The sequence below is a fragment of the uncultured Flavobacterium sp. genome (assembly GCF_963925185.1).
Taxonomy (GTDB): domain Bacteria; phylum Bacteroidota; class Bacteroidia; order Flavobacteriales; family Flavobacteriaceae; genus Flavobacterium.
The window spans coordinates 1-57,671 of record NZ_CAWURC010000032.1 but is presented as its reverse complement, the minus strand read 5'-3'; the positions used below and the strand labels follow the sequence as shown (position 1 = coordinate 57,671).

Genomic DNA, 57,671 nt, shown 5'->3' with positions numbered 1-57,671 from the left:
AAAAGGAGGCTTAAAGAACGCTCTACCGAAAGTGATGACAAAATTAATATGCGCATTGCAAAAGCTTCGGTGGAACTGGCAACCGCCCCGCAATTTGACAAAATTATCAAGAATTACGATTTGGATACCGCAAAAGAAGACGCGTATCAATTAGTAAAAGAATTTTTGAAATAAGTTTTAGATTCAGGTATATAATACATCCGTAATTCCGGAACCAAAAATCCAAAAACACAAAATATGAAAATCGGACTTTATTTCGGAACATTCAATCCAATTCACATTGGACATATGATTATTGCCAATCACATGGCGGAATATTCTGGTTTAGACCAAATTTGGATGGTCGTGACACCGCACAATCCGTTGAAAAAAAAAGACACTTTACTTGATGATTATCAACGTTTACAATTGGTTTTTTTGGCTACCGAAGATTATCCAAAAATCAACCCTTCGGATATTGAGTTCAAGTTGCCTCAACCCAATTATACTGTAAATACATTAGCCTATTTACAAGAAAAACATCAACAAAATGAGTTTTCATTAATTATGGGAGAAGATAATTTGAAGTCGTTACACAAGTGGAAAAACTACGAGGTAATTTTGCAAAACCACGAAATTTATGTGTATCCAAGGATTTCTGAAGAATCAGAAAATTTAGAGTTTAAAAACAATTCAAAGATTCATTTTATTGATGCGCCAATTGTAGAAATTTCATCGACATTTATTCGCAAAAACATCAAAAACAAAAAGAATGTTCAGCCTCTTTTGCCTTTAAAAGTTTGGGAATATGTCGACCACAATAATTTATATAAATAGTGGCTTGCCCAATGCTTTTTTAAAAAATTATTTATCATAAACTTGTTGTAAATTAGGTTTAACTCCTAAATTATTAGTCCTAAATTTGTACAAAAATCCGTTGTGAAAAAAATTTTAATTTTTATTGTTTTAGTATTATCAGTCCCTTGCGCAACTGCAATTGTACAAAAACAAAATAAAAAAGTTATGAAAAAAGTATTGTTTCTTGTTACAAGTCGCGATAAATTAGGAGACACGGGAGAAAAAACAGGGTTTTGGACAGAAGAATTAGCAGCGCCTTATTATGCTTTAGTTGATCAGGGGGTTGAAATTGATATCGCAACACCACTAGGAGGTCAACCACCTATTGACCCAAAAAGCGAAGACCCATCAGCAGCTACAAAAGACACCAAAAGATTCGACAATGATGCAATGCTTCTTGAAAAACTAAAAAAAACAAAAAAATTATCCTCTGTTAATCAAGCTGATTACGATGCTGTTTTTTATCCAGGAGGCCATGGTCCTCTTTGGGATTTAGTTGAAAATGCAAATTCAGCAGCGTTGATTGAAGCATTTTACACGAATAATAAACCCGTGGCATTTGTATGCCATGCGCCTGCTGTTTTAAAAAACGGGAAAATTAATGGGGCTTATTTGGTGAAAGGGAAAAAAGTAACTGGATTCTCCAATACTGAAGAAGCAGCGGTGGGATTAACCAATATTGTTCCGTTTTTATTAGAAGATGTTTTACAGAAAAATGGAGCAACATATTTAAAAGTGAGTGATTGGCATCCTTATGCCGTTGAAGATGGTTTGTTAATAACGGGTCAAAATCCAGCTTCCTCTATATTAGTTGCCAAAAAACTGTTAGACCAATTGAATTCAAAAAAATAAAAAAAAATGCTAGATTTCGAATTATACAATCCCACAAAACTAGTTTTTGGAAAAGGAAAAATAGACAAATTGGCTTCATTAGTTCCGGTAAAAGCTAAAATATTACTTGCTTATGGTGGTGGAAGTATCTTTAAAAATGGAATATACGAACAAGCTATCAAAAATTTAGCGGGTTTTGAGGTGATTGAATTCGGTGGTATTGAAGCGAATCCACATTTTGAAACTTTAATGAAAGCTGTTGAAATTGTTCGGGATAAAAAAATAGATTTTATTCTAGCAGTTGGCGGAGGAAGTGTTATAGATGGCGTGAAATTTATTTCGGCGGCAGTACTTTTCGAGGGAAATCCAATAGATATTCTCAAAAAAAGAATCCTATTTAAAGATCTTTCGAAAGTAATTCCTTTTGGAACCGTTTTAACGTTACCTGCAACAGGTACGGAAATGAATTCAGGGGCGGTTGTTACAATTGTGGCAACACAAGAAAAACTAGATTTTGGAGGTTCGGCTATGTTTCCAAAATTTTCTATTTGTGATCCAACCGTAATTGTTTCTTTGCCAAAAAGACAATTGCAAAATGGAGTCGTTGATGCTTATGTTCATGTTTTAGAGCAATATTTAACTTATTCCCACGATGGTTATCTTCAAGACCGGATTTCAGAGGGCATTTTGCAAACATTAATTCAGGTAGGGCCAAGCGTTGTTGAAAACCCAGCGGATTATACATTAGCTTCAAATTTTATGTGGAGTTGCACGATGGCTTTAAACGGGTTAATTCAAAAAGGAGTTCCTTCCGATTGGGCAACGCACATGATTGGACATGAACTGACTGCTTTATATGGAATTGATCACGCTAGAACTTTGGCTATTATAGGCCCAAATTTATATCGGGTGATGTTTGAAACCAAAAAAGGAAAATTAGCACAATACGGAAAACGTATTTTTAATTTAACCGGAAGTGACGACGAAATTGCCAATGAAGCCATTAACAAAACGGTTGGGTTTTTTCAAACTATGGGAATGAAAACTAAATTGTCCGAATGTACAGGAGATTATACTAAAACTGCTGATTTTATTGTAGATCGCTTCGAAGAAAGGGGTTGGAAAGCACTAGGTGAAAAACAAAATATAACATTAGAAAAAGTAAAAAAAATTATAGAAATGAGTTTTTAGCCTTCCTAAATTGATGCACCATTCATTTGTAAAAAACAAAAGGCGTTCTAGTACTACCTCTAAGAACGCCTTTTTTCAAAATACTAAAAAACTAACTCATTCAACTTTACTTTATTTTTTATAAAAACCTTATTTATAATAATTTACAACGAATAAATAAATTATATATTGTGTTGAAAACAATATTTTTTTAAATGGACTTGAAGGCGCTATTTTGATTCTGTTTAAAAGTCATTTCTGTGTTCGAATTATTTGTTTTATTCAACTTCTTTTGAGTACTTTTGATTAAACCTAATGACAAAATGACAAAAAATATTAAATTCGCGGTAATTGGTGGCGGAAGTTGGGCAACAGCGATAACCAAAATGCTATGTGTAAATCTTCCCGAAATTACCTGGTATATGCGAAATGAAGATGCTATTACGCATATAAAAACTCATCACCACAACCCAAATTACTTGAGTTCTGTGGAATTTGACATCACAAAATTAAAACTTACTAGCGATATAAATGAAGCGATTTCTTACGCTGATTATATCATTTTTGCCATTCCTTCAGCATTTTTGAATGGAGAGCTAGAAAAACTCACCGTTTCATTAAAAGACAAAGTTGTTTTCTCGGCCATCAAAGGAATTGTTCCTGAAACGAGTTTGATTGTTGGCGAACATTTTAACAAAACTTACGACATCCCTTTCGAAAATATTGGTGTAATTACCGGACCTTGCCATGCTGAAGAAGTCGCTTTGGAACGATTGTCTTATTTAACAATTGCTTGTGGTGATGCTAAAAAAGCAAAAATCGTAGCCGCCCATTTGTCCTGTAATTATATAAAACCAAAAATTTCTGATGACATTATTGGTACAGAATACGCCGCAATGCTCAAAAATATTTATGCTATTGCTGCTGGAATTGCACACGGTTTGGGTTACGGCGATAATTTCCAGTCCGTTTTGATGAGTAACGGCATTCGGGAGATGAAAAAATTTATTAGAAAAGTCCACAAAATGAAGCGCAACATCAATGATTCGGCTTATTTAGGGGATTTATTGGTAACGGGTTATTCCGTTTTTTCAAGAAACAGAATGTTCGGGAATATGATTGGAAAAGGCTACACCGTAAAATCAGCCCAAATGGAAATGAGTATGGTTGCCGAAGGGTATTATGCGACAAAAAGTGCGTACAAACTCAACCTTGGCTACGGTGCAAAAACACCAATTATAGATGCAGTTTACGAAATTTTATACGAAGGGAAATCAGCAAAAAAAGTGTTTGAAAAATTGACTGAGAAGTTGGATTAACGTCATTGCAAGGAATGAGCTCCATCATATAACTAGAGCAACTAATGAAATTGCTTCTTTCCTCGAAATGACAAAAATTACCTCACAATAACTCCATCCACAAACAAAATGGGCACTTCCTCAACATAATCTGGAGTTATCGAATTTGCCTTGAAGATAAACTTTCGGTCGTATAATTTTTCGCCCATAAAAAAAGTCAGCATAAACTCGTTGTTGAGTGTCAAAACACTTTTCTCCATCATTTCAATTTTCACAACTGAAACGGCGGGAATTTCAACATAAGCGTGACGCAAAAGCGAGGTTTTTTTCATCTCGCCATCGATTGTTCCAAAAGCTTTGGAGACAATCATTACGCCATCGAGATTGAAATCACTGTCGTTTACTAAATAAGCATACCAAACTTTTTCCATAAAATCGTCACTCCATTCCTGGACTGCGGCGAGGAAAACATTTTCTACGGTGGGGATGATGATGTCTTTTTTCATTTTGAAATGATCGATGCTAGACTAAGAGAGAATAGACGGATAATGTCTTTGATCTACCCGTCTATTTTCTATTTTCTTTTATATACTCGCTTTAAATTGCTCTAAGAAGCGAACGTCATTTTCATAAAACATTCTGATATCGCCAATTTGGTATAAAAGCATTGCAATTCTTTCGATTCCCATTCCAAAAGCAAAACCAGTATATTCCTCTGAATCAATATTGCAGTTTTTTAAGACATTAGGATCTACCATTCCGCAACCGCCAATTTCTAACCAACCGGTTCCTTTAGTAATTCTATAGTCGGTTTCTGTTTTTAAACCCCAATAAATATCTATTTCGGCACTTGGTTCCGTGAATGGAAAATAAGAAGGGCGAAGACGTATTTTAGATTTTCCGAACATTTCTTTGGTGAAATATAAAAGCGTTTGCTTCAAATCGGCAAAAGAAACGTTTTTGTCAATATACAATCCTTCTACTTGGTGAAATATACAATGCGAGCGAGACGAAACGGCTTCGTTACGGAAAACTCTTCCTGGAGAAATCGTTCTGATTGGCGGCGTGTTGTTCTCCATATAGCGCACTTGAACAGATGAAGTGTGGGTGCGCAACAAAATATCAGGATTGGTTTGAATAAAAAATGTGTCCTGCATGTCGCGTGCTGGATGATATTCTGGCAAGTTTAGTGCGGTAAAATTATGCCAATCGTCCTCGATTTCTGGACCTTCAGACACATTGAAACCAACGTTCGAAAAGATGTCAATAATTTGGTTTTTTATCAATGAAATTGGATGGCGAGAGCCAATGATTACGGGCTCTGCCGAACGCGTTAAATCACCATAAAACCCTTTTATTTCTTCTTTACTTTCTAAAGCTTCTTGGATAGATTTTACTTTGTCCTCAGCGGAAGATTTTAGTAAATTGATTGCTTGACCAAATTCCTTTTTTTTATCGTTCGGAACATTTTTAAATTCGGCAAAAAAATCTTTCAAAAGCCCTTTGCTTCCTAGAAATTTGATTCGGAATACTTCAAGTTCTGCTGTATTTTGTGTTGTGAAAGCTTGAGCTTCGTCAATATATTCTTTTATCTTGTCTATCATTTTCATTCAATAATTGAGAGTGCAAATTTAGGAAAAAGTTGTAAGTTATAGGTTGTAAGTTGTAAGTTTTTGATGCAAATCTTAAATTAGCAATCGTTAATCAACAATCGTTAATCAATAAGTTCCTTTTCAAGAAAATAATTAACAATCGCTTCTTTCATCAAAACCGATTGTTCTCCAGCTTTTAAAGGCGGTAATTCCTCTTTTACTTTGTAATGTGGCCAACCGTCAACATCTACATAATCAAATTCATAATACCCATAAGGCTCTAATAATCGACAAATTGCGATGTGCATCAGGTTTAATTTTTCGTCTTTTTCGTATTTATCGTGCACTTTCCCGAGTTCTTGAACACCAATTAAATAGATAATGGCGTCTAAATCTAAATCTTCTCCCTGGGAAAATTGATTGGAAAGTAAGTTGACAAGCTGTTCCCAGCGCTCTTTAAGTTGAATATCTCTTGACATTTGATTTTTGATTTTTGATTTGCTATTTACGATTTGTAAAAACTTAATCAAAATTATTTTGCCAAAGATAAGAAGTTGGATTTGGTTATTCTACAAAAGTCTTCTATCTTGGTTCTTTATTCTTTATTTATGAGTTTTTTAGATGTGGTTTTTGGGGTATTACTTGTTTATGGGTTGTGTCAAGGGTTTCGAAATGGGTTTTTTGTGGAATTGGCGTCCTTTGTTTCGTTAATTTTAGGAATCTATTTTGCTGTAAAATTTTCTTTTTTAGTAAAAGAAATACTTGCAGGTTTTGTTCGTTGGAATCCCAAAATGATTCAAATAATTGCCTTTATTCTGACATTTATTTTAATTGTTGTTGCCATTTCTCTTTTAGCAAAATTCCTTACCAAAACAGCTAATTTTGCTCAATTAGGTTGGATAAACAAACTTGGAGGTGGGGTTTTTAGGGTGTTGAAAACTGTTTTGATAATCAGTATCGTTCTAAATCTTTTCGAAAAAATAAATTTCGATAATACTTTTGCTAAAAAAGAAACCCTAAACAAATCGCTATTTTATCATCCTATCCAAAAAACCGCCAGATTCATGTATCCTTCGATTGAAAAATGGTACGATGGATTGAGAAAAAAATAATCCGTTCTCAGTCTTGACACCAATTACTAATTACTGAATACTGGACACTAATTTTTCACTTCTTTAATCGCTGAACTCTCTATCCAACCTTCGGTTCCATCAATTAATTGAATTTTTTTCCAATTTTCTAATGTTTCCAAAACAAAAACCTTGGTTCCTTCGTGGAGCGTAAAAACCGTGTTACTTGCTTTTTGTGGTTCACTTTTTACCAAAACCATTTCGGCAAAAACAACAGCTGGTCTGTCATTTTCAAAATCGTTTTTTTTTGAAATTGCAGCTGAAACACTAATCAATAGCAGGAAGAGCAAAGAAAACATTCCGAAGAAAAATATTCTTTTAGATAAAGTAATTTGAGAAAAATAATATCCAATAAAAAACAGCAAAAAAACAGCGGAAAACCCAATCGATATCCACGCCCAAGTGTTGTAATGAAAAGTAGAAGTGAAATCATAAATCATTTTTGAAAACCCTACTTTCGGTACTTCTTTTACCTCATCAATGTTTAGTTTTTGAGCAAATTTAAGATTATTCAATATTTCTGAATCATTTGGATTCAGTATTAATGCCTTTTCATAATTATATATTGCCGGGGCAACCTTGTTTAATTTATAGTAGCAATTCGCTATATTAAAATAAAGCTCTGCCGATTGCATATTAGTTTTTAAAACACTTTCGTATTCAAAAACTGCCTTCTCATATTTGCCTCTTTGGTACAAATGATTCCCTTTATCAAAACCGCTTTGGGCAAAGATAACTTGGGTGGTTAGTAATACTATAAAAATTATCTTTTTCATAAAAAAATTTAAAACACAAAGGACGCAAAGAAAGCGCAAAGTTCACTATTTAAAGTGTTCCGTTGACCACTCTTCGAGCTATTCATTTTAGCAATTTGTAGTTAAGTAATCTGTTTTTCCAAGTCCGAAATTATTAAAACTGCTTTTTCAAAATCATTTTGAATAGTCGAACTTGACGTTAGTGCGTATCTTGCCAATTCACAGTTTTCAGTAAGAACAATAAAATCAATCACCGTTTCCTGGCTTGCATTTCTGGACAATAAAAGTTCCTGAATGTTACTTTTACTCATTTCTGAGGTTTCGATATGTAATTTTGCTTTCAAGAAATTATGCATCGCTTTTTCTAACGCCACATAAAAAGGCTCTTTGTTGTTGATTTGTTTTTTAGCTTCTGATAAATATTTTTTAGCCAATCGATTGTTCGTTTTTATTCTGTTACCATTAATGTCTCCATCCATCGCTTCTTTTTTTCTTTTAAACAAAACAATCATCGGTAGAATTAAAAATGGCAAAAATAGCAGACTATAAAAGATCTTCGAACCAAGAAAATCTTCTTCATTCATTGAAACAAGATCGGTCTTTAATTTAATGTATTTGAATTGTTGACTACTTGAAATAACATTTTTTGTAATCCCAGGGGTCTTTGTCACAGGTTCTTCGTTTGTCGAAGGCCCATCGAGAACATGAATCATTATTTCTGGCGAACTTATGGTTTTATATGCTCTTGAGTCCAAATCAAAATAAGAAAATTGCATTGGTTTTATTGGATAATTCCCTTTGAACTGAGGAATAATAGTATAACTATCGGATATTTTCCCGGACATTCCGGTTAAAACCGTATTCACTTTTTCGCTGTGAACGGGGTCATACATTTCTAATGAGTTGGGAACCACGGGTTTTGGCAAATTGAATAATTTCATGTTCCCATTTCCTGAAACACTAACAATCAAATCAAGACTTTCGCCGTTTTTTAAATTTACTTTAGAAGGGGATACCCTAAAATCAAATTTTCCTACAGCTCCCGAAAATCCTTCTGGTTTTCCAACCTCAGGAAGTGCTTTCACCGAGATTGTTTTGGCTCCAGCAGAAACCCTTTTATTGCCATCTGCTACTATTACTCGTCCAAACATGTCGCGGCGATTTGTTGGTAATTGAACGTCTATATCCAATGACAAAGGTTCTATCACTAGTTTTCCTGATTTTTGAGGGTATAAAACTGTTTTTCTGAGTACTACAAAACGATATTTTTCTCCTTTGAAAATTCCTTCTTCGCCAACGAGTTGCTTAATGTCGATATTTTGACTCCAAAAATCATTGTATTTAGGTTTATCTAGTTCTCTCCAATTTGTGATTCCTACATTATAACTAAAATACAATTTGTATACGACCGTTATGGGTTCGTTGATATATGGATTGGTTTTAGAAATATCAGCAACAAGGTAAATATTATCATCAGCAGAAACCTCGGCGTCATTTGGATCTTTGGGTTGTTCTACCGCCACAGTAACATTTATTTTTATTGGTGATGTCTTGTAAATTTGCCCATTGTATTCTATAGAAGCCTGTTTTATGATGAGATTCCCTTTTTGTTGTGGCAAAAGATAATAGGAGTACGTTTTTTCGAAAGTGCTTTTTCCATTAACCCACGATTGGCTGACTTGCTGACTTGGTCCTGCAATGATTCTAAACCCTTCAAAAGAAGGCTGGTTAAAGTTGTCTCCGTCTATATTCATCGTGAAGTCGACGCGAAGTCTTTCGTTTAGTCCAAGCGTGTTTTTACTAGCTTTGGCTTCAAAGTGTACTTGAGCCAAAAGCGATTGGGTAATTAAAAACAGTATTAATACAATTCTTTCCATTTCATTTAAAAATCATTTATTTCGTGCAAATTTCACCTCGGGCGTTAGGAGCTTTACCAATCTTTTTCAGTCTGAACTGGTTTTCCTTTTACTTTTTGAGCGTTAACTTTGTCTTGGATCTTTTTCTCTTCGTTATTTACCGCATCCAGAAGATTTTCTAATCGTTGTTTAGAAATTCCTGCCGGTTTTGGTTTGGGTTGTTCCTTATCCTTAGGTTTTTCGTTGTTTTTGCCGTCTTTATCTTTAGGCTTATCTTTTCCTTTGTCGTCTTTTTTGTCATCTTTTTTATCTTTGTCCTTTTCCCCGTCTTTCTTGTCGTCCTTTTTATCTTTTTTCTTGTCGTCTTTTTTCTTGTCGCCTTTTGGTGGGTTTTCTTTTAGTTTTTTCTTTGCCAATGCATAATTATATCTGGTTTCTTCGTCTGACGGCTTATTGCGTAATGCGTTTTTATAGGCTTCGACTGCTTCTGAATAATTTTTTTCCTTCATAAAAACATTTCCTAAATTGTGAAATGCTTGATGTTTCTGGGTTCTTGATTTAGCTTTTTTAATTGCTTTCGCATATTCAAATCCGGCTTCCAAATTTTGGTTTTGCTTATAAATTGAATTTCCCAAATTATAAGAAGCTGTCGCTTTTTTAGGTAATTTTGAATGCGAAATTCGGTAATTGGCTTCAGCATCAACGAATTTTTTTTCAGCATATTCATCGTTTGCTTTAGCTAAAGTTTTGTCTTTTTCTTGAGCAGAAACTGCTAAAGAAATTATTAGTAAAATATATAATATAAAATTTCTCATTAATCTTTCTCGTTAAATAAATTCAACTTTCGCACCCATTTTGTCTTTCTTTCCAAAAAGAAAATATCCAAAAACAATAAAGCAAAAGCAAATCCTAAAAACCATTGAAATTGCGATTGAAAATCAGCCATCTCTGTGGATTCGAACTCTGTTTTTTGTATTTTGTCAAGCGCATTTTTAACGTACTCAAGTACTTCTTTGGTGTTATTTCCATTTACGTAACCACCTTTTGTGGCTTTAGCAATTGTATTTAAACTTTCTGTATTCATTTTGGTAATCACCACCTCGTTGTTGTTGTCTCGTTTGAAACTTTGGATAATGCCATTAACTCTTATGGGAATCGTACTCCCTTTTTCGGTTCCAACTCCGATTGTTATGATTTTCATTCCCTGTTTTTTAGCTTCTTCCGCGGCTGCGGCTGCTCCTTCTGAATGATCTTCACCATCAGAAATTAGAATCAATAATTTACTGGTTTTACTTTTATCATCAAAATAGGTCGAAGATAATTTTATGGCTTCGTCCAGCGATGTTCCTTGCGAGGAAACAATATCGGTGTTCATACTTTGCAAAAACATTTTCGCCACGCTGTAATCAGTTGTAATTGGCAATACGGGAAAGGCACTTCCGGCGTAAGCCACGATTCCGATTCTGTCACTTCCCAACTGATTGATGATTTGCGAAACGATTTGTTTGCTTTTTTCCAATCTACTAGGCGCAACGTCTTCGGCAAGCATACTTTTGGAAACATCCATCGCAAAAACAATGTCGATTCCTTCTCGTTTTACGGTTTCCATCTTGGTCCCAATTTTTGGATTTACCAATCCTAAAATTATTCCTACCAAAGCCAATAGCGTAGCGACCAACTTCAAAACAGGTTTAAAAACTGAGCTTTCTGGACTTAGTTTTTTTACCAAATCCAAATCTCCAAATTCACGTTGTTTTTTTCTTTTCCAATATAAATTCAAAAGAAAAAGTACTACCACAATTGGTAATATAAAAAGGAGATATAAATATTTATTTTCGTCTAATTCCATATTCTTTATATAAAGCTTCTGTAAACCGTATTTCGTAATCCAATTTCTAAAAGGATTAAAAAGCCTGCGAACAAAACAAAAGGTCTGAACTTTTCATCATAATCATAGTACCTTAATTCTTTAATTTCTGTTGTTTCTAGCTTATTAATAGAGGCGTATATCTCTGCTAATTTGCTATTACTTGACGCTCTAAAATATTTTCCATCCGTTTTTTTAGCAATGCTTTTCAATAATTGCTCGTCTATTTCTACTTTCATCATTTGGAACATAATCTGTCCATTTGGGGCCAATGCATAAGGCGATTCAGCCATTCCGTTAGTTCCAATTCCTATTGTGTACACTTTTATTCCATACTGTTTGGCAATATCTGCGGCGGTTTCGGGTTCGATAAAACCCGCATTATTAACACCGTCGGTCATAAGAATAATCACTTTACTCTTGGCCTTGCTGTCTTTTAATCGGTTTACGGCTGTGGCCAATCCCATTCCTATTCCTGTTCCGTCCTGCAAAACATTGTCATATTTTATACTTTTTATCGCTTCAAGAATAACTGTTTTGTCACTGGTTACTGGTGTTTTAGTATAGGCTTCGGAGGCGTAAACAACTAACCCGATTCTGTCGTTTGGTCTTTCTTCGACAAAATCTGCCCCAACTCTTTTAAGCGCTTCCATACGGTTTGGCTTTAAATCTCTCGAAAGCATACTCCCCGAAACATCGACCGCCATCACAATATCAATTCCTCGTGTCGTTTTTGATCGATTGCTCACATCAACCGTTCTGGGTCTAGCAATTGCTAAAATTAATGAACTTAGTGCTAATAATCGAAGTATGTTCAATATCGGTTTCAGCTTTGCCAAAAGCGAATTCGAATCCTTGAATCCTTGAATTGAACTGATTTTCAATGTTGCTGATTGGTGGTTTCTTTTCAAAAACAACCAGGCAATTGCTATTGGAATCAAAAGGAATAACAAAAAAAACTCTGGATTTAAAAAAGTTATTTTCCCCATTATTGTTGTGCTTTTTTAAGTTCGACAGAGCTCAATATACGGTCTGAAATTTCATTTGCATATTTGTCTCCTTCTTCGTGAACAATCATAATTTGTTGCAATCCGCCTTCATGACTAAACAACAAAATTTCATAATATAATTTGGTACTGCTTTTATTTACACCATCAATTTTCGAAAATGTTCCGTATCCCTTGATGCCTTTAATTCCTTCTTTAGTCTCGAAATCTTCTTGTTTTACAATCATGTTTTGCGCTCCCTGTGATTCGATTGATTTCAAGGTCCCGTCCAATGCTTTTGCTAAATCAATTGGTTTTTCCTCTGTTGGCTCGCCGGCATTCGGAGCTTGTTTGTAATTGAAAGTCGAAACCATAATATAAAAATTATCAACCAAGCTACCATAAGCAAAAGATTGCATCTCCTTAATCAAAGCCATTCCGTCTTTTGGAAGCGATTTTGTTAAGTCGATTCTTTTGAGTACTCTTGGAGTTTCAATTCTCACACTTGGATTTCCGTACTCGCTTTTTATCCATTCACCCTCAAGCAATTCTTTGGATGAATTTCCAAAAACGTTATCTATTACATAATCTAAACCTTTGGTAACGACAAAAAAGGTTGTGGTTGCAAAAAACAAAAATAGAATTAAAGAAACCGCGATAGTTATTCGTTTTTTCTTTTGTTTTTGTAATTCTCTTTTCAACTGTTCTTGACGTTGCATTTCGTTAAGCAACATTTCTTCATTATTTTCAACCACTACAGGAATCGATTTGTCAAGTGTAACAATGGTTCTTTCTATTTTTTTTCTGTCTTCGGTAATTTCATAATCCAATGGTTTTGATTTGGCAAATTTTACCAAATCGGCTTGTTTTAAAACTACAAACAAATTCTCAATTGTTTCAGGAGAAAGTTTTAGTTTCTTTTTGAGAGAAGCGATTTTTAATCCTTCAATCAATTCATAGGTTGTGCTTTCCATCGCCGGAATTTCTATCGCTTCTTCAATGTAATTTCTAACAATGTCCGTCAATTCGCTATAATATTCCTTGATTTCTCCATGTTGCCAAAGTTCTTTCTTTTCCAAGTTGTTTAGCAAACTGGTTGCTTTTTCTATTGGCGTTTTATAGATTTCCTCTTCCGCTTTTTCCTTTTTATTTTTTTTAATATACCAATGTGTAAATGCGCCAATACCAGCAACCAAGAATAAAATTAGAAGATATTTCCACCAATCGCCAAGCAAATTGTCTGCAGGTACAATGTCTTTGATGTCGAACATTTTTTGTTTTAAAGTGTCAACTTGAACGTTTGCAACCTCAACTTTAATCGAATCTGACAAAACAATTTTGTTATTAATCAAAATCTTGATACTCGGAATCGTGTATTTCCCAGAATCAAATTGAGTCAAGCCATATTTTTTTACCAATTCATAACGGTCGTCTTTTTTGACGGTATCAACTGGATAGGATTGAATCACTTCAAGGGCACCAATGTTTTTTAACTTAGGGAAAACGACTTTAGACTTCGTATCGACAGTTGTTTTTATAGTGAGTTTGAATTCGGCGCCAATCTTTTTCTTAATCGAATCAACGCTTGTTGCAACTTGTTTTTGTTGTGCAAAAACAGCGGTTGAAAAAAGAAAGTATAGTAATAATTTTTTCATCATTTAATTAGTCTCCTAACCCCAAAGAGGAAATTTATGGAAAATGTTAATTTATTTTTTAAGCCTTCTTACTCCTCCTTTTTGGAGAGGTTGGGTGGGGCTTTTATCTCGATTTAAAATAACTCAGTAATTTGGTCACATAGCTTTCGTCAACTCTTGAGTTTACGACTCCCGCCCCAGATTTAGTGAATGTCTCCTTGAAATATTTTGCTTTTCCGTGATAGTGTTTTTCATAATTCATTCGTACCAATTTTGAACCCGTATTAATCAATTGTGTTTCTCCAGTTTCGGCATCGAGCATGGAAACCATTCCTAGATTTGGCATTTTCTCTTCGCGAATATCATAAACCCTAATCCCTGTAATATCATGTTTCTTGGAAGCTATTTTCAATGTATGCTCATAATCTTCTGAAATAAAATCAGAAATCACAAAGACAATGGCTTTCTTTTTTTGAGTACTGGACAAGAATTTCAGCGCTTGTGCAATATCGGTTTTGTGGCTTTTAGGGTGAAATTCTATCAATTCTCGTATGATACGCAAAACGTGTGAACGTCCTTTTTTAGGCGGTATGTACAATTCAATTTGGTCTGAAAACAAAATCAAACCAATTTTATCATTGTTTTGTGTTGCCGAAAATGCCATGGTTGCAGCTATCTCGGTAACGATGTCTTTTTTGAATTGGTTTTTCGAACCAAAACTTTCCGAACCCGAAATATCGACCATCAACATCATGGTGAGTTCCCGTTCTTCTTCAAAAACCTTAACATGAGCTTCGTTATAACGCGCCGTTACATTCCAGTCAATGGCACGAATGTCATCACCATATTGATACGGACGTACTTCGCTAAAAGTCATTCCGCGTCCTTTGAACGAGGTATGGTATTCCCCCGAAAAGATGTGATCGCTCAATCTTCGGGTTTTGATTTCTATTTTTCGTACTTTTTTTAAGAGGTCTTTTGTTTCCATTTTTATAAAGGCAATAGGCAATAGGCAATAGGCAATAGGTCATTAGTGTTACTAATGCCTAATGACTTTTGCCTCATCACTTTTAAGGTACTTCAATCTCGTTTACGATTTTGTTGATGATGTCTACCGAAGTAATGTTTTCAGCTTCTGCCTCATACGTAAGTCCAATTCTATGGCGCAATACATCGTGAACTACGGCACGAACATCTTCTGGAATTACATACCCGCGACGTTTGATAAAGGCGTAACATTTTGCAGCATTGGCCAGATTGATACTTCCACGTGGCGAAGCTCCGAAACTTATTAATGGTTTCAAGTCGGCCAATTTATATTTTTCTGGAAAACGAGTAGCGAAAACTATATCAAGAATGTATTTTTCGATTTTTTCGTCCATATAAACTTCTCGAACGGCTTCTTGCGCACGCAAAATTTGTTCTACCGAAACTACTGGATTTACCTTTTCATAACTTCCTTTTAGATTCTGACGAATCACCATTCGCTCTTCGTCCATTTTTGGATAATCGATAACGGTTTTCAACATAAAACGATCGACTTGCGCCTCCGGCAAAGGATAAGTTCCTTCCTGCTCAATTGGATTTTGAGTTGCCAAAACTAAAAACGGTCTGTCTAATTTGAAAGTCGTATCGCCAATAGTCACTTGTTTTTCCTGCATCGCTTCTAATAATGCCGATTGCACTTTGGCTGGCGCACGATTAATCTCATCCGCAAGGACAAAATTGGCAAAAATCGGTCCTTTTTTTATAGAAAATTCATTGGCTTTAATGTTGTAAATCATTGTTCCCACAACATCGGCAGGCAATAAATCCGGGGTGAACTGGATTCGGCTGAAAGATCCGTGAACGGCTTGTGACAAAGTATTAATCGCCAATGTTTTTGCCAATCCCGGAACACCTTCTAGCAAGATATGCCCTTGACCCAAAAGCCCAATTAATAATCGTTCGATCATGTGTTTTTGACCCACGATTACTTTATTCATTTCCATAGTTAGCAAATCGATAAAAGCACTTTCTCTTTCTATTTTTTCATTGATTGCCCGAATGTCCATAGTAGCTGTATTTTCTTCCATTTTCCTGTTTTAATTGCTGTAAATTGTGTTCGTTATTTTTGATGGTGCAAATTGAATTTTTTTTTAGAAGTACGATGTTAAAAAATGGTTAAAACTTCTTATAAACACTGAATTTTAAGGATGATTTGTGATAGTATTTTCATAATTTTAAAGTTTTTAAATAAGTAAGCCTCAAAATTGAGGATTCTCTAATTTTATTGTAAATTTTAAACCAATGACAAAAACACCTTTTTCAGAGATTATTGCTGGTACGATGACGTGGGGAATCTGGGGCAAGAATCTGAACAAAACCCAGATGATTGAACTGATTAATTCCTGCCTTGAAACTGGAATCACCTCATTTGATCACGCTGATATTTATGGTGGTTATACTACCGAAACTGCTTTTGGAAACGCTTTTGGCGAAAGCCGAATCGAAAGAGAAAAAATTCAACTAATTTCAAAATGTGGCATCCAATTACCGTCAGAAAACAGAAAAACTAAAATCCATCATTACGATTATTCAAAGTCCCATATTATCTGGTCAGCTGAACAATCGCTAAAAAATTTGAAAACTGATTATCTGGACTTGCTTTTGTTGCATAGACCAAGTCCGTTGATGCAAGTTGATGAGATTGCCGAAGCGATTGAAAAGCTCAAAACCGAAGGCAAAATTCTGGATGTTGGTGTTTCTAATTTTAATCCGAATCAAACCGATTTAGTTCAGACAAAAACGAAAGTAAATTACAATCAAATCGAGTTTTCGGTAACCCATTTTGAAGCGATGCTCAACGGAAGTTTAGACCATATGCAACTTCATAAAATCAAGCCAATGTGCTGGTCTCCGCTAGGAAGTATTTTTAAAAAATCTGACGAAAGATCCATTCGAATTAAGAAAGTAGCGGCGCAACTTTCGTTAAAATATAACGTTGATATAGACATCTTGTTTTTGGCTTGGATTTTGAAACATCCGGCAGGGATTTTGCCCGTTTGTGGCACGGCAGAAAAAACCAGAATTGCCAATTTAATGAAGGCTACAGTCTTTGAAATGGAGCTGGAAGATTGGTTTTCTTTATGGACGGCTAGTGCTGGGAATCCAATTCCTTGAGTGGTGCTAATTTTTAAATCCGAAATCAAATGATCAACAAACGTCTTTTAATTAAAAACTTATTGGCTCACAACGATGAGAGCAGTTTTTATGACAAAAAACGCCAGTTGAATTTACACACTCGCGAGGGGAAAGCCAAGTTTTTGAAACATATTTGTGCCTTGTCCAATTCGAATCCAGCAAATAATTCCTATATTGTTGTTGGTGTCGAAGATCGAGACAACGAGATTGTGGGCGACGACTTTTTTGATGACAGCCACATCCAAAATTTGGTGAATGCCTATCTCGAAAACCCCCCGAAAATTCAGTACGAAAACGTACCTTTTCCCAATTTGCCAAAAGATAAAGTCATAGGTTTAGTGACCATAAAACCCAAAAATAAGACCTCGAATTTCAAAAAAGGAATTCATACCATTCCTGCCGGCAGCACTTTTATTCGGCGAGGAAGCAATACCGTTCCTGTTATAGAGGAAATTGAAAAGAATTATCAAAACACGGAAACCGTTATTGGCATCGAAAATAATTCGAGAAACAACATTGAATATACGCTCGACGGCGTGTTTGATTTTATGAATTTTAGGCATAAGGATATGTCGCCAAAATACAAGGTTTTCAAGGAGTTATTTGTCATTTGCTGGGCTGGAGTTCCTAAAATGTCGCGGGACAAAACCTTCCTTTCCCGTGTTGACATTGAACTGATCAACGAACAAATTAAGCTTTTTTATTCGGCTCAGGATGTGGTGACGATTACTTTTGACGACGATTCTTTTACGATTATCGAATATGTTCCTTTAGGTTTGAACGATAAAACGAGTTATTATCCTTTAGAAAAACAAACCATCCATTTTCACGATAATGGTTATTATAAAATTGACCGAGAAATTCTTTTTCAACCGCCGGAATTCAACCGGAAAATGTTGTTTCATATTTATAATTCGAACATTTCATTGCTCAATAAACTCCAAAAAGGGCTTTCGTTAAACGAACGAGAGAAGAAAGATTTAGAAAATTTACCATCGACATTTATGATTTGTTACCTCAACGGATTTGAAGATACCAAACAAAAATTGATTGACGCAAAACCACTTTTGAAACCTTTCACTTCTGTATATTTGTCGTTTAAAGAAGCGTTGCGGATTTTGAGGAAAATGAAATATGATGTGCAGTAGAAAATATTAAAAATGAGAACACTCGTTATAGGCGATATTCACGGCGGTTTGCGTGCCTTGCATCAAATTATGGAAAGAGCCAAAGTTACACCAAAAGACACCTTGATTTTTCTGGGTGATTATGTTGATGGCTGGAGCCAATCGCCCCAAGTGATTGATTATTTGATAGAATTAAAAACCACCCACAATTGCATTTGCATTCTTGGCAACCACGACAAATTATTATTAGAATGGCTCGATGAAAGCAAGGACAATTTGTTGTGGTACAAGCACGGCGGTGAATCAACGGTTTTGGCATATTCCTATGTTAATGCCGAAACCATCAAAAAACATATTGAATTCCTGAAATCTTTAGTAGATTATTATCTCGACGAACAGAATCGTTTGTTTGTTCACGCCGGTTTTACCAATATGAATGGAGTTCTTTATGAATATTTTCCGGGACTGTTTTATTGGGACAGAACGCTTTGGGAAACCGCATTGGCATTGGATAAAAAGATGAAAACAGATGATTTATTGTATCCAAAACGATTGATTTTGTACAAGGAAATCTACATTGGCCACACGCCGGTTTCAAGGATCAATAAAACCATTCCGGTAAATATGGCTAATGTTTGGAATGTCGATACAGGTACTGCTTTTAAAGGACCGCTGACCATTTTGGATGTTGACACAAAGGAGTTTTGGCAAAGTGAACCTCTACCAAGTTTATACCCAAATGAAAAAGGCAGAAATTAAAAAGGGCTTTCGTTATATAAAAACGATAGCCCTTTTTGCTGCAATTTTATTCCTTACAAATCAAATTTTATTCCTTGTGCCAAAGGCAATTGCGTTCCATAATTAATGGTATTCGTTTGTCGTCTCATATAGGCTTTCCAAGCATCGGAACCAGATTCTCGTCCGCCTCCTGTTTCTTTTTCTCCGCCAAAAGCGCCACCGATTTCTGCTCCGGAAGTTCCAATATTTACATTGGCAATTCCACAATCAGAACCAGATTGAGAAAGAAACAATTCCATTTCCCGCATGCTATTTGTGAATATTGAAGACGATAGCCCTTGAGGAACTCCATTTTGCAACGCAATTGCTTCTTCAATTGTAGAATATTTCATTACATACAAAATTGGAGCAAAAGTTTCAGACTGAACAATGTCAAAATGATTTTCGGCTTCAATGATACACGGTTTTACGTAACATCCACTTTCGTATCCTTTGCCTTCAACTAAGCCTCCTTCTACAATGATTTTTCCACCTTGTTGTTTTGCTTTTTCAATTGCATTCAAATATTCCTGAACAGATCCTTTATCGATAAGTGGTCCAACGTGGTTGTTTTCGTCCAATGGATTACCGATTTGCAATTGACCGTAGGCGTTTTTCAAAACACTGATGGTTTTGTCATACACACTTTCGTGAATGATTAGACGACGCGTCGAAGTACAACGTTGTCCTGCGGTTCCAACGGCTCCAAAAACAGCTCCTACCAAAACCATACTGATATCGGCATGTTCCGAAACGATAATGGCATTATTTCCTCCTAATTCTAGAATTGTGTTTCCAAAACGTTCTGCGACAGTTTTAGATACGTGACGCCCAATTCTTGTTGATCCCGTGAAAGAAACCAATGAAATTCTTTTGTCATTATTGATTAAATCCCCCGATTCGTTTCCTGTCACCAAGCAACTTACTCCTTCGGGAACGTTATTTCTTTTTAAAACTGTTTTGATAATATTCTGGCAAGCAATGCCACACAAAGGAACTTTTGAACTTGGTTTCCAAATCGCAACATCACCACAAACCCAAGCTATCATTGCGTTCCAACTCCAAACTGCCACTGGGAAGTTAAACGCCGAAATAATTCCAACGGTTCCTATCGGGTGATATTGTTCGTACATTCTGTGTTGTGGTCGTTCCGAATGCATTGTTAATCCGTATAATTGACGTGATAAACCGACTGCAAAATCACAGATGTCGATCATTTCTTGAACTTCGCCATATCCTTCTTGAAGACTTTTTCCCATTTCGTAAGAAACTAATTTTCCAAGAGGCTCTTTAAATTTTCTTAATTCGTCGCCCATTTGGCGAACGATGTCTCCTCTTCTTGGCGCAGGAACTAATCGCCATTCTAGGAAAGCTTCCGACGCTTTTTGCATTGCTTTTTCGTAATCTTCTTTTGTAGAAGTTTTTACTTTTGCAATTAAAGTACCGTCAGCCGGCGAATAGCTTTCGAGGATTTTTCCGTTTGCAAAATTATTTGCTCCTGTCGATGTTCCTTCATTTATGGCTTCTATCCCTAATTCTTTTAGGGCTGCTTGTATTCCAAATTGATCTACTATTGTTATCATTGTAACTTTTTTTGTTATAATTGTTATATTATTTTACAAATATATTATTTAAAGACGAATTAGAAGGTAAATGTCTAAAATTTTAAAACATCTAAAACATCTGTGTGTTATTTATTACTAAAACTTAGCTAAGCAGGCTTTCTAGCCGCGATTGAAGTAAAAATCCTTGTAAAAATAAAGGCTATTTTTTCTTGCTAAAAAAGAGTGGCCAGCAGAAGCTCCTTTATTTGTAAAGAAAAATAGCTTTTATTGAGCAAGATTATAACGGAAAGCGGGAGATTGCTTCTAGAAAATTAGAACATATTTTTTTTCTTGAACAAGAATACTCCGAAAACGGAAACCATAAGAGATATTAACAAGACTATCAGAAATCCGAAAGGATTGTCTTGTAAATTGTTAGGAACATTCATTCCGTATAAACTGGCGATTAGGGTGGGAATCATCAAAATGATTGAAATGGAAGTTAGTCTTTTCATTATGACGTTCAAATTGTTTGAAATTACCGAAGCATAGGCGTCCATCATTCCGGTTAAGATGTTGCTGTAAATATTGGTGGTTTCTTCGGCTTGGCGCAATTCGATTTCTACATCTTCCAAAAGCTCAGGATCAAAAGTGTCTTTGTAGTTTTTTAGATTCTTGATTCGGCGAAATAAGGCATCATTCCCTTTTAAGGATGTGATGAAAAAAACCAAACATTTTTCGATTTGAAGCAAGGCTTGAAGCTCTTCGTTTTTGATGGATTGTTCTAAATTATCTTCGGCTAATTTGATGCGCTGATTGATTTGTTTTAGGTGTTTTAGGAACCAAATACTTGAAGACAAAAGCAGTTTTAAAACCAGGTCAAAGTGATTGTTGATGGTTATTTTTTTGCGTTTTGTGTATAAAATAAAATCGGGGAGTATGTCCGTTTCATGAAAACAAAGAGACACGAAAACATCGTCTTTAAACATTAAACCCAATGGCGCTGTGTTGAAAGGCAATTTAGCGTCGTTGCTTTTGAAAGGAATTCGCAAAATAATAAGCGTCCAACCATTTTCTATTTCGATACGTGGTCGTTCGTCAATATCTTCAATGTCACTATAAAAATCTTCGGGAATTTGTAGTTCTTTAAGAAGAAATTTGGTTTCTTCTTTTGTGGGACAAACTACATTAATCCAGCAGTTGTCTTCATGGTTGTCCGTTTGAACTAAACCTTTGTTGTTTTTGTAATAAGCAATCATAATGCAATACGTTTTTTAAGAATAACGTTTACATTCTGCAACGACTATTCCTGATTGTTTTTTATTTTCCTCGAATAATAATCGTCCTTTTGTGGGTGCTTCATTTTTTTATAAAACTACTCTTTCTTAATATCAATACTTATGGGGTTGAAAATTTGCGGGATTTGTTTTGGATCGTTTTTATAAGTGGTTATTGTTCCTCTTACATAGATCTCTTTATCCTTTAATTCTTCAATTTTAATATTTAATTTTTCCAGGTAATTGTTTGTAATTACTACGGTAAAAACACTCTCCGGATAGGCTTTGTCGATATTGATGTAATTCGTGTATTTACCTTCGGCCGCGAGTTTGAATGAAACTACTTTTCCCACAACACAGACTTCTTTGTCCATATATTCTTTTGCGTTTGCTGTTGGAATTGTGTCTTGGGAAAGGCAATTTATCGAAAACAACAACAGAAAAGCAATTGTTATATTTCTCATCTTAGGTGTGTTAAATTATTTCACTTCTTTTATTAAATAAACATACACGGGAAAGTGGTCGCTAAAACCCTCTTCATTTGCCTGATGTCTTAACGGATAGCCTTTATATTGACCGGTAGTTTGTATCATGAATGGTTTGTTATAAATTCCTGCTTTCCAATAACGAAATGACGAATGACCCTCCTTTATTAGTGTTTCTGAAACCATAATTTGATCAAAAATATCTCCAGCATCTCTATAAAATAATGATGAATTTCCCTCTTTGTACATTTGTTCGAAAGGATTATAAACTCCAAATCGTTTTACTTCTGCTTTTTTTAATTTTGCTCCAATACCTTCTTTAACACTTTTGTTGTAGGTACCATCGTTTAAATCTCCCATACAAATAATTTTGGCTTCGGGATTTATTTTGTAAACAGAATCCATTACTTTTCTGACTAATCTTCCTGCTGCTTCCCGAAACGGACTGCTTTTTTTCTCTCCGCCAGAACGTGACGGCCAGTGGTTTACCAATATATTTATTTCTTCACCGTCAAGAAAACCGGTAACTAACAGAATGTCTCTGGTGTAAACCCTGTTGTCATTTGCAACTTCTATTTTGTCATTTTCGGCTTTGTCTTCCTCTGATTCTTTTTCGCTTTTGATTGCACCCGTATTTTTTCCTCTGTAAATTATCAATGGAATATTTACAAAACTGGTTGGTTTAAAATGTTTCTTCTTATATAATAAACCTACATCGATACCCCTTTTGTCAGGAGAATCAAAATGCACTATTCCGTAATCATCTTTAATTATATTAGGTTGTTTTACTAAATCTTCAAGAACACCACGGTTTTCAATTTCGGAGCAACCTATTAAAGTAGGTGCTTCTTTTTGTAGATCATTGGTGCCAATTTGCATAATGACTCTAGAAAGGTTCTGCAGTTTTTGCTTGTATTTTTTTGAAGTCCAGTGTTGCAAGCCATTCGGCAACCATTCCTCGTCATTATTGGGATTATTAATGGTGTCAAATAGATTTTCAAAATTATAGAACGCAACGGTATGCACAATATATTTTTTTGGCTGCGCATTGACAATAAATATTGAAGATAAAATAAACAAAATGGCAATAATATTTTTAATTCTCATATAATAGGTGATAATTTGAGTTAAAATTTAACAAAAAACTTGTGGGCAAATGTATATAATAAAAATTATAAATGTAGCTTTGTATTCGCTAAGAAATTATTTTTCTTTTCTACATCAATTAATTTATTTTTATTTATGAAAAAATTTATTTTTAGTACATTATTTGTGATGCAGGTAGTGTTTGCTTTTGGTCAGTCAAATGCCGGAATTTCAGGAAAGGTGGTTGATTCCAAAACACAGAAAGCCCTACAAAGTGTTGTTGCATCAATTCAAAATACAAACTTGACTCAGCTATCAGATGTCGAAGGGAAATTCTCTTTTGACAATATAGCTATTGGAAAACAATTATTACTTGTTAAAAGTTTTGGCTACAAAGACCAGTTGATTCAATTAGAAATAATTGAAGGGCAACTGTTGGATTTAGGAGTCATTGCTTTAGAAATTGACTTAACCCAAGAAAAAATATCGGGGTTGATAACCATTTTAGAAACTGATTTGAGCGATGATAATAGTGGTTCGGAAAGTACCGCTGGTATGCTTCTAGCAAGTAAAGATGTGTTTTTACAAGCGGCAGCCTATAATTTTGGAGCTGCAAGATTTAGCGTTAGGGGAATTGACAATGAATATTCTAATGTAATGATTAATGGTATCTCTATGAATCGCGTTGCTGATGGAAGACCACAATATGGCGATTGGGGTGGTTTGAACGACGCTACAAGAAACCAAGAGTTTACAAATGGTTCTGCTCCTTCTGATTATGCGTTTGGAGGTATTGCTGGGACACAAGAAATAAATACGAGAGCTTCTATATATAGACCTGGAACCAGAATTTCCTTTCTTAACACTAATACTAACTATAGTATGAGAGTAATGGGAACAACTGCCTCCGGAATGAATAAAGATGGCTGGGCTTATGTTGTTTCTGGCGGAAGACGTTGGGCTCAGAATGGTTACTTTGAAGGAACTAATTATGCTGCCAATTCTTTGTTTGCAAGTGTCGAAAAGAAAATCAATGATAACAGCAGCTTAAACTTTACCGCGATTTATGCCCAGAACAAAAGAGGAAAAAACGCTCCAAATACTGCAGAACAAACTGATTTAGGGGGACAAAAATACAATTCATATTGGGGCTACCAAGAAGGTGAAAAAAGAAATTCCAGATTTAAAAAAACAGAAGAACCTTTGTTTATGTTGACCCACTATTGGAAAGTAAATCCTAAAACTAATTTGAATACTACCGTTTCGTATCAAATTGGGCAAATAGGAAATAGCCGATTAGACTTCTCAAAAGCTGATAATCCTGATCCTATTTATTATAGAAAATTACCTAGTTTTTGGGCTAATTATTTTTTTAATGGTGTTTATACAGGCGACACCCCTGCAAATGTTGTAAATGCAGAGGCAACAAGGGTTAATTTTCTTGCCAACAAACAATTAGATTGGAAAAACATGTACCGAGTAAATGAAGAAAATCTGGCAAACGGGAGCAGATATGTTCAGTATGAAGATCGAAACGACGAAAACATTGCCACTTTCAACACAAACTTGACGACCCAACTTTCTGATAATATTTTATTGACTGCGGGAGCAAACTACTTGTCTTCTAAAACAAAAAACTTTAAAAATATGCTGGATCTTTTGGGAGGAGAGTACTTCAGAGACATTAGTACTTTTGGGATAGATGAAAATCAACAACAATCAGATTTAAACAATCCGTTTAGAATTCTTGGTATAAATGAACATTATGGTTATAATTATAACATTGATGTAACAAAATTAGATGCTTTTACCCAATTTAAATTCATTTACAAAAAGATTGATTTCTATTTAGCTCAAGCTTTCTCTCGTTCTAGTTTTCAGAGAGATGGTTTGTATAAAAACGGTTATTATCCAAACAATTCATTAGGAAAAAGTGATAAAGTAAATTTTGATAATTTTGGATTCAAAGGAGGGTTGACTTATAAATTAACAGGAAGAAATTTTATTGACTTCAACGGGATTTATATGACAAAATCTCCAAATTCTAAAGATGTCTTCCCAAATTCTCGTTTAAATAATGACATAACTCCAAATATCACTAATGAAACCATCAAAGGTGTCGATTTGAGTTATGTGGTTAAAGCTCCAAAATTTAAAGCTCGTTTCACTGGATATTTCTCTGAAACATTAAACTCGACCGATATTAATTTTTATTATGCAGATGCTATTGGAGGAGAAGGAGCTTTTGTTTCTGAAGTTGTAACCGGGATTAACAAGAAAAACAGAGGTATTGAAGCCGGTCTTGAATACCAATTAACATCAACGGTTAAAATAACTGGAGTTGCAGCTTATGGAGAATACACTTATACAAACAACCCGATTGTTAGCGTAACTGATGATGCCTCAGCAACCTCAACAGATCTTGGGAAAGCTAATTTTTCTGGATTAAAACAAGCGGGAATGCCACAACAAGCCTATTCTTTTGGAATAGAATATAGGGACCCAAAATTCTGGTGGATTGGGGCAAATGCTAATTATTTGACAGACAATTATCTTGACGTTTCTTCTATCAAAAGAACCTCTAACTATTATGAATATAATGTCGATACTAATTATAGAACCGTAGACCAAGATTTAGCGGACAGCTATTTGACACAAGAAAAATTTGACGCTTTTTACCTTTTTAATTTAGTAGGAGGAAAATCTTGGAGAATTAATGGGAAAACTTTAGGGCTTTTCGCAACCGTAAATAATGTTTTAAATACTACCTACAAAACTGGTGGTTTCGAACAATCAAGAGACTCAAATTATACTAAAGACTTTGAAGATCATCAAAGTGGTGGTTATAGTAAATTTGCTCCAAAATATTTCTACGGATACGGAAGAACATATATGGTAAACATATATCTAACCTTTTAAAAATAAAGCATTATGAAAAATAAAATAAAAAATATATGTATCGTTATTTTTTCCGCTAGTTTGTTATCAAGCTGCGTAAACGACACTTTTGACACCCCGGTTCAAGATGCCTGCGTTAGCCCAGGTTTGACAAAAACTAAGGAGGTCGCAAACATTTACGCTGTTGCATCTAACACAACTGTAACTTATTCTGCAGATGACATAATTGAAGCCTATGTGATTTCAAGTGACGAAGGTGGGAATTTTTATAAAAGTATGTACTTTCAACCTATAGATGGCTCAAAAGGATTCAACCTTTCGGTTGACGAAGTAAGTGCTTATGCCAAAAAACTTCAGCCGGGTAAAAAAGTGTTTTTAAAATTGAAAGGATTGGCTTATGCAAACCCAAGTAGTTATGGAAGAGGTTTGATTTTTGGAGCTCCTCCTACAGAACAATACGCTGTAGATAGATTAACTGGTTTGGAGTATCAAAAATATCTAATCCCCTCCTGTGATGCTGTTAGCGAGGATGCTATCGTTCATAAAATAACATTAGCTCAGGCATTTAGTGATACTTACCTTAATACTTTGGTAGAAATTGACAATGTTCAGTTTGCCGACGAATCAGCCGGAGGAACATATGATACTAATAGAACTGATAATTATGATTCGAGTATTTATGTTACAAACGGAACCAGTTCTCTAACTATTAGAACCAGTAGATTTGCTAGTTTTGCTGGCTATAAAGTTCCACTAGGAAAAGGAAAAATAAGGGGTGTTTTATCAAGATACAATTCGACTTATCAAATCATAATGAGAACAGAGCGTGATGCTATGATGTCAAATGAAAGGTTAGATTTTAACTTGCCAATAGGTGGTTCGGCGATTCAATATTTGCCAACTTTCAATGAAAATTTCGAAAGTTATGCCGCTTCAACCGCCGGGGCTGTTTTTCCAAAATACGTAAATGATGCTTTCCTTGGTTCAAGATATTGGGATGTAAAAGCATATAGTGGTAACAAATACATACAAATGACTTCCTACAACTCTGGAGGGTCAAATAAAACTTATTTAGCTATGCCTGTTGCATTCACTCCTGGAAATAAACTTTCGTTTAAATCTAAAGATGGTTACAATCTTGGTTCTGTTTTAAAAGTTTATTATTCAACAAATTACGTTCCTGGTGGAGATATTGGCAAAGCAACCCTTGTAGATATTACTTCTAGTTTTGCAATTGCAAAAGGAACGACAACAGGATATGCTACCAATTTTACAAATAGCGGTAATTACGTAATTCCGTCAACTTTGACGGGGAATGGTTTCTTCTTGTTTGAATATTACGGAACTTCAAGCATAACAACTACGATGCAAATTGATGATATTATCGTGAATTAATACACCCCAAAATAAATTTTAAAAGGGCTTCCTGTAAGGAGGCCTTTTTTATTAATAAAATAGCTACACTGCCAATTAGTATTGCCTTATTGAACCAACACCTGCAAAATAAATCCATATAATGACTACCTTTGTTTCTTAACTTATCAAGAACTGATGAAAAACATTTTACCCCTAATTGCTTTATTTTTTACCTATTCCGCTTTTGGACAAGTGGTTATCAATGAATTGGATAGTGATACCCCAAGTACTGACGACAAAGAGTTTATCGAACTAAAATCAACCACATCAAATTTTTCACTCGACGGTTATGTCTTGGTTTTTTTTAATGGCAATATGAGTTCAACCACAGCTTTAAAAAGTTATTATACTATTGATTTAAATGGATTAACAACAGATGCGAATGGAATCATTCTTATAGGAAACAAACTAGTTTCTCCAACTCCAGATAAAATATTTCCCGACAACACAATTCAAAATGGTGCTGATGGTGTGGGACTATATTTAGGAAGTTCATCGGATTTTCCTCTGGATACTTTGGCAACCAGCGTAAACCTCATCGATGTACTTATGTATGACACAAAAGATCCTGATGCCACCGAATTAATGGCGCTGTTGGGAGTTGCAATACAATATGATGAAGATCAAAATAATCTTAAAACTACTCAATCTATCCAACGAAAAAATGATGGAACTTACGAAACAAAAAGCCCAACTCCGGGAGCAAACAACGATGGAAGCGGTATCATTTTTAATGGCATAACGATTTCAGTAAATGCCGTTCAATATAATGAGGGCGATACTTTTGCTATAACATTTACCACACAAAACAACGTTACTTCTGACTTAACATTCAATTTTACATTAAACAATTCTACTTTTACAACTGCCGATTTTACAGGAAACTCCACTGTTTTCATTCCAACTGGTTCGAATACTTTTACAACAAATATTACAATCACTGATGATGTTTTGGACGAAGGTGATGAAGTGGCTAAAATAAAAATTGGAGATATTCCGATCGAATATAAAAAATTGAATAGCAATGTTGAGATTCGAATTGTTGATAATGATTTTATCATTGAACCCTTTGGAACACCCTTAAATCCAACTTATGGAGTTGTTTCTAGCACAGCTCCAGCAGGATATTATGACACTCTAGAAGGGCTTTCTGGCGCGGCATTAAAACAAGCTGTTCAAAATATAATTGCTAATAAAGATGTTGTTCATGCCCATAATTACGGTGACATAATTGATATTCTAAAAAAAACCGACCAAAACCCCAAAAACAGCAACGAAGTTTGGCTAATGTATGTTGAAAAACCACATTCAAAATTAGAATTTCAAGACACGGGAATAAGTGCCGGAAAGTGGAATAGAGAACATATTTATCCACAATCTCGTGGTGGATACGCTGATGGAACTTTGAGTATTCCTGACGGAATAAATGTTTGGTTATCTACAGATGCTGATGACCTTCTTGCCGGTCACGCTGATGCGCATCACCTTCGAGCTGAAGACGGCCCAGAAAACAGCTCTCGCAGTAATAGAAATTATGGGCTCACTGGCTACAATGGCCCTTCTGGAAATATGGGTTCGTGGAAAGGCGATGTGGCTCGTGCCGTTTTTTATATGGCCGTTCGTTATAATGCGTTGAGCGTTGTTAACGGTGACATTCCTGACACGACCGTTGGGCAATTGGGCGATTTAGCCTCTCTTTTGTTTTGGAATGGCTTGGATCCTTCGGATGATTTTGAGATGAACCGCAACAATTACATCTACACTTGGCAAGTAAACAGAAACCCATTTATTGATTATCCTGATTTGGCCAATTATATTTGGGGTGAAAAAACAGGTCAAGTGTGGCATTTCAATTTGTCTACGCATGATTTTATTACCCTTAAAGTGAATCTTTATCCAAATCCAGCCAAAAAGACAATAACTGTTTCTGGCATGAATGAAATAGCAACGATTGAAATTTACAATAGTCTTGGAGCAAAATTATTCAATACCTCCTTCAAAGGAGAAACAAAATTGAATGTTAATTTTCCAACCGGAATTTATTTTGCTAAAATTAATTCAGGAAATAAAACCACTGTAAAAAAATTCCTTGTCGAATAAATTACTTCGTCATAAAAAAATATATTTGTATTGAATTTAATCCATGATTAAAATGGGAGTAAATCCAATACGAATTATATCTTCCGAATATGCATTACAAACAATTTCCTTTTACAAAAATCAATAGTGTTTTTTATAAACTCCTATTGCTTATTTTTGTTTTACAATTTTCGAACATTCAAGCCCAAACTCAAATGAAGATACCGCCCTATTTACAAAAAGGAGACACCGTAGCTATTTTGGCAACAGCTCGAAAAAACATTGACGATAATCTAAAAACTGCTATAGATTTATTGCACAGCTGGGGCTTAGAGGTCCTTATAGGGAAAACTATTGGTTTAGATAATAATCAGTTAGCAGGAACAGACGAACAACGCGCAGAAGATTTTCAACAACAACTCGATAATCCCAATATCAAGGCGATTTGGTGTGTTAAAGGAGGTTATGGAACGGTTCGAATGATTGAATTGTTAGATTTTTCCAAATTCAAACAAAGCCCAAAATGGATTATTGGCTTTAGTGATGTAACGGTAATCCAAAGTTATTTAAACAAAATGAATGTTGCTTCCATTCAGGGTGCAATGCCTGTAACAATTTCAAGAGCAACTCCAGAAACCATAGCAAGTTTACGGAAAGCACTTTTTGGCGAAAGCCTAGAATACAGCATCCCTTTTGATTCTGCCAATAGACCCGGGATTGCCAAAGGTGAAATCGTGGGCGGAAATTTATCCATTTTATATAGCCTTATGGGTTCCAATGCACAAATAGATTGCAAAGGAAAAGTTCTTTTCATCGAAGACATCGACGAATATTTATACCATATCGACCGAATGATAATGAGCCTAAAACGCTGCGGTTGCTTTGATGGATTGAGTGGTTTGATTGTTGGCGGCATGACAAAAATGAGAGACAACGATATTCCTTGGGGGAAAAATGCCAACCAGATTATTCAAGACATTACAAAAGAATTCTCGTTTCCTATTGTTTATAATTTTCCTGCAGGACATTTTCACGACAACAGAGCCTTGGTTTTTGGCAAACAGGTTGTGCTTAAAATTAATGATAAAGAGACTGTTTTGAAATTCGAATAATTTAAAAAAAAAAGAAATCCAAAATGGCCGAACATAACGATTTAGGGAAACTCGGAGAAGAATTGGCTGTTGAATTTCTGCGAAAAAATAGCTACGAAATTCTAGAAACCAACTGGACATTCCAGAAAGCTGAAATTGATATTATCGCCAAAAAAGAGAACACCTTAGCCATAGTTGAGGTAAAAACACGTTCTTCACTAGAATTTGGGTTGCCACAGGATTTTGTAAAACCCAAAAAAATTCAACTTTTAGTAAAGGCAGTAAATGAATATGTTGTTTCTAACAACCTAGATGTTGAAGTTCGTTTTGATATCATTGCCATCCATAAAGAAGGCAAATCTCTCGTTATAGAGCACCTAGTTGATGCCTTTTATCATTTCTAATTTTAATTTCCCTAAGTTTTTTATAACAAATTGTTTTTTTATTTATATTTGTAAAAAAAATTGTTAAATTATTGTAATTTTTCCTTTCGTTTTATGAATAAAAATCATTGATCAGATTTTTCCCCCAATAAATAAACACTTAAATTTATGAAAACAGTTTCTTCAATTGTTGAAAATTACATCAAAACAAAACCCTTTTTATTAAATGCATTATCTCTTGGAATAATTAATTTGACCTCACTTTCGAGAAATATAATGGTCGAATTGGAGTCTGATTTCGGAAAAGAAGTCAAGCAAGGAGCTGTTGTAATGGCGCTAAAAAGATTAACCGAAGAATTAGATTTTAGACTCAACCACAAAATAAATAAAGTCATCAAAAATATAGGCGAGATTACTGTTCGCTCCTCGTTAACAGATTATACTTTTGCGGCATCGGAAACGGTTTTAAACAAACAGGCCGATTTAATTACGGATATCAATGTTTTTCCCGACATTTTTTATACTTCATCACGTGGCGTAAATGAAACTAATATCGTGGTGAGCAATAGCGTCAATTATTTGGTTGACAAACATTTTGCCAATGAAAAATTGATTCAAAAACTAGACAATCTAGCTTCAATCACGGTGAAATTACCTAAAGAAAACATCGTTGTTCCCGGAATTTATTATTTCATTTTTCAGCGTTTGGCTTGGGAAGGAATCATCATAAACGAAGTGATTTCGACTTCAAATGAATTTACCATTTTAGTGAGCGAAGACCAAGTCGATGTGGCGTTTAAAGTAATTAAGGATTTGAAAAATTAATAATTTCAGATTCCATAGCTTCTAGCTTTTAAAAGGCGAAAAAAAAATTTAATTTATTTCCCCAATAGGTCCATCAATTCCAAAGCTCTTCTCGTCGTTTTTACATTGTCAAAAGTCAATAATAGTCGCAATCCAGCTGGCGTTTGTTTTTCTTTCATTACACAAATAGCACTATTTTTTTGCACAAACTGAATCACCTGATGAAAGCGTTTGGAAGTATAAAAATCTGAGTTTTGATCGGCAACAAAATAGCCAATCATCTTGCCTTTTTTCATCACCAATTTTTCTATACCCACTCTAGTAGCAATCCATTTGATGCGAATACTGTTCATTAAAGCTAGCGCTCGTGGTGGCATCGGACCAAAACGGTCAACTAATTTATTTTGAAAAACAACCAATTCTTCTTCGTTTGTCACATTGCCTAATTCGTTGTATAAGCTCAAACGTTCCGTAACATTATTGATGTATTCATCCGAAAACAACAACTCGAAATCGGTATCGATTTGCAAGTCTTTTACATATTCTTTATCTACTCCGCTATCTTCGTTTTCATATAAATCCTTGAATTCATTTTCCTTCAATTCATCGATGGCTTCGTTCATGATTTTTTGATAGGTGTCAAAACCAATTTCATTAATAAAACCACTTTGCTCTCCACCCAATAAATCTCCTGCTCCACGAATTTCTAAATCCTTCATCGCGATATAGAAACCACTTCCCAATTCGGAAAATTGTTCCAATGCCTGAATTCGTTTTCGAGCATCATCCGTCATTGCGGAATACGGAGGACAAATAAAATAACAAAAGGCTTTCTTGTTGCTGCGTCCTACTCGACCGCGCATTTGATGTAAATCGGAAAGACCAAAATTATTCGCATTATTGATAAAAATTGTGTTCGCATTCGGAACATCTAAACCACTTTCTATAATTGTAGTAGCGACCAAAACATCGAATTCACCGTTCATAAAAGCTAACATCAATTCCTCTAGTTTGCTGCCTTCCATCTGGCCGTTACCAATTCCTACTTTTGCATCAGGAACCAATCGCTGAATCATTCCAGCTACTTCCTTAATGTTTTCTATTCGATTATTGACGAAAAAAACCTGTCCATTGCGTTGAATTTCATACGAAATCGCATCCCGAATCAACTCTTCGCTAAAACCAACGACGTTCGTTTCGATAGGATAACGATTGGGTGGAGGTGTTGTAATTACTGATAAATCTCGCGCTGCCATCAACGAAAACTGTAAGGTTCTCGGGATTGGCGTTGCCGTTAATGTCAAAGTATCGACATTAGCAGCAATTGTTTTGAGCTTGTCTTTTACGTTGACCCCGAATTTTTGTTCCTCATCCACAATCAACAAACCCAAATCTTTGAAAACTACGTTTTTGTTGACCAATTGGTGAGTTCCAATGATAATATCTAGTTTTCCTTCAGCTAATAGTTTCAGGGTTTCCGCTTTTTGTTTAGCGGTTCTAAAACGATTCAAATAACCAACAGAAACCGGCATTTCTTTCAATCTTTCGGTAAAAGTGCGGTAATGTTGGTACGCTAAAATCGTTGTGGGAACTAAAACGGCCACTTGTTTGCTATTGTCAACGGCTTTGAAAGCGGCGCGAATAGCAACTTCCGTTTTACCAAAACCCACGTCGCCACAAACCAAACGATCCATCGGGCGGTCGCTTTCCATATCGGCTTTGACTTCTGCTGTTGATTTAGTTTGGTCGGGTGTGTCTTCATAAATAAAGGAGCTTTCCAATTCATTTTGTAAATAACTGTCGGGCGCAAATTGGTATCCCTTTTCCAATCGCCTTTTGGCGTATAATTGTATCAAATTGAATGCAATATGCTTGACACGTGCCTTGGTTTTTTGCTTCAGTATTTTCCATGCATTCGAACCGAGTTTATATATTTTGGGGGGCGTTCCGTCTTTTCCGGTATATTTCGAAATTTTGTAAAGCGAATGAATGCTTACGTAAACAATGTCATTGTCGGCATAAACAAGTTTTATGGCTTCTTGCGTTTTGCCTTCAACTTGAATTTTTTGCAAGCCGCCAAATTTCCCAATACCATGATCGATGTGTGTTACATAATCACCAACGGACAAAGTGGTCAATTCTTTTAAAGTGATATTTTGCTTTTTTGAAACATTGCTTTTGATGCTAAATTTATGATACCGCTCAAAAATCTGGTGATCCGTATAACATGCAATTTGATTCTCTTCATCTATAAAACCTTGATATAAAGGCAACACAATCGTGTTGTATTGCTTTCGAATATTCTCAGAATTGGCCTCGTCCAGAGTTTCGAAAATGTCGTGAAAACGTTTGGTTTGATTTTCATTGGAACACAATAAATAATTTTTGTAGCCATTAAAATGATTATCGTTTAAATTATTCAGTAACAAATCGAATTGTTTGTTGAACGACGGCTGTGGCTTAATGTGAAAATTAAATGAAACTTTAGTTTTATAAATAGGTTTTGAGCTTAATTCGACAATCGAAAAATCAAGACTTTTTTTGATAAATTCCTTTTGGTTCAAAAACAATTGTTCCGGAGCAACGTGATTTATTGTGGCATTTAGATTGTCGAAAATTTCTGTGGCTTTGCCAAATAATTTATCTAATTTAGAAAAAAGTAAATCGGCGTTTTGAATAAAAATAATGGTTTTGTCGTTGATGTATTCCAAGAAACTCTCTCGGTTTTCCTGAAAAAATTTGTTTTCAACATTAGGAATTATCGTGATTTTTTTTTGTTTTTCGATAGAGAGTTGGGTTTCCACATCAAAGCTTCGAATACTTTCTACTTCATCACCAAAAAATTCAATTCGGTATGGATTATCATTCGAAAAAGAAAACACATCTACAATTCCGCCACGAACCGAAAATTCGCCCGGTTCTGTAATAAAATCAACTCTTTTAAATTCATATTCAAATAAAACTTCATTGATAAAATCAATAGAAATCTTGTCGCCAACAGCCACTTTCAAAGTGTTTTTATCCAATTCTTTTCGCGTTACCACTTTTTCAAAAAGTGCTTCTGGATACGTGATAATTACCGCTGGTTTTTTGCGGGAATTGATGCGATTTAATACTTCCGCACGAAGTAAGATGTTGGCATTATCGGTGTCTTCAATTTGATAGGGGCTACGATACGAGCCGGGGTAAAAGAGCACGTCCTGATCACCAATCATTTGTTCTAAATCGTTCAAATAATAAGCGGCTTCTTCCTTGTCGTTTAATATAATTATAAAGGGTTTTTCGGTCTTTTTAAAAAGTGATTGCGTCACAAATGAGAGCGAAGAACCGATTAATCCATTAAGGTGAATTTTTTGTTCGGCTTGCTCCAAACTCTGGACAATTTGTTTGACTTTTTGCGAATTATCGTAAATAGTATATAAGGCGGTTTTACTCAATTCTAGGTGGGTTTTTATTGAGCATCCCATTTGGAATGGCCCTTGTAGTGTCCAACATTTTTATTAAATCAGATTCACCAGCTTCCATTGGAATTTTACTTTTTTGAACAATTTTGTCCATTTGTTTTTGCAATGAGATTAATTCTTCGTTGATTTCACCGACCAAAACTATCACTTTCTGTTCCGGAATATTATCCAGATGGATAAACAAATCCAGCATTCGTAGTTTGGTAATTAGAATAGAAACACGGGCTTTAATTTGGGGGATATTAAAGTTTGTGGGGATATTGTTGTTCAAGTCCATGACTTTCTTGGAAAGTTCTGTTGCTTTTTTTTGAAAAGCACCAATGGTTTTCTTTGGCTTTTGATCTAATTCGGTCAAAAACAAATGCCATTCACTCCAAGACGAAGTAGTGGCTTTAGAGGTTGCGTTAATGGGATTTGCATTAAAAACCCACGCTTTATTTATGTTCAAATAAATGCTTTCCTTTTTTTTGATGTCTTTTTTTGTTTCGGCCATTCGATTTTCTTTTTCGTTTTTACACGAAAACAGAACAAACGTCAGAATAAAGAGGATCGATAATTTGAATTTCATCTTTGAATAAATTAAGCTACAAAGTTACAAAGTAAATTTACAATTCCGAATTTCAATATTAGAATAACAATCTAATATGTCGAAGTCGGTTTTTAAATTTAAGAACTTAAGCACAATTATTAACGTCTTTTTGCAAAATTTATTCCGAATTTATATTATTCACGAAAACGTTATCTTTGTTTTTTTTAAAACCAGACAAATGAATCCTAAAATACTTATTATAGGTGCTTGCGGGCAAATTGGCACAGAACTTACCCATAAACTTCGGCAACTATATGGAGTCGAAAATGTAATCGCTTCCGATATTCGAAAGTTGAATAATGACATTGTCAATTCGGGCACCTTTGAAGTCGTTAACGCATTGGATTTTAACCAGATTGAGCACCTTGTCGAAGTGCATCACATTACCGATATTTATTTGATGGCGGCTTTGCTATCGGCGACAGCCGAAAAAAACCCTGCATTTGCTTGGGATTTGAATATGAATTCGCTTTTTCATGTTCTTAATTTGGCGAAAGCCAAGAAAATAAAAAAGATATTCTGGCCATCGAGTATTGCTGTTTTTGGCCCAACAACTCCAAGAGAAAACACGCCTCAATATACTATTATGGAACCCTCTACGGTATATGGAATCAGCAAACAGGCCGGCGAAAGATGGTGCGAATATTACCATCGCATTTTTGGCGTCGATGTACGAAGCGTGCGTTATCCGGGATTAATAAGTTGGTCTACTCCTCCAGGGGGCGGAACGACAGATTATGCGGTAGACATTTATCACAAAGCATTATCTAAAAAAAAATACGAGTGCTTTTTGTCGTCAGAAACTAAAATGCCGATGATGTATATGGATGATGCTATTGCCGCAACAATACAAATTATGCAGGCTCCGGCTGAACAAATCAAGATTCGCTCTTCTTATAATTTGGCCGCGATGAGCTTCACACCTGCTGAAATTACTGCTGAAATTAAAAAACACATCCCCGAGCTTAGCGTCACTTTTAAGCCTGACTTTCGTCAAAAAATCGCCGATAGTTGGCCTGCAAGTATCGATGATAGTAAAGCAAGAGAAGATTGGAACTGGCATCATGAATTTAATTTAGAAAGCATGACGGAAGATATGTTGAAAAATTTGGGAAATTCCCAAAAAAAATAAAACAAAAAAAAGTCCAGTTTTGATACTGGACTTTTCATAATTGCGCAAAAATGTTACTTCAATTCATAAATGTTGTTTTCTCTTTTCACGTCAGCCATTAATCCACTTGGGTCAATGGTTATTTTCTTTATAGCGGTTTTTAGTTTTGTGATACTAAATTCATGTGTCGGAAATCCCCAAGCCCAATCGCTTAAAACCGTTCTTTTAATTTCTGAATTTTGGTTTTCTTTTTCAAAACTCATCATCCGTAACGGAATATAAAAACTTTCTTTTGTGCCATCAATATATTCAACTAAAATGTCAATTGGCATTGGCATTCTGCCGATTCTTTCCAAAGTGACAATCGTTTTATCGTCATTGATTTTCACTTCCTTGATACCATAATCAATCGTGTTTGTAGTTTGCGTCCAATCAGTCAAATACCAATCTAGGTTAGCTCCCGAGACTCTTTCGGCAGTTCTCTTGATGTCATTTGGTGTTGGGTGTTTGAATTTAAACTCTTGAAAATATCTTTTCAGTGTTTTCATTACATTCTCCTTTCCTATTAAATATTCTAATTGCGACAAGAAAACACTTCCTTTGTAATAGGAAGAAATACTATAAGGTCTGTTCTCTTCATAACGATCTCCGTGTGTGGTTTGTGGTTGTTCTTTACCCGATTCAACTAATCTATAATACGCTTTGTATGTTGAATCAAATGGGTTTTCTAGTTTGTTTTCTGCTAATTCATTCATTGCTAAATCCTCAATATAAGACGTAAACCCTTCGTCCATCCAGGGGTGTTTCGATTCATTGGAGGCTAGTACGTGCTGAAACCAAGAATGTCCCAACTCGTGGGTTGCTGTTCCTAAAATTCCTGCTAAACTTCCATTTCCCAGCATCAAAGTACACATCGCATATTCCATTCCGCCATCACCGCCTTGAATAAACGAATATTGTTTGTAGGGATAATTGCCAACGGTGTTGTTGTAAAAACCCATTACTTTAACCATTAAAGGCTCTAATTTTTGCCAGTTTTCAATAACAGATGGGTTGTTTTTGTAAAGGAAGTGTAAATCAACATTATTAGGTCCTTTGACTACATCATGGATGTAATTTTTATCGGCTGCCCAAGCAAAATCATGAACCATTGGTGCAACAAAATGCCAAATGAGTGTTTTGGTATTGTTGGGGTAAATAACACTAAGGCCAGTGTCTTGATAGCCGTGACCTATTTTATTTGGATTTTGTAAGTATCCGCTTCCGCCCAAAACATAATCCTTGTCGATAGTTATCTTCACATCGAAATTCCCCCAAACTCCGTGAAATTCTCTTGCAATATAAGGATCTGCATGCCAACCTTCGAAATCAAATTCGGCCATTTTGGGATACCATTGCGCCATAGATAATTCGACACCTTCTCCATTATTCCTTCCTGATCTGCGTATTTGAACTGGAACTTGCCCGTCAAAATTTAATGTAAATGTTGTTTTCGAATTGGGCAAAATTGGCTTAGCCAAAATCACTTCAAGAATGGTTCCCACCGTTTTTGTAACAGCGTTTTCTCCATCTTGCTTGAAATTTGAAATGTTTAAATATCCAATTTCATTTGGTTTCAGGTTTTTAATTCTACTTTCTTTTATTTCCTTGTCACCGTCTTTTATTTTGTTAACCATTCTGCCATCTGGATCTTTGATGCTTTGGATTCTAGCGTCCATTTCACTTCCGGGCTGAAAGGCATTGTTGAACAAATGATAAAAAACACGTTTTAAAGTGTCGGAAGAATTATTGGTATAAACCAATTCCTGTTTGCCTTTGTATTGGTAGTTTTTGACATCCATTACAACATCCATATTATAGTCAACTTGTTGCTGCCAATAAGTTGTGCTTTGCGCCAAAATATTTCCAAAACTCAGAGAAATTAAAGCAATTAAAAGGGTTTTTTTCATGTTTAGATAAAATAAAAAATGGAAGGATTTTAGTCCTTCCATTTTGAAATTAAAAATTAATTATTTGTTTTTTGACAACTTTTCGGCCATTAACAACGCGTTGTAAGCATTTACAATTTTTCCTGATTTAGATAAATCTGAAAATGATCGGACGTCTTTTGCGTTTCCTCCAACCACCACATCCGCTGTAATTGCCACGCCAGAATCCATCAAGATGTGTTTTACTTGTTGAGCAGATAACTTTGGATAATAAGAACGAATTAACGCTGCAACTCCTGCCGCATTTGGCGAAGCCATTGACGTTCCTTGTAGGTACCTATAGGTGTTGTCTGGAGTCGAGGCGTAAATTTTTACTCCAGGCGCAAAAACATCAACGTTTAACTTTCCAATATTGGAAAATCTGGCGACAATTTTCTTTCCATATTCAAAATTTAATGCCCCAATTGTAATCATATTGTCGGCAAATTCTATTTTTTTATCATCGGAATCATTTGGAAAATTATTTTCAAAATCTAAGTTTTTCGCATCGTTTCCTGCCGCATGAACAATCAATACGTCTTTACTTTCGGCATATTTTATGGCATCATAAACCCATTGTTTGTGAGGTGAGAAGGCTTTTCCAAAACTTCCGTTGATTACTTTTGCTCCATTATCAACTGCGTACCGAATTCCAAGCGCAACATCTTTGTCATATTCATCACCATCTGGCACGGCGCGAACCACTAAAATTTCTGCATTGTTTGCAACGCCATCACCACCTAATCCATTATCTCTAACTTGGGCAATTATTCCGGCAACGTGAGTTCCGTGCATAATTTCTTTTTTGTCTGGCCCCATAACGTTATTGTTTCCGTATTTTGTATCGGTAATGTCTTCTGGATTGTCTCCAAGAATCTCTCTGTAATTAACCATTGGGGCGTTTTGGTCTAGGGAAGCGATGCTTGCATCTAAATCTTTTTGAATTGCCGCTTTTAAATCTGGCACGCTCATTCCAAAGGAAAGCATTCTTTGCATCATGCTTTTGCTAACCTTTAATATCGAATCTAGAGATTCAATTGCATTTACTTCCGCAACAGAGTATCCAGGTTTTCCAAAATGTTTTACCAAAATTGCATCGGCATTTGTTGTTTCTTCCAAAATTTTTTCTAATTGAACTTTTCCTTTACTGCTTTCAGCTACTTTTTTGTCGTGAACCGCTTTCGCATCTTGATAAGTAGCTTCATCAACACCATTTTTGTTGTTTAGAATCCTATCGTATTCTAGGTTTTCTTTGGTAATGTCACCCAGAAAATTCCATCCATGAATGTCGTCAATATATCCGTTGTTATCATCGTCTATTCCGTTTCCTGGAATTTCTTTTTTATTGGTCCAAATCACCGAGATTAAATCTTCGTGCTCAACATCAACTCCAGAATCCACAACTCCAACGATAACTTTTACTCCTTTTTTTCCTTTAAGTAGTTCGGCATACGCCCTATCCACACTCATTCCTGGTATTGTGTCTTTGACAATGTCTAAATGGCTCCAGCGTTTTAGATTCTCCTCACTAATTGCGGATTTTTTAATCGTATTTAATGGCGCTGTTTCTTGTACCGATGAAAGAGTAGAAACGGATTTTGACGCGCCACAACCAGTCAAAACTAAGACTGCAAAAATGGACACAAAAGTGTATTTAATTTTATTCATTGTTTGGGATTTTGTGTAATTTATAAATTTTGCCTAAATATAAGTTGTTTTGTTATAATTAGAAACAAAATTAACACTATTTAAAGATTTCATCACAACTAAGCACAGCTGCTAAACGAACCCCTTTTTCGGTTTGTTCGACGGTTACGATTTGATTGTGTGCATCGTGCTCCAAAAATAAATAGTAATTATTATCCGCAGCAGTATTCAAAATTTTTGCTTTTTCGGGCATTGTTAACAATGGTCTTGTGTCATAACCCATTACATAAGGTATGGGAATGTGGCCGGCTGTAGCCAATAAATCAGCACAAAAAACAATTGTCTTGTCTTGATATTTGATGTGCGGAATCATCATTTTTTCGGTGTGACCGTTTACAAAAAAAACCCCAAAACCAAGTTCCGTTTTTTCGGCAAAATCGCCATCGGGAATTTTTATAAAATTCAATTGTCCACTTTCTTGTATTGGAATAATGTTTTCAGATAAAAAAGAGGCTTTTTCGCGAGGATTGGGTTTTGTTGCCCATTCCCAATGGTTTTCATTAGTCCAATATTTGGCGTTTTTAAACGCAACTTCATAACCGGTTTTGTCCTTGTTCCACTGTACACTTCCGCCGCAGTGATCAAAATGCAAATGGGTTAAAAAAACATCGGTAATGTCGTCGCGGTGAAAGCCCTGTTTTGCCAAGGAATTATCCAAAGAATGGGTTCCCCAAAGCGAATAATACCCAAAAAATTTATCGGATTGTTTGTTGCCCATTCCGTTATCGATTAAAATCAACCGATTTCCGTCTTCGATGAGCAGACAGCGTGCGGCAATATCAATTAAATTATTCTCATCAGCAGGATTGGTTCGGTTCCAAATTGTCTTTGGCACAACGCCAAACATTGCTCCGCCATCAAGTTTAAAATTACCAGTTTCAATAGGATATAGTTTCATTGCTTAATATTGTTATTTCGGTAGGATACAAAGTTAAGGAATACATTTGCTTAAAAAAGAGGGTAAATCAAATTTTTCTATCCAATTATAGTTATAAAAATGTTATGTTATTTGACAAAAAGCATTTAATGTAATACCTTTGCTCTTTATTTAGACAAATTCTATATAAGCACGAAACAAGCAAAACAGAAGCTGTCTTTTTAAAATCTAAATTATCTATTGAAAATAAAGTTTAAGGATGCCAGAATTTAAATGACTAATTTATCTATTCCGTTTTCCAACACAATCAATAAAAAAGCACAAATGATAAAAGTTTCTGATATTGCCAAAAAGAAAATCATCGATTTAATGAAAGACGATGGTTTTGATGCTGCAATCGACTATGTGAGAGTTGGTGTGAAAAGCGGTGGTTGTTCTGGTTTGTCTTACGATTTGAAGTTTGACAAAATCAAAGGGGAAGACGATAAAATTTTCGTGGATAACGAAATAACAATTGCCGTGGAGAAAAAATCTTTTCTCTATTTAGCAGGAACAATTTTAGAGTTTTCTGGAGGAATAAACGGAAAAGGGTTTGTTTTCAATAACCCAAATGCAAGTAGAACTTGTGGGTGTGGGGAAAGTTTTTCTTTATAATTTAAAAAATTAATGATTTTAACTATTAAGAAATCAAGTCAATTAAGCCTAAATTGACTTGATTTCTTAATGGTTTTAAAAAATAAAAAATGTCAAAATACACCGAAGACCATTTACGAGTTGAACTCGAAAGCAAAGAATACGAGTACGGATTTTATACGGATATAGAATCGGATACTTTTCCTATTGGCTTGAACGAAGACATTGTTCGCGCGATTTCACACAGAAAAGAAGAACCTCAATGGATGACCGATTGGCGCATTGAGGCTTTTCGTGCTTGGGAACAAATGACCGAGCCAGAATGGGCAAATGTGCATTATACAAAACCTGATTTTCAGGCTATTTCCTACTACTCTGCGCCAAAAGCTATTGACCCTAATAAATCATTAGACGATGTAGATCCTGAACTTTTAGAGATGTATAAAAAGTTAGGAATATCTGTCGATGAGCAAAAAATGATGAATAATGTTGCCATGGATATCGTGGTCGATTCCGTTTCGGTGGCGACAACATTTAAGAAAACCCTAAATGAAAAAGGAATAATTTTCTGTTCAATTTCAGAGGCTATTCGAGAACATCCTGAATTGGTTCGAAAACACCTTGGTACGGTTGTTCCACAAAAAGACAACTTTTATGCAGCCTTAAATTCAGCCGTTTTCTCTGATGGTTCGTTCTGTTATATTCCAAAAGGCGTTCGTTGTCCAATGGAACTATCGACTTATTTCCGTATTAATCAAGCCGGAACCGGTCAATTCGAAAGAACATTGCTTATTGCCGATGAAGGCAGTTATGTTTCCTATCTTGAAGGTTGTACGGCGCCAAGCCGTGATGAAAATCAGTTGCACGCAGCCGTTGTGGAGCTTATTGCAATGGACGATGCTGAAATAAAATATTCGACTGTTCAAAACTGGTATCCCGGAAACAAAGAAGGAAAAGGAGGAGTATTCAATTTCGTAACTAAAAGAGGTTTGTGCGAGAAAAATGCAAAAATTTCTTGGACGCAAGTCGAAACGGGTTCAGCGGTAACTTGGAAATATCCATCTTGTATTTTAAAAGGAGATAATTCAGTTGGTGAATTTTATTCGATTGCGGTTACCACTAATTTTCAACAAGCAGATACAGGAACCAAGATGATTCACCTTGGAAAAAACACAAAATCAACGATTATTTCCAAAGGAATTTCTGCAGGAAAATCACATAATAGTTATAGAGGATTGGTGAAAGTGGGTCCAAATGCAGATAATGCAAGGAACTTTTCGCAATGTGATTCCTTATTAATGGGAAATAATTGCAGCGCCAATACTTTTCCTTACATCGAAAGCAAAAACCCATCTGCCAAAATAGAGCACGAAGCCACGACAAGTAAAATTGGTGAAGACCAAGTATTCTACTGCAACCAACGCGGAATTCCAACCGAGAAAGCCATCGCGTTAATCGTAAACGGTTTCAGTAAAGATGTTTTGAACAAGTTGCCAATGGAATTTGCGGTGGAAGCACAGAAATTGTTGGAAATTTCACTTGAAGGTTCAGTAGGATAATCATAAACAAAGTATAAAACACATTAAAAATGTTATCAATAAAAAATTTACGCGCCTCTATTGGGGACAAAGAAATATTAAAAGGAATCAACCTTGAAGTAAAAGCGGGAGAAATTCACGCGATTATGGGACCAAACGGTGCCGGAAAAAGCACACTTGCTTCAATCATTGCAGGAAACGAAAACTACGAAGTAACCAAAGGAGAAATCTTTTTAGACGGAGAAGACCTTTCTGATTTGGCTCCCGAAGAAAGGGCGCACAAAGGTGTTTTTCTTTCATTCCAATATCCTGTCGAAATTCCTGGAGTTTCGGTTACGAATTTTATGAGAGCTGCCATCAATGAAACCCGCAAGGCGAACAAACAGGAAGAAATGCCTGCCAACGAAATGTTGAAACTCATTCGTTCCAAATCGGAATTACTAGAAATAGACCGAAAGTTTTTGTCTCGTTCGTTAAACGAAGGTTTTTCTGGAGGAGAGAAAAAACGTAATGAAATTTTCCAAATGGCAATGCTGGAGCCAAAACTCGCCATCCTTGACGAAACCGATTCGGGACTTGATATTGATGCTTTGAGAATTGTAGCCAATGGTGTAAATAAATTAAAAAGTGACAAAAACGCCATTATCGTAATCACGCATTACCAAAGATTATTAGATTACATCGTTCCTGATTTTGTTCACGTTTTGTACAACGGAAAAATCGTAAAATCGGGCGATGCTTCATTGGCCTTTGAATTAGAAGAAAAAGGATACGACTGGATTAAACAAGAACAAGAAGCATAAAATTTGTTTAAAGTCTAGAGTTTAAAGTTCGCACGAGAACTTTAAACTTTTAAACCTTAAACTTTAAACAATAAAGAATATGGAATTGAAAGAAAAACTACTATCCTCTTTTATGGCTTTTGAAGAGCGCATTGATGTTCATTCCGAACTTCATGATGTACGTTCCGAAGCTATAAAAAACTTTGAAAACAAAGGTTTCCCAACAAAAAAAGAGGAATCCTGGAAATACACTTCGCTAAATGCCATCTTAAAAAATGACTTTACCGTGTTTCCAAAAAACGAAAACACAGTGGAATTTGCTGATGTAAAAAAATATTTTATCCACGAAATCGACACCTACAAAATTGTCTTTATTGACGGCATTTTTAATTCGTTCTTATCATCAACAACTCACGAAGAAATTGATGTTTGCCTTATGTCATCAGCGTTGAATAAGCCAAAATATAAAATGGTTATCGACAACTATTTCAATAAAATTGCCAATAAAGAGGAAAGTTTAACTTCTTTAAATACGGCTTTTGCAAATGAAGGAGCCTATGTGAATATCCCAAAAAGCATTGTGGTTCGAAAACCTATAGAGATTATGTATTTCTCAACAGGTAATGAAGCAGCCCTTATGGTACAACCTAGGAATTTGATAATTGTTGGCGAAAATTCACATGTTCAAATCATCGAAAGACATCAAAGTTTAAATGAAAATCCCGTTTTGACTAATTCGGTTACGGAGATTTTTGCACAAAAACGCGCTATTGTTGATTATTATAAAATTCAAAATGACAACCTTGAAGCCAATCTAATCGACAATACTTATGTTTCTCAAAAACAAGAAACCAATGTGTCTGTAAATACTTTTTGTTTTGGTGGAAACCTAACTAGAAACAATCTGAATTTTTATCATTTTGGTGAAAGAATTGTCAGCAACCTCAACGGAATTACGATTATTGGCGAAAAGCAACACGTAGATCATTATACTTTGGTACAACATTCTACTCCCAATTGCGAAAGCCACCAAGATTACAAAGGAATTTATTCCGGTCGTTCGACAGGGGTATTCAATGGAAAAATTTTCGTGGAAAAAGAAGCGCAGAAAACGAATGCTTTTCAGAAAAGCAACAATATTTTATTAGGAGACAAATCAACGATAAATGCAAAGCCACAACTAGAAATTTTTGCTGACGACGTAAAATGTTCTCACGGTTGTACCATAGGACAACTCGATGAAACAGCAATGTTCTATATGCAAGCCCGCGGAATTCCTAAAAAAGAAGCCAAAGCTTTGTTGATGTATGCCTTCTCGAACGCCGTAATCGAAAGTATCAAAATACCAGAATTAAAACAACGAATTACCAAAATCATCGCTACGAAATTAGGTGTGAAAATGGGGTTTGATTTGTAATGTTTAATTGTAAAGGTCTTGGATAGTTACACAAAGGTCTCAAAGTTTAATACCGCTTTGAGACCTTTGCTTTTTTTACTTTGTGTGTTTTTGGGAAAATTTACTTCTTCAAACTCCCCACAATCCCACTCAACATTCCGTTAAAATCAAACTCGGGATCTTCTTTTAAACCCATTCGCACGATTACTAAATCGTGGTTTGGAAAAATCGCTACCATTTGCCCTTGATACCCGCTACAATAAAACATGTCTTTGGGCACGTCAGGGAATTTTCCTCCGGTATTAAGCCAAAAGTGTGCGCCATAATTTCCGCTTGATGTGTTTGTAGGTGTTGCTGTGAATTTTATCCAACTTTCGTCTAGAATTTGTTCTCCATTCCAATTGCCCTTGTGTAAATACAACAGCCCAAATTTCGCCCAATCCCTAGTTGTAGCCCAACCGTAAGACGAACCTACATAATTTCCTGTCATATCCGTTTCGACGATCATCGAGTTCATCCCAATTTTATCAATCAATGCTGAATACCAAAAATCTAAATATTCCTGGTGCGTTTTGAACTGATTTCTCAAAATTCCTGAAAGTAAATTAGTTGTGCCTGAAGAGTAATTCCAATGCGAATTGGGTTTAAATTGCGCCGGTTTTTGAAGTTGAGTTTGACTCATGTTTTCGGCAAGAAAAAGCATTTTGGTCACATCAGAAATGCCGTCATAATTTTCATCCCATTCTAAACCACTATTCATATTAAGCAAATTGGCAATGGTTATTTTTGCCCGTTCGTCGTTTGCCCATTCGACAATTGGCGCGGGTTTAAAAATATCTATTTTTCCTTGTTTTTGCATGATTCCAAATAGCGCACTGGTGATACTTTTAGTCATGGACCAACCCAATATTTTGGAATCTTTATGAAACCCCGTATCGTATTTTTCGGCTATCATTTGGTCTTTATAAATCACCAAAACCGAGCGCGTTCTTTTCGTTTTTTGTCCGTTTTTATCGAAAGCATTGGCGACAGCCGCATTCAATTTGGCATAATCAATAGTAGCAAAAGTGGTGTCTTTTGGTTCTTTTTTCCCATAAGGAAAAGCTAAATTAGTTGTTGTTTTAGTTCTTCTTGGAACCTCATAAGGTTTTGTCGCATCAAAATAGCTGTTAATTAAAGTCGCTCCCAAACCTTCGCGGTAAATGGCTTTTCGTTGTTTCAATCCATAAACAGAGGAAGTCGCAAATTTTCCTTTTTCGTCAATTTTGTTTTTGGCTAAATCCATTAGCTCAATGTCATTATCCCCATTTTCTATCATTTCCTGGGAGCGATTGTCGATGAAATGACCCGATGACAAGCTCTTAGCTGAAAAACCAGAAATTAAATCTAGTTTAGGGTAAGTGGTATAGCTAAAATAAACTAAAAACACCAAAAGGGAAAGACCAAGAATTTTGAATATTTTTTTCATAACGAGAGTTAATTAAGATTTAACGCCGCAATTTAATAAAAATAGGTCACAGATAACGTGGATAAAACAGCTTTAAATCTGTGAAAATCTGTGAAAATCTGTTTAATCAATATAACCCGTCTATTGGCAGACAGGTCTGTGGATAAAAAACAATAACAATTATTAACATCTGTTTGGTAATAATCCCTCGAAGTTTTATTACTTTTGTATTTAGACTTTTTCTAAATAATAAAATGCTAGATATAAATAAAGTTAGATCCGATTTTCCCATACTTAACCGAACTGCAAACGGTAAAACATTGGTTTATTTTGACAATGGAGCCACATCGCAAAAACCACAAATCGTGATCGATGCGGTTGCGAAATATTATCAGGAAATCAACGCTAATATTCACCGCGGTGTGCATACTTTGAGCCAGTTAGCAACTGATGCTTATGAGGTTTCTCGTGGCAAAATTCAAAATCACATCAATGCAAAATTCGCCCACGAAGTGGTTTTTACATCGGGGACAACACATGGAATTAATGCTGTTGCCAATGGTTTTGCCTCACTGTTAAAATCGGGGGACGAAGTTCTGGTTTCGGCAATGGAACACCATAGCAATATTGTGCCTTGGCAAATGTTGTGCGAGAAAACAGGAGCGGTTTTGAAAGTAATTCCCATGAATGAAAATGGTGAATTGATTATGACTGAATTCGATAAATTAGTGTCGGATAAAACCAAAATCGTGACGGTGAATCATATTTCGAATGCTTTGGGAACCATCAATCCCATTAAATATATGATTGACAAAGCACATCGTTTTGGTGCAGTAATTTTGATTGATGGAGCGCAAGCTGTTCCGCATTTAAAGCCCGATGTTCAGGAATTAGATTGCGATTTTTATGTTTTTTCCGGACACAAAATGTGTGGTCCTACAGGAACGGGAATTTTATATGGAAAAGAGGCTTGGTTAAACAAATTACCTCCTTATCAAGGCGGAGGCGAAATGATTAAGGAAGTGACTTTCGAAAAAACTACTTATGCTGATTTACCGCATAAATTTGAAGCCGGAACGCCTAATATTGCCGGAGGAATTGTGCTGGGAACAGCTGTTGATTACTTGAATTCCGTTGGTTTTGACAACATTCAAAAACAGGAAAAAGAATTGGTAGAATATGGAACTAAACGATTATTGGAAATCGAAGGTTTGAAAATTTTTGGCACAGCCCAAGAAAAAACCTCGGTGATTTCATTCAATATTGAAGGGATTCATCCGTATGATATTGGTACTATTGTAGACAAATTAGGAATAGCTGTGAGAACTGGGCATCATTGCACGCAACCCATAATGGATTTCTTTAAAATTCCAGGAACGATTCGGGCTTCATTTGCTTTTTATAATACCAAAGAAGAAATTGACGTTATGGTAGAAGCAGTAAAAAAAGCAAAATTAATGTTATCCTAAAGCAATACATTATGAAACTATTTGCAATGCTGTTTTTGACTGTTTTCCTTGGAAAAAGCTGTTCGAGTCAATCCCAAAACGACTTAAAAGAAGCCGTTTTGGAATATACCGCCAACACTCGTGGTTTTTATCAGAAGATAACGATTGAAAACCAAATGGTAACTGTTTCGAAAGACAGAAGTGGAAACGATAAATCCGTTGCAACAAAAATTTCGAGTAAAGACTGGAAGGAATTGGTTGGCTATTTCGAAACTATCAAATTGGACAGTTTAGCGAGTTTGAAAGCACCAACTGAAAAACGTTTTCATGATGGTGCGGCAATTGCTAATTTAAAAGTTATTTATAAGGACAGGGCTTTTGGAACCACGGCTTTCGATCATGGATTTCCACCAGATAAGATAAAAAAATTAGTTGATAAAATAAACTCATTTGCTAAAAAAGAATAATGATAATAAAAGAAATACAAGAAGAAATAATAGACGAGTTTTCGATGTTTGACGATTGGATGCAACGCTATGAATACATTATCGATTTGGGTAAAAACTTGCCTTTAATCGAGGAAGAATTTAAAACTGGTGAAAATCTTATTAAAGGATGCCAGTCAAAAGTTTGGTTACACGGTGAACAAAAAGATGACAAAATTGTATTCACTTCTGATAGTGACGCCATTTTAACCAAAGGAATAATTGCCATATTAATACGGGTTTTTTCAAACCAAAGTCCAATCGCTATTTTGAATGCCGATATGGATTTTATTGACAAAATAGGATTAAAAGAACACTTATCCCCTACACGCGCTAATGGATTAGTTTCCATGATAAAAAATATAAAAATGTACGCATTGGCATTCGATGCAAAAAAATAAAAAAACATGGAACAAGTAATAGACACCAACCAATTGGGAATTGAAATTGTAGCAAAACTAAAAACCATCTACGATCCAGAAATCCCCGTAGATATTTATGAATTGGGTTTGATCTACGATGTAATGGTTAGTACGGATTTTGAAGTAAAAATCCTGATGACATTAACCTCGCCTAACTGTCCCGTTGCGGAAAGTTTACCAAGAGAAGTAGAAGAAAAGGTGAAATCTATTGATCACGTAAAAGGTGCTGAAGTAGAAATTACGTTCGATCCGCCTTGGAGCAAAGATTTAATGAGCGAAGAAGCAAAACTGGAACTGGGAATGCTGTAGATTTTCGATTGATGATTAACGATTTTTGATTTCAGATTTAAAATGGAAGAAATTGTAAATAAAGTAGCCAATAGCGCTTTGGAGGTTTTTGATCTTGAAGACTTATATCCAAAGGGAATACGGACTCAAATAGATATTTCTGTTTGGCTTCTTGAAGGTTTTTTATTGAAGGAGAAAGACTTTAGAGAACATCTGAAAAATCACAATTGGTCACAATACCAAGATCAATATGTGTCCATAAATTGCAGCACTGACGCGATTGTTCCTGCTTGGGCTTCTATCCTGGTTGCCATACAATTAGCTCCTTTTGCAAAGAAAATTGTGAACGGAACCGTTGAAGATTTAGATTCCTCTTTATACGAGGAGTTACTCTCAAAAATTGATTGTTCGGTTTATGAAAATAAGGCCGTAATTATAAAAGGTTGTTCGAAAAAACCTGTCCCGATGCGTGCTTATATTCTAGCAGCGCATTATTTACAGCCTTTTGCCCGAAGTATTATGTATGGCGAAGCTTGTTCTGCAGTACCTCTTTTTAAGAAAAAATAACCCTTTTTATACCAAAAATCTCTTTTTAAAATATTCTCAAAAGGGATTTTTTTATTCTTCTTTTTCAACAGCATCCTTATAATCTGGATACAAAAACTTGTTGTATGGAAAACGAGTAATATGAATGTGCCTGACGGCTTCGTATACTCGTTCTCTAAATTCCTCGAAATTTTCTTTATTTGTTGCCGAAATAAACAACGCATTTTGCATGCCTACACGATTCATCCAAGTTGTTTTCCACTCTTCGAGCGTGGAATGTCTTGGTGTTTTTTCAGTCATTAAATCGTCTTCGTCAATGGTCAAATGTTTGTAGGCATCAATTTTATTAAAAACCATAATAATAGGTTTGTTATTCGCTTTTATGTCTAATAAAGTTTGATTTACTGATGCGATGTGATCTTCGAATTCCGGATGTGAAATGTCGACAACGTGCAATAGCAAGTCGGCTTCACGAACCTCATCGAGCGTGCTTTTGAAAGAATCAACCAATTGCGTTGGCAGTTTTCTAATAAATCCTACCGTGTCTGAAAGTAAAAACGGGAGGTTTTTTATCACCACTTTCCGAACGGTGGTGTCCAAAGTCGCAAAAAGTTTATTTTCGACAAAAACATCGCTTTTACCAACAGCATTCATCAAAGTCGATTTTCCCACATTAGTATAACCCACCAAAGCCACGCGAACCATGGCGCCACGATTGCTTCTTTGGGTCCCCATTTGTTTGTCGATGGCTTTTATTTTTTCTTTTAAAAGTGCTATTCTATCGCGAACAATTCGTCTGTCGGTTTCAATCTCCGTTTCCCCGGGACCGCGCATCCCGATTCCTCCTTTTTGGCGTTCAAGGTGTGTCCACATTCCTGAAAGTCTGGGTAATAAATATTGGCATTGTGCCAGTTCTACTTGCGTTCTGGCATAAGAAGTTTCGGCTCTTTGGGCAAAAATATCTAATATAAGGTGCGTTCTATCTAGTATTTTGCAATCTATAATTTTGGAAATATTTTTTTGTTGCGACGGCGTTAATTCATCGTCAAATACCAAAGTCGAAATTTCATTTTCTTTCACAAAAAGATTGATTTCTTCTATTTTTCCGGTTCCAACGAAAGTCTTGGGATTAGGGCGTTCCATTTTTTGCGAAAAGCGCTTCACCACTTCACCACCGGCGGTAAAGGTCAAAAACTCCAATTCGTCAAGGTATTCCTTGAGCTTATCTTCGCTTTGATTTTGGGTAACAATGCCAACGATTGCGGTTTTTTCGAAATTTATTGTTTCTTTTTCTAACATGTTTTTGAATAAGCTACAAATTTAATCATTTGCTAGGGACTTATGTGTTGTAGGTTTATAATAATTAGTTGCTTTTTAAGAATCGGAATCAATCGCCCTAATTCTTGACACCATCAACGCTATTAAAAATCCAAAAATGCCAATGAAGGCGAATGAAAACCGCAAACCAAATAGTTCCGCAATATGACCAATGACAGGTGGTCCTAGCAAAAAACCCAGAAAACTTACACTGGAAACTGCCGTTAATGCTTCGCCGGTAGGGATTGTTGGGTGTTTTCCTGCAATGCTGTAAAGAGTAGGTATTATGGTAGAAACACCCAATCCCACAACCATAAAAGCGATGGTCGCCGGAATTATAAACGGAAAAAGTACCGCGGTAAACAAGCCTAATGAAATCACGATGCCACTAATTTGCATCACTCGTTTTCTACCCAATTTATTGATTAATCCGTCTCCAAAAAACCTCCCGCTCGCCATCATAATCATAAAAGAAGCGTAGCCCAAAACCACCAATGGTCCCGGAACTTTGACAATATCTTTGAAATACACGCCGCTCCAATCGAACATAATTCCTTCGCTGGCCATACTGCAAAATCCAATTATTCCCAGCAAAATTAATGACTTATCCCGTTTTCGAAATCCTTTTTTCTTTTCAGTTCGAATGGTTTCTTTAGCTTTAATCAAGAATTTAAAATTAAAAACATCCAATACAAGAACGAATGTTGCTACGATTAAAAAATGAGTATACGTCCCCAATTTTAATGACAACATTCCCAAACCCACTAAAGCTCCCGTGAATCCAGCCAAACTCCATACGCCATGAAAAGAAGACATAATTGTTTTTTTGAAAAGCACTTCGGTATAAATGCCTTGAGTGTTTACGGCTATGTTAGATAAATTTCCGAAAATTCCAAGAATATATAATCCAAGACCCAATTGCCAAGCGTTTTGCGCCAGTCCCAAATTAGTTAAACTAAAAGCATACATCAAAATAGAAAAAGGAAGAATGCGGTGACTGCCAAAACGGGTGACGAGCTTTCCTGAAAAAAACATCATCGTCAACTGACCCAATGGCAAGGAAAGTAGAATCGTTCCTAATTCGCCGTCACTAAGGTGTAATGCGGTTTTAATACTTGGAATTCGACTTGCCCATGTAGCAAAACACAATCCCATTCCGAAATAAAATATCGAAACTGCCCAACGAATTCTAGTCAAATAGGAAGCTTTGACATTTTGATACGTTTTTTTGTATTCTCCTTTCGTTTTAAAACGACCAATAAAATTAAAATCTATCAAAACGAATGGTAATTAAAATTAAAAGTGTCAAAATTACGATAATTAGTCTTCATTTTATTCCTTTGATGCTGTTGGTTGAAGATTATATCGTTATTGTTTTCATTTGCTCGTTGCTTTGAATCGCCGCTTCAATAATCATCATAACATTTACACCATCTTGGGCAGTTATGGCTTCAGTAGTTTTGTTGATGATGGATTTGTAAACGCCATCAAAAAAATCGTAATAATTCCCTTGAAGCGTTGGCACTTTCTCTTTGATGATTTCTCCATTGATTTCTGAGTGCAAAAGCCCTTGATTTTGAATGGATTCTGTTCCCCAAGTAGTTAAATTTGGTTTCTTTCCCAATTTTAAATCGTCTTCCTGCACATCGCCACGCGATTTTAGAAAAGAACCTTTTTTCCCGTGAATGATATAAGAAGGAATAGCTTCGCGAACGAAAAAACTCGCTTTCAATCGCACTCTAAAATCAGGATAATAAAGCAAAATGTCGATATAGTCATCGACTAATGAATGGTTGCGCAAGTTTCTAATATCGGCAAAAACAGCTTTTGGTAAACCAAATAAAAACAAGGCCTGATCAATTAAATGTGGCCCCAAATCTTTCAGGATTCCTGCCCCTGGATTTGCCGTTTCCTTGTGTTTTTTTCGGCTCAAAATGGGATTGTAACGGTCAAAATGAAATTCGGCTTCGACGATTTCGCCCAACACATTGTCGGAAATAATTTTGTTTACGGTTTTGAAATCGCTGTCCCACCTCCTGTTTTGGAAAACGGACAATTTCAATCCTTTCTCTTTTGCCAAAGCTGCCAATTCCTGTGCCTCGGCAACCGTGGTTGTAAATGCTTTTTCGACTATAGCGTGTTTTCCGGCAAGCAGGACTTTTTTGGCATACTCGAAATGTGTTCCAACAGGCGTGTTGACAATAACCAAATCAATGGATTTGTCCTGTAAAATAGATTCAAAAGTTGGATAACTTATGACTTCGGGATAATCTTGTTGTATTAATTTTTTAGTTCTTTCCCAAGAACCAAGCAGTTCAAAACCGGGATGCAGTTCTAGAAAAGGAGCGTGAAAAACTTTTCCCGACATTCCGTAAGACAATAGTGCTGTTTTTATTTTATGCATTTTGTTTGTTCTTAAAAAGCTGTAACGTCTTTGTCAAAGTTCAAGACTTTGACAAAGATTATTAGATGTTATTTTATTTTTGCTCTTTCATATTGTATCGGCCAAGGCACATCGACACCCAATTCTTTGGCGAAGTCCAACGCCAAGTATGGGTTTCTCAAGGATTCTCTGGCGAACAAAACCAAATCGGCTTTTTGGGCAACTATGATTGCTTCCGCTTGTTCAGATTCGGTTATTAAACCTACTGCTCCGGTTAAAATTCCAGTTTCTTTTTTGATTCTTTCGGCAAAAGAAACTTGATAATTGGGTCCCACTGGAATTTGCTGATGCGATACCAATCCGCCAGAAGAAACGTCTATTAAATCCACTCCTCTTTCTTTTACAATCTTCGAAAGTTGTACTGATTCGTCACTATTCCATCCGCCGTCAGCCCAATCTGTAGCTGAGATTCTGATGAATAGTGGTAGATTCGCAGGCCATTCGGATTGAACCGCTTCGAGAACTTCGAGCAACAAACGGATTCTGTTTTCGAAACTTCCGCCATATTCGTCGGTCCTGAAATTAGACAAAGGCGAAAGAAATTGATGTAACAAATAACCGTGGGCCGCGTGAATTTCGACCACTTCGAAACCGGCTTTTAATGCTCTTTTAGTTGCCGATTTAAAATCGGTAATTACTTTCTGGATTCCCATTTTATCTAATGAAATAGGAGGTTTTTCATTGGTATGGAAAGAAACTGCCGATGGCGCAACGGTATTCCAGCCGCCATTAGTTTCGTCTAGTTTATAGTTCCCTTTCGACGGAATGGCGACACTCGCTTTTCTTCCGGCGTGTGCCAATTGAATTCCTGGAATCGCATTTTGGGATACAATAAATCGGTTGATGAATTGCATTTTTTCGATGTGTTCGTCTTTCCAAATCCCTAAATCTCCGGGAGAAATTCGTCCTTCGGGAGAAACCGCAGTCGCTTCCTGAAGAAGCAAAGCAGCGCCGCCAATGGCTCGACTGCCTAGGTGTACTAGATGCCAATCATTGGCAAAGCCGTCTTGGGCAGAATATTGGCACATTGGCGAAATGGCAATTCGGTTTTTGAAAGTGAGACTTTTTATTTGCAGTTTATAAAATAATTGGGAAGACATGCTTTTAGTTTTTAAGAGTAGAACGGTTCAAATTTACACAGGAATTTGTAACAAAAAGTAAAGTTAAGATACATATGGTAAAGTAAAAAAGGAAAAGAGGCAATTATTAACAAATTTTTATTGTCTTCCCTAAAAGTAAATCTTTGCAACTAAAATAGAAAGCCTTACTTTTGTCCGCTATACAAATTAAATTAATAAGAGGATGGGATTACTTCGTTCCTCGCAATGACAAAAAAATGGAAATAGTTATCAAGCTTTCTCAATTTTTATTGAGCTTATCATTACTTATTATACTTCACGAATTAGGACATTTTATTCCTTCGAAAATATTTAAAACAAGGGTAGAAAAATTCTACTTGTTTTTTGACGTTAAATATTCTTTGTTCAAAAAGAAAATTGGCGAAACCGAATACGGAATTGGTTGGTTACCGCTTGGTGGTTATGTAAAAATATCAGGGATGATCGACGAAAGCATGGACAAGGAACAAATGGCCTTGCCTCCACAGCCATGGGAATTCCGTTCCAAACCGGCTTGGCAGCGATTGATTATTATGCTAGGTGGTGTATTTGTAAACTTTGTCTTGGCTTTTATTATTTATATTGGGATGGCCTATGCTTACGGCGACATGTATCTTAATAATTCTGAATTGAAAGATGGAATTGCTGTTACAAGTACCGTTGGAGAAGAATTAGGATTCAAGACAGGAGATAAAATAATCGCCATTGATGGAGAAAAAATAATTCGTTTTGATGAAGTTCCAATGAAGGTCTTGTTTTCGAAATCGGCATTAATTGTTCGTGACGGACAAGAACAAACCCTTAATTTTCCTGTCGATTTGATTGATAAAGTCTTGAAAGGCGAAAAACGTCCTTTTATTGGATTGAGACAACCCTTAGTGGTGGGAGAAGTTTCTGATTCTTCAGCAAACCTGAATGTGCTTCTTCCTAAAGATATTATCCTATCTCTTAATGGGGTTCCTACTCGATATGATGATCAAGTTACTTCATTCTCAAAAGCAAATAAAAACCAGGCAGTTGATGCTGTTGTATTAAGAGACGAAAAAGAAGTTGCTTTAAAAGTTAAAATCAATAAAGAAGGTGAATTAGGCATAATCACCGGTTCTTTGTCTGTTAAAAGCTTCGAAAAACTAGGTCTTTATAAATTCAGCACGCTTGAATATGGTTTCTTTGAAGCTTTTCCTGTGGGAATAGAAAAGGGAGTTAGTCAATTAGTAGGTTACGGAAAACAACTAAAAGCGATTTTTAATCCAAACACTGGCGCTTACAAAGGCGTGGGTGGATTTAAAGCCATTTTTGACATCTTTCCTAGTACTTGGAGTTGGGAAGTTTTCTGGAATATTACCGCTTTATTGTCGATAATGTTAGGAGTAATGAATTTATTGCCTATTCCTGCACTCGATGGAGGTCATGTAATCTTCTTATTATACGAAATGGTAAGTGGTAAAAAGCCTAGTGATAAATTCCTTGAAAACGCCCAAATGGTTGGTTTCATACTACTTATCACCTTGTTGTTGTTTGCCAATGGGAATGATATTTACAAGGCGGTTTTTGGGCGATAAAATAAATTGAAAATTTTATAGATTTTATTTGCTTCAAAAAAATTAAGCCTTATATTTGCACCGCTTTAAAAGTGAAACACACTTTCCTTCTTAGCTCAGTTGGTTAGAGCATCTGACTGTTAATCAGAGGGTCCTTGGTTCGAGCCCAAGAGAGGGAGCTTTTTAAAAAGACTTTACAGCAATGTAAGGTCTTTTTTGTTTTTAAGCCTCAAGTAATACCGCAAATATACATAACATTTACCTTATTTCTTGGCAGTGATTTGGCACTAGCTTTTATTTTTGTCTTCAAACATTATTTTTAAGAACTGATTTTATCTAGAAGAATTAAGTTCATAATTTTTTAACGAAGTAATATTTAATTAAAAAATATGGTAAACCATCTACTATATTCCAATTTTTAATGGTTGGATAAACTTAATAGTAGC

At 35.6% G+C, this 57,671-nt stretch carries 51 protein-coding genes and 1 tRNA gene (1 of these 52 running past the window's edge); 27 read left to right on the top strand and 25 right to left on the bottom strand.

The window, feature by feature from the left end; translation table 11 throughout:
* The 5 genes from gmk to AABM59_RS07885 form a co-directional block, all read left to right on the top strand.
* A protein-coding gene (gmk, locus tag AABM59_RS07905) for a guanylate kinase (protein WP_338408422.1) crosses the window boundary here: on the top strand, window positions 1-174 show its 3' end. It extends 396 nt beyond the left edge of the window; the window shows 174 of its 570 coding nt (coding positions 397-570); its start codon lies off the left edge, out of view; its stop codon occupies window positions 172-174.
* A 63-nt stretch (window positions 175-237) separates the two neighbouring features.
* The gene (nadD, locus tag AABM59_RS07900; RefSeq protein ID WP_338408421.1) at window positions 238-816 is read left to right on the top strand and encodes a nicotinate (nicotinamide) nucleotide adenylyltransferase; all 579 of its coding nucleotides are present in this window, start codon (window positions 238-240) and stop codon (window positions 814-816) included.
* 186 nt (window positions 817-1,002) lie between these two features.
* Window positions 1,003-1,689 carry a type 1 glutamine amidotransferase domain-containing protein gene (locus tag AABM59_RS07895; protein ID WP_338408420.1) on the top strand — a complete coding sequence of 229 codons (687 nt, stop codon included), beginning with the start codon at window positions 1,003-1,005 and terminating at the stop codon, window positions 1,687-1,689.
* A 6-nt stretch (window positions 1,690-1,695) separates the two neighbouring features.
* Entirely contained in the window at window positions 1,696-2,859 is a 1,164-nt protein-coding gene (locus AABM59_RS07890) for an iron-containing alcohol dehydrogenase (RefSeq protein ID WP_338408419.1), read from the top strand.
* A 302-nt stretch (window positions 2,860-3,161) separates the two neighbouring features.
* Complete coding sequence (locus AABM59_RS07885; protein WP_338408418.1) at window positions 3,162-4,157, top strand: NAD(P)H-dependent glycerol-3-phosphate dehydrogenase; 996 nt, start codon at window positions 3,162-3,164, stop codon at window positions 4,155-4,157.
* A 77-nt stretch (window positions 4,158-4,234) separates the two neighbouring features.
* Here the strand turns inward: AABM59_RS07885 and AABM59_RS07880 are convergent, their stop codons facing one another.
* The 3 genes from AABM59_RS07880 to AABM59_RS07870 form a co-directional block, all read right to left on the bottom strand.
* Entirely contained in the window at window positions 4,235-4,642 is a 408-nt protein-coding gene (locus AABM59_RS07880; RefSeq protein WP_338408417.1) for a hypothetical protein, read from the bottom strand.
* A gap of 78 nt (window positions 4,643-4,720) precedes the next feature.
* Complete coding sequence (gene pheS, locus AABM59_RS07875; protein ID WP_338408416.1) at window positions 4,721-5,740, bottom strand: phenylalanine--tRNA ligase subunit alpha; 1,020 nt, start codon at window positions 5,738-5,740, stop codon at window positions 4,721-4,723.
* Window positions 5,741-5,850: 110 nt separating this feature from the next.
* The gene (locus tag AABM59_RS07870; protein WP_338408415.1) at window positions 5,851-6,207 is read right to left on the bottom strand and encodes a hypothetical protein; all 357 of its coding nucleotides are present in this window, start codon (window positions 6,205-6,207) and stop codon (window positions 5,851-5,853) included.
* A gap of 129 nt (window positions 6,208-6,336) precedes the next feature.
* Between AABM59_RS07870 and AABM59_RS07865 the strand changes: the two genes are divergently transcribed.
* Window positions 6,337-6,840: a CvpA family protein gene (locus AABM59_RS07865; RefSeq protein WP_338408414.1), complete on the top strand. Its 504-nt coding sequence runs from the start codon at window positions 6,337-6,339 to the stop codon at window positions 6,838-6,840.
* A 47-nt stretch (window positions 6,841-6,887) separates the two neighbouring features.
* Here the strand turns inward: AABM59_RS07865 and AABM59_RS07860 are convergent, their stop codons facing one another.
* From AABM59_RS07860 to AABM59_RS07825, 8 genes are all read right to left on the bottom strand, one after another.
* Entirely contained in the window at window positions 6,888-7,634 is a 747-nt protein-coding gene (locus AABM59_RS07860; protein ID WP_338408413.1) for a tetratricopeptide repeat protein, read from the bottom strand.
* Window positions 7,635-7,735: 101 nt separating this feature from the next.
* Window positions 7,736-9,490: a BatD family protein gene (locus AABM59_RS07855; RefSeq protein ID WP_338408412.1), complete on the bottom strand. Its 1,755-nt coding sequence runs from the start codon at window positions 9,488-9,490 to the stop codon at window positions 7,736-7,738.
* A gap of 53 nt (window positions 9,491-9,543) precedes the next feature.
* Window positions 9,544-10,284 carry a tetratricopeptide repeat protein gene (locus tag AABM59_RS07850; protein WP_338408411.1) on the bottom strand — a complete coding sequence of 247 codons (741 nt, stop codon included), beginning with the start codon at window positions 10,282-10,284 and terminating at the stop codon, window positions 9,544-9,546.
* Complete coding sequence (locus AABM59_RS07845) at window positions 10,284-11,318, bottom strand: VWA domain-containing protein (RefSeq protein WP_338408410.1); 1,035 nt, start codon at window positions 11,316-11,318, stop codon at window positions 10,284-10,286. Before AABM59_RS07845 ends, AABM59_RS07850 begins: the two co-directional genes overlap by 1 nt.
* Window positions 11,319-11,323: 5 nt before the next feature.
* Complete coding sequence (locus AABM59_RS07840; protein ID WP_338408409.1) at window positions 11,324-12,325, bottom strand: VWA domain-containing protein; 1,002 nt, start codon at window positions 12,323-12,325, stop codon at window positions 11,324-11,326.
* A complete protein-coding gene (locus AABM59_RS07835) occupies window positions 12,325-13,980 on the bottom strand; it encodes a hypothetical protein (protein ID WP_338408408.1) in 1,656 nt (551 codons plus the stop codon). The genes AABM59_RS07840 and AABM59_RS07835 overlap by 1 nt, the downstream gene beginning before the upstream one ends.
* 100 nt (window positions 13,981-14,080) lie before the next feature.
* Entirely contained in the window at window positions 14,081-14,944 is an 864-nt protein-coding gene (locus AABM59_RS07830; RefSeq protein ID WP_338408407.1) for a DUF58 domain-containing protein, read from the bottom strand.
* An 82-nt stretch (window positions 14,945-15,026) separates the two neighbouring features.
* Complete coding sequence (locus AABM59_RS07825) at window positions 15,027-16,031, bottom strand: MoxR family ATPase (protein ID WP_338408406.1); 1,005 nt, start codon at window positions 16,029-16,031, stop codon at window positions 15,027-15,029.
* Between the two features lie 214 nt (window positions 16,032-16,245).
* On the opposite strand from AABM59_RS07825, the gene AABM59_RS07820 reads away from it, so the two are divergent.
* Genes AABM59_RS07820 through AABM59_RS07810 form a run of 3 tightly spaced genes read left to right on the top strand, consistent with a single transcriptional unit; the run spans window position 16,246 to window position 19,025 of the window.
* Entirely contained in the window at window positions 16,246-17,118 is an 873-nt protein-coding gene (locus AABM59_RS07820) for an aldo/keto reductase (RefSeq protein WP_338408405.1), read from the top strand.
* A 29-nt stretch (window positions 17,119-17,147) separates the two neighbouring features.
* Complete coding sequence (locus AABM59_RS07815) at window positions 17,148-18,287, top strand: ATP-binding protein (protein ID WP_338408404.1); 1,140 nt, start codon at window positions 17,148-17,150, stop codon at window positions 18,285-18,287.
* Between the two features lie 12 nt (window positions 18,288-18,299).
* Window positions 18,300-19,025 carry a metallophosphoesterase family protein gene (locus AABM59_RS07810; RefSeq protein ID WP_338408403.1) on the top strand — a complete coding sequence of 242 codons (726 nt, stop codon included), beginning with the start codon at window positions 18,300-18,302 and terminating at the stop codon, window positions 19,023-19,025.
* A 53-nt stretch (window positions 19,026-19,078) separates the two neighbouring features.
* On the opposite strand, the gene AABM59_RS07805 is transcribed toward AABM59_RS07810, so the two are convergent.
* The 4 genes from AABM59_RS07805 to AABM59_RS07790 form a co-directional block, all read right to left on the bottom strand.
* Window positions 19,079-20,626: an aldehyde dehydrogenase family protein gene (locus AABM59_RS07805; protein WP_338408402.1), complete on the bottom strand. Its 1,548-nt coding sequence runs from the start codon at window positions 20,624-20,626 to the stop codon at window positions 19,079-19,081.
* A 293-nt stretch (window positions 20,627-20,919) separates the two neighbouring features.
* Window positions 20,920-21,846, bottom strand: a complete 927-nt coding sequence (locus AABM59_RS07800) for a magnesium transporter CorA family protein (protein WP_338408401.1) — start codon at window positions 21,844-21,846, stop codon at window positions 20,920-20,922.
* 116 nt (window positions 21,847-21,962) lie between these two features.
* Window positions 21,963-22,328 (bottom strand): hypothetical protein, encoded by a 366-nt coding sequence (locus AABM59_RS07795; protein ID WP_338408400.1) that lies wholly within the window; start codon window positions 22,326-22,328, stop codon window positions 21,963-21,965.
* A 15-nt stretch (window positions 22,329-22,343) separates the two neighbouring features.
* Window positions 22,344-23,456, bottom strand: coding sequence for an endonuclease/exonuclease/phosphatase family protein (locus AABM59_RS07790; protein WP_338408399.1), 1,113 nt, complete (start codon window positions 23,454-23,456; stop codon window positions 22,344-22,346).
* Between the two features lie 135 nt (window positions 23,457-23,591).
* Between AABM59_RS07790 and AABM59_RS07785 the strand changes: the two genes are divergently transcribed.
* From AABM59_RS07785 to AABM59_RS07760, 6 genes are all read left to right on the top strand, one after another.
* Complete coding sequence (locus tag AABM59_RS07785) at window positions 23,592-26,354, top strand: carboxypeptidase-like regulatory domain-containing protein (RefSeq protein ID WP_338408398.1); 2,763 nt, start codon at window positions 23,592-23,594, stop codon at window positions 26,352-26,354.
* A gap of 12 nt (window positions 26,355-26,366) precedes the next feature.
* Window positions 26,367-27,728: a DUF5689 domain-containing protein gene (locus AABM59_RS07780; RefSeq protein ID WP_338408397.1), complete on the top strand. Its 1,362-nt coding sequence runs from the start codon at window positions 26,367-26,369 to the stop codon at window positions 27,726-27,728.
* Between the two features lie 156 nt (window positions 27,729-27,884).
* A complete protein-coding gene (locus AABM59_RS07775) occupies window positions 27,885-29,849 on the top strand; it encodes an endonuclease (RefSeq protein WP_338408396.1) in 1,965 nt (654 codons plus the stop codon).
* Between the two features lie 194 nt (window positions 29,850-30,043).
* Window positions 30,044-30,940 carry an LD-carboxypeptidase gene (locus AABM59_RS07770; RefSeq protein WP_338408395.1) on the top strand — a complete coding sequence of 299 codons (897 nt, stop codon included), beginning with the start codon at window positions 30,044-30,046 and terminating at the stop codon, window positions 30,938-30,940.
* Between the two features lie 23 nt (window positions 30,941-30,963).
* Window positions 30,964-31,323 (top strand): YraN family protein, encoded by a 360-nt coding sequence (locus AABM59_RS07765; RefSeq protein WP_338408394.1) that lies wholly within the window; start codon window positions 30,964-30,966, stop codon window positions 31,321-31,323.
* Between the two features lie 147 nt (window positions 31,324-31,470).
* Window positions 31,471-32,127 carry an aspartate kinase gene (locus AABM59_RS07760; protein WP_338408393.1) on the top strand — a complete coding sequence of 219 codons (657 nt, stop codon included), beginning with the start codon at window positions 31,471-31,473 and terminating at the stop codon, window positions 32,125-32,127.
* Window positions 32,128-32,180: 53 nt separating this feature from the next.
* Here the strand turns inward: AABM59_RS07760 and mfd are convergent, their stop codons facing one another.
* A complete protein-coding gene (mfd, locus tag AABM59_RS07755; protein WP_338408392.1) occupies window positions 32,181-35,543 on the bottom strand; it encodes a transcription-repair coupling factor in 3,363 nt (1,120 codons plus the stop codon).
* Window positions 35,536-36,063, bottom strand: a complete 528-nt coding sequence (locus AABM59_RS07750; RefSeq protein ID WP_338408391.1) for a hypothetical protein — start codon at window positions 36,061-36,063, stop codon at window positions 35,536-35,538. Before AABM59_RS07750 ends, mfd begins: the two co-directional genes overlap by 8 nt.
* A 274-nt stretch (window positions 36,064-36,337) precedes the next feature.
* Here AABM59_RS07750 and AABM59_RS07745 point away from each other — a divergent pair, with 274 nt between their 5' ends.
* The gene (locus AABM59_RS07745) at window positions 36,338-37,291 is read left to right on the top strand and encodes an L-threonine 3-dehydrogenase (protein WP_338408390.1); all 954 of its coding nucleotides are present in this window, start codon (window positions 36,338-36,340) and stop codon (window positions 37,289-37,291) included.
* 53 nt (window positions 37,292-37,344) lie between these two features.
* Here AABM59_RS07745 and AABM59_RS07740 read toward each other — a convergent pair whose 3' ends face one another.
* The 3 genes from AABM59_RS07740 to AABM59_RS07730 form a co-directional block, all read right to left on the bottom strand.
* Window positions 37,345-39,219, bottom strand: a complete 1,875-nt coding sequence (locus AABM59_RS07740) for a M1 family metallopeptidase (protein ID WP_338408389.1) — start codon at window positions 39,217-39,219, stop codon at window positions 37,345-37,347.
* A gap of 60 nt (window positions 39,220-39,279) precedes the next feature.
* Window positions 39,280-40,905, bottom strand: coding sequence for a S8 family peptidase (locus AABM59_RS07735; RefSeq protein ID WP_338408388.1), 1,626 nt, complete (start codon window positions 40,903-40,905; stop codon window positions 39,280-39,282).
* Between the two features lie 76 nt (window positions 40,906-40,981).
* Window positions 40,982-41,842 (bottom strand): MBL fold metallo-hydrolase, encoded by an 861-nt coding sequence (locus tag AABM59_RS07730; protein WP_338408387.1) that lies wholly within the window; start codon window positions 41,840-41,842, stop codon window positions 40,982-40,984.
* A gap of 303 nt (window positions 41,843-42,145) precedes the next feature.
* On the opposite strand from AABM59_RS07730, the gene AABM59_RS07725 reads away from it, so the two are divergent.
* The 4 genes from AABM59_RS07725 to sufD all read left to right on the top strand — a co-directional run bounded on the left by AABM59_RS07725 (window position 42,146) and on the right by sufD (window position 46,191).
* Entirely contained in the window at window positions 42,146-42,475 is a 330-nt protein-coding gene (locus AABM59_RS07725; protein ID WP_338408446.1) for an iron-sulfur cluster assembly accessory protein, read from the top strand.
* 89 nt (window positions 42,476-42,564) lie between these two features.
* On the top strand, window positions 42,565-44,013 hold the full coding sequence (sufB, locus tag AABM59_RS07720) for a Fe-S cluster assembly protein SufB (RefSeq protein ID WP_338408386.1): 1,449 nt from the start codon (window positions 42,565-42,567) through the stop codon (window positions 44,011-44,013).
* Between the two features lie 29 nt (window positions 44,014-44,042).
* A complete protein-coding gene (gene sufC / locus AABM59_RS07715) occupies window positions 44,043-44,795 on the top strand; it encodes a Fe-S cluster assembly ATPase SufC (protein ID WP_338408385.1) in 753 nt (250 codons plus the stop codon).
* A 79-nt stretch (window positions 44,796-44,874) separates the two neighbouring features.
* A complete protein-coding gene (gene sufD, locus AABM59_RS07710; protein WP_338408384.1) occupies window positions 44,875-46,191 on the top strand; it encodes a Fe-S cluster assembly protein SufD in 1,317 nt (438 codons plus the stop codon).
* A gap of 100 nt (window positions 46,192-46,291) precedes the next feature.
* Here the strand turns inward: sufD and AABM59_RS07705 are convergent, their stop codons facing one another.
* Window positions 46,292-47,638 carry a serine hydrolase gene (locus AABM59_RS07705; protein WP_338408383.1) on the bottom strand — a complete coding sequence of 449 codons (1,347 nt, stop codon included), beginning with the start codon at window positions 47,636-47,638 and terminating at the stop codon, window positions 46,292-46,294.
* A gap of 233 nt (window positions 47,639-47,871) precedes the next feature.
* Between AABM59_RS07705 and AABM59_RS07700 the strand changes: the two genes are divergently transcribed.
* From AABM59_RS07700 to AABM59_RS07680, 5 genes are read left to right on the top strand one after another with little or no spacing between them, the layout of a single operon-like run.
* The gene (locus tag AABM59_RS07700; protein ID WP_338408382.1) at window positions 47,872-49,086 is read left to right on the top strand and encodes a cysteine desulfurase; all 1,215 of its coding nucleotides are present in this window, start codon (window positions 47,872-47,874) and stop codon (window positions 49,084-49,086) included.
* An 11-nt stretch (window positions 49,087-49,097) separates the two neighbouring features.
* Entirely contained in the window at window positions 49,098-49,532 is a 435-nt protein-coding gene (locus AABM59_RS07695; RefSeq protein WP_338408381.1) for a hypothetical protein, read from the top strand.
* Complete coding sequence (locus AABM59_RS07690) at window positions 49,532-49,951, top strand: SufE family protein (RefSeq protein ID WP_338408380.1); 420 nt, start codon at window positions 49,532-49,534, stop codon at window positions 49,949-49,951. The genes AABM59_RS07695 and AABM59_RS07690 overlap by 1 nt, the downstream gene beginning before the upstream one ends.
* Window positions 49,952-49,957: 6 nt before the next feature.
* Window positions 49,958-50,281 carry a DUF59 domain-containing protein gene (locus AABM59_RS07685; protein WP_338408379.1) on the top strand — a complete coding sequence of 108 codons (324 nt, stop codon included), beginning with the start codon at window positions 49,958-49,960 and terminating at the stop codon, window positions 50,279-50,281.
* A gap of 42 nt (window positions 50,282-50,323) precedes the next feature.
* Complete coding sequence (locus AABM59_RS07680; protein ID WP_338408378.1) at window positions 50,324-50,827, top strand: DUF2480 family protein; 504 nt, start codon at window positions 50,324-50,326, stop codon at window positions 50,825-50,827.
* 51 nt (window positions 50,828-50,878) lie between these two features.
* Here the strand turns inward: AABM59_RS07680 and hflX are convergent, their stop codons facing one another.
* The 4 genes from hflX to AABM59_RS07660 all read right to left on the bottom strand — a co-directional run bounded on the left by hflX (window position 50,879) and on the right by AABM59_RS07660 (window position 55,666).
* Window positions 50,879-52,105, bottom strand: coding sequence for a GTPase HflX (gene hflX / locus AABM59_RS07675; RefSeq protein WP_338408377.1), 1,227 nt, complete (start codon window positions 52,103-52,105; stop codon window positions 50,879-50,881).
* A 75-nt stretch (window positions 52,106-52,180) separates the two neighbouring features.
* Window positions 52,181-53,401 (bottom strand): MFS transporter, encoded by a 1,221-nt coding sequence (locus tag AABM59_RS07670; RefSeq protein ID WP_338408376.1) that lies wholly within the window; start codon window positions 53,399-53,401, stop codon window positions 52,181-52,183.
* A gap of 82 nt (window positions 53,402-53,483) precedes the next feature.
* Entirely contained in the window at window positions 53,484-54,527 is a 1,044-nt protein-coding gene (locus AABM59_RS07665; RefSeq protein ID WP_338408375.1) for a Gfo/Idh/MocA family oxidoreductase, read from the bottom strand.
* Between the two features lie 68 nt (window positions 54,528-54,595).
* The gene (locus AABM59_RS07660; protein ID WP_338408374.1) at window positions 54,596-55,666 is read right to left on the bottom strand and encodes an NADH:flavin oxidoreductase/NADH oxidase; all 1,071 of its coding nucleotides are present in this window, start codon (window positions 55,664-55,666) and stop codon (window positions 54,596-54,598) included.
* Window positions 55,667-55,902: 236 nt separating this feature from the next.
* Between AABM59_RS07660 and rseP the strand changes: the two genes are divergently transcribed.
* Together rseP and AABM59_RS07650 are read left to right on the top strand one after the other, a co-directional pair.
* Window positions 55,903-57,246, top strand: coding sequence for an RIP metalloprotease RseP (gene rseP / locus AABM59_RS07655; protein WP_338408373.1), 1,344 nt, complete (start codon window positions 55,903-55,905; stop codon window positions 57,244-57,246).
* 84 nt (window positions 57,247-57,330) lie between these two features.
* Window positions 57,331-57,404 (top strand) — tRNA-Asn (locus tag AABM59_RS07650).
* Window positions 57,405-57,671 lie beyond the last annotated feature (267 nt).

What these genes read in the sequence shown, in the direction of transcription:
- nadD (WP_338408421.1), top strand. Translation starts at nt 238, where the DNA reads ATGAAAATCGGACTTTATTTCGGAACATTCAATCCAATTCACATTGGA.
- AABM59_RS07895 (WP_338408420.1), top strand. Translation starts at nt 1,003, where the DNA reads ATGAAAAAAGTATTGTTTCTTGTTACAAGTCGCGATAAATTAGGAGAC.
- AABM59_RS07890 (WP_338408419.1), top strand. Translation starts at nt 1,696, where the DNA reads ATGCTAGATTTCGAATTATACAATCCCACAAAACTAGTTTTTGGAAAA.
- AABM59_RS07885 (WP_338408418.1), top strand. Translation starts at nt 3,162, where the DNA reads ATGACAAAAAATATTAAATTCGCGGTAATTGGTGGCGGAAGTTGGGCA.
- AABM59_RS07880 (WP_338408417.1), bottom strand. Translation starts at nt 4,642, where the DNA reads ATGAAAAAAGACATCATCATCCCCACCGTAGAAAATGTTTTCCTCGCC.
- pheS (WP_338408416.1), bottom strand. Translation starts at nt 5,740, where the DNA reads ATGATAGACAAGATAAAAGAATATATTGACGAAGCTCAAGCTTTCACA.
- AABM59_RS07870 (WP_338408415.1), bottom strand. Translation starts at nt 6,207, where the DNA reads ATGTCAAGAGATATTCAACTTAAAGAGCGCTGGGAACAGCTTGTCAAC.
- AABM59_RS07865 (WP_338408414.1), top strand. Translation starts at nt 6,337, where the DNA reads ATGAGTTTTTTAGATGTGGTTTTTGGGGTATTACTTGTTTATGGGTTG.
- AABM59_RS07860 (WP_338408413.1), bottom strand. Translation starts at nt 7,634, where the DNA reads ATGAAAAAGATAATTTTTATAGTATTACTAACCACCCAAGTTATCTTT.
- AABM59_RS07855 (WP_338408412.1), bottom strand. Translation starts at nt 9,490, where the DNA reads ATGGAAAGAATTGTATTAATACTGTTTTTAATTACCCAATCGCTTTTG.
- AABM59_RS07850 (WP_338408411.1), bottom strand. Translation starts at nt 10,284, where the DNA reads ATGAGAAATTTTATATTATATATTTTACTAATAATTTCTTTAGCAGTT.
- AABM59_RS07845 (WP_338408410.1), bottom strand. Translation starts at nt 11,318, where the DNA reads ATGGAATTAGACGAAAATAAATATTTATATCTCCTTTTTATATTACCA.
- AABM59_RS07840 (WP_338408409.1), bottom strand. Translation starts at nt 12,325, where the DNA reads ATGGGGAAAATAACTTTTTTAAATCCAGAGTTTTTTTTGTTATTCCTT.
- AABM59_RS07835 (WP_338408408.1), bottom strand. Translation starts at nt 13,980, where the DNA reads ATGATGAAAAAATTATTACTATACTTTCTTTTTTCAACCGCTGTTTTT.
- AABM59_RS07830 (WP_338408407.1), bottom strand. Translation starts at nt 14,944, where the DNA reads ATGGAAACAAAAGACCTCTTAAAAAAAGTACGAAAAATAGAAATCAAA.
- AABM59_RS07825 (WP_338408406.1), bottom strand. Translation starts at nt 16,031, where the DNA reads ATGGAAGAAAATACAGCTACTATGGACATTCGGGCAATCAATGAAAAA.
- AABM59_RS07820 (WP_338408405.1), top strand. Translation starts at nt 16,246, where the DNA reads ATGACAAAAACACCTTTTTCAGAGATTATTGCTGGTACGATGACGTGG.
- AABM59_RS07815 (WP_338408404.1), top strand. Translation starts at nt 17,148, where the DNA reads ATGATCAACAAACGTCTTTTAATTAAAAACTTATTGGCTCACAACGAT.
- AABM59_RS07810 (WP_338408403.1), top strand. Translation starts at nt 18,300, where the DNA reads ATGAGAACACTCGTTATAGGCGATATTCACGGCGGTTTGCGTGCCTTG.
- AABM59_RS07805 (WP_338408402.1), bottom strand. Translation starts at nt 20,626, where the DNA reads ATGATAACAATAGTAGATCAATTTGGAATACAAGCAGCCCTAAAAGAA.
- AABM59_RS07800 (WP_338408401.1), bottom strand. Translation starts at nt 21,846, where the DNA reads ATGATTGCTTATTACAAAAACAACAAAGGTTTAGTTCAAACGGACAAC.
- AABM59_RS07795 (WP_338408400.1), bottom strand. Translation starts at nt 22,328, where the DNA reads ATGAGAAATATAACAATTGCTTTTCTGTTGTTGTTTTCGATAAATTGC.
- AABM59_RS07790 (WP_338408399.1), bottom strand. Translation starts at nt 23,456, where the DNA reads ATGAGAATTAAAAATATTATTGCCATTTTGTTTATTTTATCTTCAATA.
- AABM59_RS07785 (WP_338408398.1), top strand. Translation starts at nt 23,592, where the DNA reads ATGAAAAAATTTATTTTTAGTACATTATTTGTGATGCAGGTAGTGTTT.
- AABM59_RS07780 (WP_338408397.1), top strand. Translation starts at nt 26,367, where the DNA reads ATGAAAAATAAAATAAAAAATATATGTATCGTTATTTTTTCCGCTAGT.
- AABM59_RS07775 (WP_338408396.1), top strand. Translation starts at nt 27,885, where the DNA reads ATGAAAAACATTTTACCCCTAATTGCTTTATTTTTTACCTATTCCGCT.
- AABM59_RS07770 (WP_338408395.1), top strand. Translation starts at nt 30,044, where the DNA reads ATGAAGATACCGCCCTATTTACAAAAAGGAGACACCGTAGCTATTTTG.
- AABM59_RS07765 (WP_338408394.1), top strand. Translation starts at nt 30,964, where the DNA reads ATGGCCGAACATAACGATTTAGGGAAACTCGGAGAAGAATTGGCTGTT.
- AABM59_RS07760 (WP_338408393.1), top strand. Translation starts at nt 31,471, where the DNA reads ATGAAAACAGTTTCTTCAATTGTTGAAAATTACATCAAAACAAAACCC.
- AABM59_RS07750 (WP_338408391.1), bottom strand. Translation starts at nt 36,063, where the DNA reads ATGGCCGAAACAAAAAAAGACATCAAAAAAAAGGAAAGCATTTATTTG.
- AABM59_RS07745 (WP_338408390.1), top strand. Translation starts at nt 36,338, where the DNA reads ATGAATCCTAAAATACTTATTATAGGTGCTTGCGGGCAAATTGGCACA.
- AABM59_RS07740 (WP_338408389.1), bottom strand. Translation starts at nt 39,219, where the DNA reads ATGAAAAAAACCCTTTTAATTGCTTTAATTTCTCTGAGTTTTGGAAAT.
- AABM59_RS07735 (WP_338408388.1), bottom strand. Translation starts at nt 40,905, where the DNA reads ATGAATAAAATTAAATACACTTTTGTGTCCATTTTTGCAGTCTTAGTT.
- AABM59_RS07730 (WP_338408387.1), bottom strand. Translation starts at nt 41,842, where the DNA reads ATGAAACTATATCCTATTGAAACTGGTAATTTTAAACTTGATGGCGGA.
- AABM59_RS07725 (WP_338408446.1), top strand. Translation starts at nt 42,146, where the DNA reads ATGATAAAAGTTTCTGATATTGCCAAAAAGAAAATCATCGATTTAATG.
- sufB (WP_338408386.1), top strand. Translation starts at nt 42,565, where the DNA reads ATGTCAAAATACACCGAAGACCATTTACGAGTTGAACTCGAAAGCAAA.
- sufC (WP_338408385.1), top strand. Translation starts at nt 44,043, where the DNA reads ATGTTATCAATAAAAAATTTACGCGCCTCTATTGGGGACAAAGAAATA.
- sufD (WP_338408384.1), top strand. Translation starts at nt 44,875, where the DNA reads ATGGAATTGAAAGAAAAACTACTATCCTCTTTTATGGCTTTTGAAGAG.
- AABM59_RS07705 (WP_338408383.1), bottom strand. Translation starts at nt 47,638, where the DNA reads ATGAAAAAAATATTCAAAATTCTTGGTCTTTCCCTTTTGGTGTTTTTA.
- AABM59_RS07700 (WP_338408382.1), top strand. Translation starts at nt 47,872, where the DNA reads ATGCTAGATATAAATAAAGTTAGATCCGATTTTCCCATACTTAACCGA.
- AABM59_RS07695 (WP_338408381.1), top strand. Translation starts at nt 49,098, where the DNA reads ATGAAACTATTTGCAATGCTGTTTTTGACTGTTTTCCTTGGAAAAAGC.
- AABM59_RS07690 (WP_338408380.1), top strand. Translation starts at nt 49,532, where the DNA reads ATGATAATAAAAGAAATACAAGAAGAAATAATAGACGAGTTTTCGATG.
- AABM59_RS07685 (WP_338408379.1), top strand. Translation starts at nt 49,958, where the DNA reads ATGGAACAAGTAATAGACACCAACCAATTGGGAATTGAAATTGTAGCA.
- AABM59_RS07680 (WP_338408378.1), top strand. Translation starts at nt 50,324, where the DNA reads ATGGAAGAAATTGTAAATAAAGTAGCCAATAGCGCTTTGGAGGTTTTT.
- hflX (WP_338408377.1), bottom strand. Translation starts at nt 52,105, where the DNA reads ATGTTAGAAAAAGAAACAATAAATTTCGAAAAAACCGCAATCGTTGGC.
- AABM59_RS07665 (WP_338408375.1), bottom strand. Translation starts at nt 54,527, where the DNA reads ATGCATAAAATAAAAACAGCACTATTGTCTTACGGAATGTCGGGAAAA.
- AABM59_RS07660 (WP_338408374.1), bottom strand. Translation starts at nt 55,666, where the DNA reads ATGTCTTCCCAATTATTTTATAAACTGCAAATAAAAAGTCTCACTTTC.
- rseP (WP_338408373.1), top strand. Translation starts at nt 55,903, where the DNA reads ATGGAAATAGTTATCAAGCTTTCTCAATTTTTATTGAGCTTATCATTA.